This is a genomic window from Polaromonas sp., from assembly GCF_029945685.1.
Classification (GTDB): Bacteria; Pseudomonadota; Gammaproteobacteria; order Burkholderiales; family Burkholderiaceae_C; genus Polaromonas.
The window spans coordinates 113,308-167,241 of record NZ_JAQSDA010000007.1; the positions used below are offsets into that span (position 1 = coordinate 113,308).

General features: G+C 64.4%; 62 protein-coding genes (2 of these 62 cut by a window edge). 33 read left to right on the forward strand and 29 right to left on the reverse strand.

From position 1 onward, the window contains the following. From PSV26_RS04505 to rpmH, 6 genes are all read right to left on the reverse strand, one after another. On the reverse strand, positions 1-340 hold the 5' portion of the coding sequence (locus PSV26_RS04505; RefSeq protein ID WP_300568263.1) for a Crp/Fnr family transcriptional regulator. 152 nt of this gene lie to the left of the window's left edge; 340 of the gene's 492 nt are visible here — the first part of the coding sequence; its start codon is at positions 338-340; its stop codon lies off the left edge, out of view. 137 nt (positions 341-477) lie between these two features. Continuing rightward, a complete protein-coding gene (mnmE, locus tag PSV26_RS04510; protein WP_300568265.1) occupies positions 478-1,926 on the reverse strand; it encodes a tRNA uridine-5-carboxymethylaminomethyl(34) synthesis GTPase MnmE in 1,449 nt (482 codons plus the stop codon). A gap of 45 nt (positions 1,927-1,971) precedes the next feature. Continuing rightward, positions 1,972-3,699, reverse strand: a complete 1,728-nt coding sequence (gene yidC, locus PSV26_RS04515; RefSeq protein ID WP_300568268.1) for a membrane protein insertase YidC — start codon at positions 3,697-3,699, stop codon at positions 1,972-1,974. Beyond that, positions 3,696-3,986 carry a membrane protein insertion efficiency factor YidD gene (gene yidD / locus PSV26_RS04520; protein WP_300515600.1) on the reverse strand — a complete coding sequence of 97 codons (291 nt, stop codon included), beginning with the start codon at positions 3,984-3,986 and terminating at the stop codon, positions 3,696-3,698. The genes yidC and yidD overlap by 4 nt, the downstream gene beginning before the upstream one ends. Before the next feature lie 44 nt (positions 3,987-4,030). Beyond that, a complete protein-coding gene (locus PSV26_RS04525; RefSeq protein ID WP_300568270.1) occupies positions 4,031-4,441 on the reverse strand; it encodes a ribonuclease P protein component in 411 nt (136 codons plus the stop codon). A 45-nt stretch (positions 4,442-4,486) separates the two neighbouring features. Then, entirely contained in the window at positions 4,487-4,621 is a 135-nt protein-coding gene (rpmH, locus tag PSV26_RS04530) for a 50S ribosomal protein L34 (RefSeq protein WP_007862708.1), read from the reverse strand. A gap of 427 nt (positions 4,622-5,048) precedes the next feature. Between rpmH and dnaA the strand changes: the two genes are divergently transcribed. The 10 genes from dnaA to PSV26_RS04580 all read left to right on the forward strand — a co-directional run bounded on the left by dnaA (position 5,049) and on the right by PSV26_RS04580 (position 15,585). Further along, a complete protein-coding gene (dnaA, locus tag PSV26_RS04535) occupies positions 5,049-6,443 on the forward strand; it encodes a chromosomal replication initiator protein DnaA (RefSeq protein ID WP_300515594.1) in 1,395 nt (464 codons plus the stop codon). A 269-nt stretch (positions 6,444-6,712) separates the two neighbouring features. Beyond that, complete coding sequence (gene dnaN / locus PSV26_RS04540) at positions 6,713-7,819, forward strand: DNA polymerase III subunit beta (RefSeq protein WP_300568273.1); 1,107 nt, start codon at positions 6,713-6,715, stop codon at positions 7,817-7,819. A 115-nt stretch (positions 7,820-7,934) separates the two neighbouring features. Then, positions 7,935-10,562 (forward strand): DNA topoisomerase (ATP-hydrolyzing) subunit B, encoded by a 2,628-nt coding sequence (gene gyrB / locus PSV26_RS04545; protein ID WP_300568277.1) that lies wholly within the window; start codon positions 7,935-7,937, stop codon positions 10,560-10,562. 24 nt (positions 10,563-10,586) lie between these two features. Next, entirely contained in the window at positions 10,587-10,886 is a 300-nt protein-coding gene (locus PSV26_RS04550; protein ID WP_096670881.1) for a nucleotidyltransferase domain-containing protein, read from the forward strand. A gap of 156 nt (positions 10,887-11,042) precedes the next feature. Then, entirely contained in the window at positions 11,043-11,195 is a 153-nt protein-coding gene (locus PSV26_RS04555) for a hypothetical protein (protein WP_300568280.1), read from the forward strand. Then, complete coding sequence (locus PSV26_RS04560) at positions 11,192-11,803, forward strand: 3'-5' exonuclease (protein WP_300568283.1); 612 nt, start codon at positions 11,192-11,194, stop codon at positions 11,801-11,803. The genes PSV26_RS04555 and PSV26_RS04560 overlap by 4 nt, the downstream gene beginning before the upstream one ends. Before the next feature lie 84 nt (positions 11,804-11,887). Beyond that, a complete protein-coding gene (locus tag PSV26_RS04565) occupies positions 11,888-12,991 on the forward strand; it encodes a 3-deoxy-7-phosphoheptulonate synthase (RefSeq protein ID WP_300568286.1) in 1,104 nt (367 codons plus the stop codon). Between the two features lie 115 nt (positions 12,992-13,106). Then, on the forward strand, positions 13,107-14,120 hold the full coding sequence (locus PSV26_RS04570) for an HNH endonuclease signature motif containing protein (RefSeq protein WP_300568288.1): 1,014 nt from the start codon (positions 13,107-13,109) through the stop codon (positions 14,118-14,120). Beyond that, complete coding sequence (locus PSV26_RS04575) at positions 14,117-15,049, forward strand: NERD domain-containing protein (protein ID WP_300568290.1); 933 nt, start codon at positions 14,117-14,119, stop codon at positions 15,047-15,049. The genes PSV26_RS04570 and PSV26_RS04575 overlap by 4 nt, the downstream gene beginning before the upstream one ends. A gap of 122 nt (positions 15,050-15,171) precedes the next feature. Further along, positions 15,172-15,585 carry a VOC family protein gene (locus tag PSV26_RS04580; RefSeq protein WP_300568293.1) on the forward strand — a complete coding sequence of 138 codons (414 nt, stop codon included), beginning with the start codon at positions 15,172-15,174 and terminating at the stop codon, positions 15,583-15,585. A 189-nt stretch (positions 15,586-15,774) separates the two neighbouring features. Here the strand turns inward: PSV26_RS04580 and PSV26_RS04585 are convergent, their stop codons facing one another. After that, a complete protein-coding gene (locus tag PSV26_RS04585; RefSeq protein WP_300568296.1) occupies positions 15,775-16,170 on the reverse strand; it encodes a response regulator in 396 nt (131 codons plus the stop codon). A 269-nt stretch (positions 16,171-16,439) separates the two neighbouring features. On the opposite strand from PSV26_RS04585, the gene PSV26_RS04590 reads away from it, so the two are divergent. From PSV26_RS04590 to PSV26_RS04605, 4 genes are all read left to right on the forward strand, one after another. Beyond that, a complete protein-coding gene (locus PSV26_RS04590; protein ID WP_300515291.1) occupies positions 16,440-16,646 on the forward strand; it encodes a hypothetical protein in 207 nt (68 codons plus the stop codon). A 239-nt stretch (positions 16,647-16,885) separates the two neighbouring features. After that, a complete protein-coding gene (locus PSV26_RS04595) occupies positions 16,886-17,194 on the forward strand; it encodes a nucleotidyltransferase domain-containing protein (protein ID WP_096699076.1) in 309 nt (102 codons plus the stop codon). A 203-nt stretch (positions 17,195-17,397) separates the two neighbouring features. Continuing rightward, positions 17,398-17,694 carry a HepT-like ribonuclease domain-containing protein gene (locus PSV26_RS04600; RefSeq protein ID WP_300568622.1) on the forward strand — a complete coding sequence of 99 codons (297 nt, stop codon included), beginning with the start codon at positions 17,398-17,400 and terminating at the stop codon, positions 17,692-17,694. A 204-nt stretch (positions 17,695-17,898) separates the two neighbouring features. Continuing rightward, a complete protein-coding gene (locus PSV26_RS04605; RefSeq protein WP_300568299.1) occupies positions 17,899-18,477 on the forward strand; it encodes an NnrU family protein in 579 nt (192 codons plus the stop codon). Between the two features lie 111 nt (positions 18,478-18,588). Here the strand turns inward: PSV26_RS04605 and PSV26_RS04610 are convergent, their stop codons facing one another. Next, complete coding sequence (locus PSV26_RS04610) at positions 18,589-19,392, reverse strand: alpha/beta fold hydrolase (RefSeq protein ID WP_300568302.1); 804 nt, start codon at positions 19,390-19,392, stop codon at positions 18,589-18,591. 133 nt (positions 19,393-19,525) lie between these two features. Continuing rightward, positions 19,526-21,226 (reverse strand): AarF/UbiB family protein, encoded by a 1,701-nt coding sequence (locus PSV26_RS04615; RefSeq protein WP_300568304.1) that lies wholly within the window; start codon positions 21,224-21,226, stop codon positions 19,526-19,528. Positions 21,227-21,494: 268 nt separating this feature from the next. On the opposite strand from PSV26_RS04615, the gene PSV26_RS04620 reads away from it, so the two are divergent. Then, entirely contained in the window at positions 21,495-21,953 is a 459-nt protein-coding gene (locus PSV26_RS04620) for an SH3 domain-containing protein (RefSeq protein WP_300568307.1), read from the forward strand. Between the two features lie 86 nt (positions 21,954-22,039). Here PSV26_RS04620 and PSV26_RS04625 read toward each other — a convergent pair whose 3' ends face one another. Further along, the gene (locus tag PSV26_RS04625; protein WP_300515277.1) at positions 22,040-22,402 is read right to left on the reverse strand and encodes a DUF4148 domain-containing protein; all 363 of its coding nucleotides are present in this window, start codon (positions 22,400-22,402) and stop codon (positions 22,040-22,042) included. A 311-nt stretch (positions 22,403-22,713) separates the two neighbouring features. Between PSV26_RS04625 and PSV26_RS04630 the strand changes: the two genes are divergently transcribed. Genes PSV26_RS04630 through PSV26_RS04640 form a run of 3 tightly spaced genes read left to right on the forward strand, consistent with a single transcriptional unit; the run spans position 22,714 to position 24,380 of the window. Next, the gene (locus tag PSV26_RS04630) at positions 22,714-23,670 is read left to right on the forward strand and encodes an alpha/beta hydrolase (protein ID WP_300568310.1); all 957 of its coding nucleotides are present in this window, start codon (positions 22,714-22,716) and stop codon (positions 23,668-23,670) included. 51 nt (positions 23,671-23,721) lie between these two features. Then, positions 23,722-23,967: an AbrB/MazE/SpoVT family DNA-binding domain-containing protein gene (locus PSV26_RS04635; protein ID WP_300568313.1), complete on the forward strand. Its 246-nt coding sequence runs from the start codon at positions 23,722-23,724 to the stop codon at positions 23,965-23,967. 5 nt (positions 23,968-23,972) lie between these two features. Next, complete coding sequence (locus PSV26_RS04640) at positions 23,973-24,380, forward strand: PIN domain-containing protein (RefSeq protein ID WP_300568315.1); 408 nt, start codon at positions 23,973-23,975, stop codon at positions 24,378-24,380. 12 nt (positions 24,381-24,392) lie between these two features. Here the strand turns inward: PSV26_RS04640 and minE are convergent, their stop codons facing one another. From minE to PSV26_RS04665, 5 genes are all read right to left on the reverse strand, one after another. Next, a complete protein-coding gene (gene minE / locus PSV26_RS04645; RefSeq protein WP_300515268.1) occupies positions 24,393-24,665 on the reverse strand; it encodes a cell division topological specificity factor MinE in 273 nt (90 codons plus the stop codon). Positions 24,666-24,671: 6 nt separating this feature from the next. Then, on the reverse strand, positions 24,672-25,487 hold the full coding sequence (gene minD, locus PSV26_RS04650) for a septum site-determining protein MinD (protein WP_300515265.1): 816 nt from the start codon (positions 25,485-25,487) through the stop codon (positions 24,672-24,674). A gap of 132 nt (positions 25,488-25,619) precedes the next feature. Then, on the reverse strand, positions 25,620-26,399 hold the full coding sequence (gene minC / locus PSV26_RS04655; RefSeq protein WP_300568318.1) for a septum site-determining protein MinC: 780 nt from the start codon (positions 26,397-26,399) through the stop codon (positions 25,620-25,622). Between the two features lie 269 nt (positions 26,400-26,668). After that, complete coding sequence (locus PSV26_RS04660; RefSeq protein ID WP_300515260.1) at positions 26,669-27,100, reverse strand: PaaI family thioesterase; 432 nt, start codon at positions 27,098-27,100, stop codon at positions 26,669-26,671. Next, entirely contained in the window at positions 27,097-27,537 is a 441-nt protein-coding gene (locus PSV26_RS04665) for a MerR family transcriptional regulator (protein ID WP_300568321.1), read from the reverse strand. The genes PSV26_RS04660 and PSV26_RS04665 overlap by 4 nt, the downstream gene beginning before the upstream one ends. Before the next feature lie 183 nt (positions 27,538-27,720). Between PSV26_RS04665 and PSV26_RS04670 the strand changes: the two genes are divergently transcribed. Together PSV26_RS04670 and PSV26_RS04675 are read left to right on the forward strand one after the other, a co-directional pair. Beyond that, complete coding sequence (locus tag PSV26_RS04670) at positions 27,721-28,062, forward strand: hypothetical protein (RefSeq protein WP_300515254.1); 342 nt, start codon at positions 27,721-27,723, stop codon at positions 28,060-28,062. 9 nt (positions 28,063-28,071) lie between these two features. After that, the gene (locus tag PSV26_RS04675) at positions 28,072-28,386 is read left to right on the forward strand and encodes a hypothetical protein (protein ID WP_300568323.1); all 315 of its coding nucleotides are present in this window, start codon (positions 28,072-28,074) and stop codon (positions 28,384-28,386) included. Here the strand turns inward: PSV26_RS04675 and PSV26_RS04680 are convergent. From PSV26_RS04680 to PSV26_RS04700, 5 genes are all read right to left on the reverse strand, one after another. After that, positions 28,383-30,002 carry a UdgX family uracil-DNA binding protein gene (locus PSV26_RS04680; RefSeq protein ID WP_300568326.1) on the reverse strand — a complete coding sequence of 540 codons (1,620 nt, stop codon included), beginning with the start codon at positions 30,000-30,002 and terminating at the stop codon, positions 28,383-28,385. The two genes, PSV26_RS04675 and PSV26_RS04680, sit on opposite strands and share 4 nt — an antisense overlap. Beyond that, a complete protein-coding gene (locus PSV26_RS04685) occupies positions 29,993-31,426 on the reverse strand; it encodes a putative DNA modification/repair radical SAM protein (RefSeq protein ID WP_300568329.1) in 1,434 nt (477 codons plus the stop codon). Before PSV26_RS04685 ends, PSV26_RS04680 begins: the two co-directional genes overlap by 10 nt. A 161-nt stretch (positions 31,427-31,587) precedes the next feature. Then, complete coding sequence (locus PSV26_RS04690; RefSeq protein WP_300568332.1) at positions 31,588-32,595, reverse strand: lysylphosphatidylglycerol synthase domain-containing protein; 1,008 nt, start codon at positions 32,593-32,595, stop codon at positions 31,588-31,590. Further along, positions 32,592-33,869 (reverse strand): cardiolipin synthase ClsB, encoded by a 1,278-nt coding sequence (gene clsB / locus PSV26_RS04695; protein ID WP_300568335.1) that lies wholly within the window; start codon positions 33,867-33,869, stop codon positions 32,592-32,594. The genes PSV26_RS04690 and clsB overlap by 4 nt, the downstream gene beginning before the upstream one ends. A 35-nt stretch (positions 33,870-33,904) precedes the next feature. Further along, positions 33,905-34,780 (reverse strand): endonuclease/exonuclease/phosphatase family protein, encoded by an 876-nt coding sequence (locus tag PSV26_RS04700; protein WP_300568338.1) that lies wholly within the window; start codon positions 34,778-34,780, stop codon positions 33,905-33,907. Positions 34,781-35,084: 304 nt separating this feature from the next. Here PSV26_RS04700 and PSV26_RS04705 point away from each other — a divergent pair, with 304 nt between their 5' ends. Both PSV26_RS04705 and PSV26_RS04710 read left to right on the forward strand, forming a co-directional pair. Continuing rightward, positions 35,085-35,561 (forward strand): hypothetical protein, encoded by a 477-nt coding sequence (locus tag PSV26_RS04705; RefSeq protein WP_300568342.1) that lies wholly within the window; start codon positions 35,085-35,087, stop codon positions 35,559-35,561. A 180-nt stretch (positions 35,562-35,741) separates the two neighbouring features. Beyond that, entirely contained in the window at positions 35,742-36,110 is a 369-nt protein-coding gene (locus PSV26_RS04710) for a glutaredoxin domain-containing protein (protein ID WP_300568345.1), read from the forward strand. Between the two features lie 158 nt (positions 36,111-36,268). Here the strand turns inward: PSV26_RS04710 and PSV26_RS04715 are convergent, their stop codons facing one another. The 4 genes from PSV26_RS04715 to PSV26_RS04730 form a co-directional block, all read right to left on the reverse strand. Next, complete coding sequence (locus PSV26_RS04715; RefSeq protein ID WP_300568348.1) at positions 36,269-37,339, reverse strand: NAD(P)H-dependent oxidoreductase; 1,071 nt, start codon at positions 37,337-37,339, stop codon at positions 36,269-36,271. Positions 37,340-37,605: 266 nt separating this feature from the next. Next, complete coding sequence (locus PSV26_RS04720) at positions 37,606-38,172, reverse strand: Spy/CpxP family protein refolding chaperone (protein ID WP_300515225.1); 567 nt, start codon at positions 38,170-38,172, stop codon at positions 37,606-37,608. Positions 38,173-38,270: 98 nt separating this feature from the next. Beyond that, entirely contained in the window at positions 38,271-38,699 is a 429-nt protein-coding gene (cueR, locus tag PSV26_RS04725) for a Cu(I)-responsive transcriptional regulator (RefSeq protein ID WP_300515222.1), read from the reverse strand. A 13-nt stretch (positions 38,700-38,712) separates the two neighbouring features. Next, positions 38,713-38,916, reverse strand: coding sequence for a cation transporter (locus tag PSV26_RS04730; RefSeq protein ID WP_300568351.1), 204 nt, complete (start codon positions 38,914-38,916; stop codon positions 38,713-38,715). 155 nt (positions 38,917-39,071) lie between these two features. On the opposite strand from PSV26_RS04730, the gene PSV26_RS04735 reads away from it, so the two are divergent. Both PSV26_RS04735 and PSV26_RS04740 read left to right on the forward strand, forming a co-directional pair. Next, positions 39,072-41,312 carry a cation-translocating P-type ATPase gene (locus PSV26_RS04735; protein ID WP_300515217.1) on the forward strand — a complete coding sequence of 747 codons (2,241 nt, stop codon included), beginning with the start codon at positions 39,072-39,074 and terminating at the stop codon, positions 41,310-41,312. A 44-nt stretch (positions 41,313-41,356) separates the two neighbouring features. Beyond that, entirely contained in the window at positions 41,357-41,938 is a 582-nt protein-coding gene (locus PSV26_RS04740; RefSeq protein ID WP_300568354.1) for a hemerythrin domain-containing protein, read from the forward strand. 92 nt (positions 41,939-42,030) lie between these two features. Here PSV26_RS04740 and PSV26_RS04745 read toward each other — a convergent pair whose 3' ends face one another. The 3 genes from PSV26_RS04745 to gstA form a co-directional block, all read right to left on the reverse strand. Further along, on the reverse strand, positions 42,031-42,420 hold the full coding sequence (locus tag PSV26_RS04745; RefSeq protein WP_300568357.1) for a hypothetical protein: 390 nt from the start codon (positions 42,418-42,420) through the stop codon (positions 42,031-42,033). Positions 42,421-42,722: 302 nt separating this feature from the next. Beyond that, positions 42,723-43,826, reverse strand: a complete 1,104-nt coding sequence (locus PSV26_RS04750; RefSeq protein WP_300568360.1) for an alkene reductase — start codon at positions 43,824-43,826, stop codon at positions 42,723-42,725. Between the two features lie 620 nt (positions 43,827-44,446). Then, positions 44,447-45,055, reverse strand: a complete 609-nt coding sequence (gene gstA, locus PSV26_RS04755) for a glutathione transferase GstA (RefSeq protein WP_300568363.1) — start codon at positions 45,053-45,055, stop codon at positions 44,447-44,449. A 343-nt stretch (positions 45,056-45,398) separates the two neighbouring features. On the opposite strand from gstA, the gene PSV26_RS04760 reads away from it, so the two are divergent. The 3 genes from PSV26_RS04760 to PSV26_RS04770 are packed head-to-tail and all read left to right on the forward strand — an operon-like array spanning position 45,399 to position 46,776. Next, entirely contained in the window at positions 45,399-45,584 is a 186-nt protein-coding gene (locus tag PSV26_RS04760) for a DUF1328 domain-containing protein (protein ID WP_300515204.1), read from the forward strand. Positions 45,585-45,626: 42 nt separating this feature from the next. Further along, complete coding sequence (locus tag PSV26_RS04765; protein WP_300568366.1) at positions 45,627-45,953, forward strand: hypothetical protein; 327 nt, start codon at positions 45,627-45,629, stop codon at positions 45,951-45,953. Next, positions 45,934-46,776, forward strand: a complete 843-nt coding sequence (locus PSV26_RS04770; protein WP_300568368.1) for a transglutaminase family protein — start codon at positions 45,934-45,936, stop codon at positions 46,774-46,776. Before PSV26_RS04765 ends, PSV26_RS04770 begins: the two co-directional genes overlap by 20 nt. Positions 46,777-46,796: 20 nt before the next feature. Here PSV26_RS04770 and PSV26_RS04775 read toward each other — a convergent pair whose 3' ends face one another. After that, entirely contained in the window at positions 46,797-47,567 is a 771-nt protein-coding gene (locus PSV26_RS04775) for a class II aldolase/adducin family protein (protein ID WP_300568370.1), read from the reverse strand. A 179-nt stretch (positions 47,568-47,746) separates the two neighbouring features. Then, positions 47,747-48,727, reverse strand: coding sequence for a helix-turn-helix domain-containing protein (locus tag PSV26_RS04780; RefSeq protein ID WP_300515195.1), 981 nt, complete (start codon positions 48,725-48,727; stop codon positions 47,747-47,749). 207 nt (positions 48,728-48,934) lie between these two features. Between PSV26_RS04780 and PSV26_RS04785 the strand changes: the two genes are divergently transcribed. The 6 genes from PSV26_RS04785 to PSV26_RS04810 all read left to right on the forward strand — a co-directional run. Beyond that, positions 48,935-50,134, forward strand: a complete 1,200-nt coding sequence (locus tag PSV26_RS04785; protein WP_300515193.1) for an amino acid ABC transporter substrate-binding protein — start codon at positions 48,935-48,937, stop codon at positions 50,132-50,134. A 99-nt stretch (positions 50,135-50,233) separates the two neighbouring features. After that, positions 50,234-51,109: a branched-chain amino acid ABC transporter permease gene (locus PSV26_RS04790; protein ID WP_300515190.1), complete on the forward strand. Its 876-nt coding sequence runs from the start codon at positions 50,234-50,236 to the stop codon at positions 51,107-51,109. Positions 51,110-51,116: 7 nt separating this feature from the next. Then, positions 51,117-52,094, forward strand: coding sequence for a branched-chain amino acid ABC transporter permease (locus PSV26_RS04795; RefSeq protein WP_300515187.1), 978 nt, complete (start codon positions 51,117-51,119; stop codon positions 52,092-52,094). Then, positions 52,087-52,827: an ABC transporter ATP-binding protein gene (locus PSV26_RS04800; protein WP_300568372.1), complete on the forward strand. Its 741-nt coding sequence runs from the start codon at positions 52,087-52,089 to the stop codon at positions 52,825-52,827. The genes PSV26_RS04795 and PSV26_RS04800 overlap by 8 nt, the downstream gene beginning before the upstream one ends. A gap of 106 nt (positions 52,828-52,933) precedes the next feature. Continuing rightward, positions 52,934-53,803 carry an ABC transporter ATP-binding protein gene (locus PSV26_RS04805; RefSeq protein ID WP_300515181.1) on the forward strand — a complete coding sequence of 290 codons (870 nt, stop codon included), beginning with the start codon at positions 52,934-52,936 and terminating at the stop codon, positions 53,801-53,803. A gap of 17 nt (positions 53,804-53,820) precedes the next feature. Further along, a protein-coding gene (locus PSV26_RS04810; RefSeq protein WP_300568375.1) for an aldehyde dehydrogenase crosses the window boundary here: on the forward strand, positions 53,821-53,934 show its start. Its footprint extends 1,341 nt past the window's final position; the window shows 114 of its 1,455 coding nt (coding positions 1-114); the start codon lies at positions 53,821-53,823; its stop codon lies beyond the right edge, outside the window.

Here is a 53,934-nt window from a genome sequence, read left to right on the forward strand (position 1 = left end):
ACGCCTGCACGGTGGCGTTGCGCGGCAGGCGCGAGAAAAAAGCACCTTCACCCACCAGCGAGCCCGCTGCCACCATCGCCAGTCGTACCCGGCCCTTCTCGTCCTGGTAGTGAACGCTCAATGTTCCGCTCTCGACAAAATACAGGGTCTGGTCCGCAGAACCCTGCTCGATCAGCGACTGCCCTGCTTGCAGCGCGAAAGGCTGCATGTAGCCGGCCAGAACCTCCCACTGCTGAGCGGTGAGCTGGCAGCGCAAGGCGTCGCTGGCATGGCTGTGCGCCATGGCATTGACCAACCCCTGGATGTCAAAGCGGGCTGAAGTCGGGAGTGGGGCGTTCATGATGGACGGAAGATACCCTTCGCCGGTGCCTTGCCGCAAGGGACGTTAACGCCCCTTTACACCTGATACACCGGCAAGCCAGATCCAGTTTTCGCGGCGCCACGGTCAGCGAAGGCAAGACACCGGCCGTCAGTGCACTACTTGCCGATGCAGAATTTCGAGAAGATCTCGCCGAGCAGGTCATCGGTCGTGAACTGTCCGGTGATGTCGCCCAGGGCGTTCTGGGCCTGGCGCAGGTCTTCCGCCAGCAGATCCAGCGCAGGCGCCGGTGCCTGCAGCTGGGCAGCAGCCCGCACAAGTTGTGTCTCGACCCGGCGCAGCGCCCGCACATGGCGCTCGCGGGCCATGAACACGCCTTCGGGCGCGGCCTGCCAGCCCACCACTTGCAGCAACTGCTGGCGCAGCTGCTGCAAGCCGGCGCCGGTCTTGGCGGAAATAAGCACGCCGGTAGAAACTGCGGCCAGCACGTCGGCACCGGCCATGTCGGACTTGTTCCAGACATCGATCACCGGTGTGTTGGCAGGCAGCCGGTCGGTTATGGCGGCCTCGATTTCTGCGTCCGCCGCGAGGTAGTTCATGGCAATGCGCAGGTCTGCAGGCGTGTGCTGGCGCGTCAGGTCGTGCAGGAACAGCACGGCATCCGCACTCTGGATTTCCGTCCAGGCGCGCTCAATGCCGATTTTTTCGACCTCGTCGACTTCGGGCAGCAAACTGTCGCGCAAGCCGGCGGTATCCACCACATGCAGGGGCACCCCGTCGATCTGGATCAGTTCGCTGACCTTGTCGCGCGTGGTGCCGGCGACCGGCGTCACGATGGCCAGCTCGGCACCCGCCAGCGCATTGAGCAGTGAGCTCTTGCCGGCGTTGGGCTGGCCGGCAATGACGACCTTGATGCCCTCACGCAGGATGGCGCCCTGCTGCGTCCGCTGCAGCACGGTGGCCAGCGTCTGCTGCAGGCGGGTCAGCTGCCCCTGGGCATCGGCCTTCTGCAGGAAATCAATGTCTTCCTCGGGGAAATCGAGGGTGGCCTCCACCAGCATGCGCAGATGCACCAGCTGGTCGAGCAGCACATGCACCTCTCTGGAAAACTCCCCGGACAGCGAACGGGCCGCCGATCGCGCGGCGGTCTCGGTACTGGCGTCAATCAGATCGGCAATGGCCTCGGCCTGCGCCAGGTCGATCTTGTCGTTCAGGAAGGCGCGTTCGGTGAACTCGCCGGGTTCGGCCGGGCGCAGGCCGGCGAGCCGAGGCTGGCCCGTGACGGCATCGTGTTCTGCCGCCGCCTCCAGGCAGCGGGCCAGCAGCAGCTGCAGCACCACCGGCCCGCCATGAGCCTGCAGTTCAAGCACGTCTTCACCGGTGTAGGAGTGCGGTGCCGGGAAGAAAATCGCCAGGCCCTGGTCGATCACCTGCCCACGGATATCCAGGAACGGCAGGTAAGTCGCGTGGCGTGGCTGCAAAGTGCGGCCGCACAGGGCCGCCAGGACAGGCGCAAGGCTCTTGCCCGAGAGCCGCACAATGCCCACCGCCCCGCGGCCGGGGGCGGTTGCAATGGCAACAATGGGATCGTGGTGACGGGCCAGCATGAGGGCACCATGTTAAAGGGCCGCGAAGCGGCCCTTTTTTTCAGCTTATCTGAATTTCGGCAGATTGAACTGCGGCGGCACACCCATGCGGGTGTTGATCACCCACTGCTGCGCGATCGACAGCACGTTGTTGGTGATCCAGTAGAGCACCAGCCCGGCCGGGAAGAAGAAGAACATCACGCTGAAAATCAGCGGCATGAACCACATCAGCTTGGCCTGCATCGGATCGGGCGGCGTCGGGTTCAGGGCCGTCTGCAGCATGGTGGTGAGGGTCATCACGATCGGCAGGATGAAGTAGGGATCCGGCGAGGACAAGTCCTTGATCCAGAGGATCCAGGGCGCGTTGCGCATCTCGACCGAGCTGAGCAACACCCAGTACAGCGCAATGAACACCGGAATCTGGATCATGATCGGGAAGCAGCCACCCATGGGGTTGACCTTTTCTTCCTTGTAGATCTTCATCATGGCGACCTGCATTTCCTGCGGCTTGTCCTTCAGGCGTTCACGCATCTCCATGATCTTGGGATTGACCGATTTCATCTTGGCCATGCTGGCGTAGGCCTTGGCATTGAGCCAGTAAAACGCGATCTTCAGCAACAGCACCAGTGCCACGATGGACCAGCCCCAGTTCTGCAGGAAGCTGTGCAACTTGTCGAGCAGCCAGTACAGCGGTTTGGCCAGAATCGTCAGCCAGCCATAGTCCTTGACCAGTTCCAGGCCTGGCGTGATGGCTTCGAGCTGCTTTTCAATCTGGGGGCCCACAAAAAACCGGGCCTCCACCGTTTTGGTGGTGCCGGGCGCCACAGCGCCCAGCGGCGTGATCATGCCGACCGCATACAGGTTGGTGTCGACCTTGCGCAGGAAAATGTCGCGCTGGACGCCGTCAGCCAGCATCCACGCCGACGCGAAATAATGCTGCACCATGGCCACGTAACCATTGCTGGCGTGTTTTTCGACGTCGACCTTGTTTTTCTCGATGTCGCCGAACTCGACCTTCTGGTACTTCTTGGCCTCGGTATACAGCGCCGGACCGGTGAAGGTGGAATAGAACGAGGACTCTCCGGGCGGCTTGTTACCGTCGCGCACCAGTTGCAGGTACAGCTGCGGCGAGGCCGCGCTGCTGCCCGTGTTGATCACGTCGTGACGAACGGTCATGTCATAAACACCGCGCTTGAGCGTGTAGGTCTTGACCAGCTTGACACCGCCCACCTCGGCCGACTCGAACTTGATTTCCAGCGCGTCCTGGCCGTCCTTGAGCGTGCGCTCGCCGGGAACGGCGGTCATCAGCGTCTTGTGGGTCGGGAAACTGCCGCCCTCGGCTCCGGCGATCAGGCCGGACTGCGCCACGTACACGCGCGCCGCACTTTCATCAAGCAGCACAAAGCCGGAGGACTTGTCCACCATGTCCTTGTGCTTGAGGAAGGAGGAGTGGACCAGCGTGCCGCCTTCGGTGTCGAAGGTCAGACTCAAGACATCGGTGTTGACGACCAGGCGCTCTTTGGTGGCCGACGGTGTAGTGGCAGGCAGCGCGCCAGGTGTCGCGGCCGCAGTGGCACCGGCCACCGGGGCCGGGACGGCGCTGCCGCCGACCGGACCGACAGGCACGCTGGCGGCGCTGGCCGGCTTGTTCGCCGGTGCTGTGGCACTCACGGCGGGGGCGGGCGAGGGGAAAAAGGTGGCCTTGTGGCCATTGAAAAGCTGCCACTGGTCCCACAGCAGGACCATGGAAAAACCAAAGATCACCCACAGAATGGTACGGCGAATGTCGTTCATGACGGCTTCTTTTTAGAGGGGATCGAAGTCACGGGCGTGACCAGACGGGTGAAAAGGGAAGGACGGCCGGCAGGCGGCGGCACCGGATCGTAACCGCCGCTGCACCAGGGGTGGCAACGCGCCAGGCGGTAAAGGGTCAAATAACTGCCGCGCGCGGCGCCGTGCTGTTGCAAGGCCTGCAGCGAATACGCTGAACAGGTGGGCTCAAACCGGCACGATGATCCCAGCCAGGGGCTGAGCAGGAGGCGATAACCCTTGACCAGCGCCACCAGTGTTTTCTGCGGCAGGCGGCTGACCGTTACCGCCGCGCGGCGAAGCGTGTACAGCGCGCTCATGCGGCTTGCGCCCCGGCCTGCATCAAGGCCTGCACTTCACTGCGCACGGCCTGCTTGAGCGCCTCCGAGCTGGCGCTGACAAATTCCTTGCGGGAAAAGTCGCGCCGCAAACGGATCACCCACCCGGAACGGGACAGGCGAGGCGAAACATCAGCACTCACGGTGTAGATCTGTCTTTTGATGGCGTTGCGCGTGACGGCCCGTTTGGCCCAGCGTTTAGGCACCATCGCCCCGACCCAGACATCCTGAACAGGAAACAGGTCCGGCGTGTCATGGGTCTTGCTGGGCATGGTTTGCGCGTTCATGGCATCGAGCGCATTGCGGTGCAATGCGAAATGCGTTGTTCTTGCAACAATGGCGCCAGCAAGGACTGCCTGGAACTGGGGTCGGGTTTTAAGCCGCTGCACTAGCGCCAAGCGTCCGCGAAGCAATAGGCCTGCTGGACCCGGCGCTTATACAGCCAGGCGCTTGCGGCCTTTGGCGCGACGGGCCGCAATCACTGCGCGGCCGCCACGGGTTTTCATGCGGGTCAGGAAGCCGTGCGTACGGGCGCGCTTGACTTTGGAAGGTTGGTATGTGCGTTTCATGATGGGTCCTACAAGCTACAAAAAGCTCCCTTGTGCAGAATCTGAAAATTCTGCGATTCGATCCTGGCGGCTGTACAACACAACCAACTCTGCAAGTCAGCAGGGCCCGCAAAGCGTAAAGAGCGCTTGAAAACAAGCCTCACCACGGCGCGCCGACCCGCTATGAATCAGGGAAACCCACGATTATCGCAGATTTCCCAACGCTGGCAACAAGTTAGAGGCCGCATTGCCGGTAAATGCTGAGATGCCCCTGACAGCACTCGCACCAGCGCCACAGCGCACCCGGCCGGCGCAGACTAGGTTAAAACCCGAAGTCCTTTTTTTGTGGATAACTGGGCCGCCCGACTACAATAACGGGTGCCAAAAATTAATAATATCCACAAGCAAGAGCATGCTGGCCAATGCGACTCCCCAGCCCCCGGACGCCATGCGTGAGGGAGCCGTTCACAGTTCGAGCCAGGACTTGTGGCAAAGTTGCGTGGACCATCTGGCCCAGGAACTGCCCGAGCAGCAGTTCAACACCTGGATCCGCCCGCTGGTCGCCGAAGTCGCCGGCGACCTGTCCAAAGTCACGATTCAAGTCGCCAACCGCTTCAAGCTGGACTGGATACGGGCGCAATACGCGGGCCGTATTTCTGCGCTGCTGGAAAAGGTTTCCGGCCACAGCATACATCTGGAGTTAGCGCTCGCTCATCGTGAACCTGGCGTCCGGTCTGCACCTCTGACGCGCAGCTTTGAGGGCAATGGAGTCCCCGAACCCGTGGGGCTGGGCGTTGCCGAAGACGTCGCCGGCGCGCCGTTCAAAAGCCGGCTCAACACCGCGCTGACCTTCGACACCCTGATCGAAGGAACCGCCAACCGCATGGGCCGGGCCGCCGCCATGCATGTGGCCAGCAGTCTGGGCCAGCTTTACAACCCGCTGTTCATTTATGGCGGGGTCGGTCTGGGCAAGACCCACCTGATGCACGCCATCGGCAACAAGCTGATGGTCGACAACCCCGCGGCCAAAGTTCTCTACATCCATGCCGAGCAGTTTGTCTCGGATGTGGTTAAAGCCTACCAGCGCAAGACGTTTGACGAGTTCAAGGAGCGTTACCACTCGCTTGATCTGCTGCTGATCGACGACGTGCAGTTCCTCGCCAACAAGGACCGCACCCAGGAAGAGTTCTTCAACGCCTTTGAGGCGCTGCTGACCAAAAAGTCGCACATCGTGATGACCAGCGACACCTATCCCAAGGGCCTGACCGACATCCATGAGCGCCTGATCTCGCGTTTTGACTCCGGGCTGACGGTCGCCATCGAGCCGCCCGAACTCGAGATGCGCGTGGCCATCCTTATCCGCAAGGCCGAGGCCGAAGGCACGGTCATGCCCGAGGAAGTTGCTTTTTTTGTGGCCAAGAACGTGCGCTCCAACGTGCGCGAGCTTGAAGGCGCGCTGCGCAAGATCCTCGCCTACTCGCGCTTCAACCTCAAGGAAATCTCCATCCAGCTGGCGCGGGAGGCGCTGCGCGACCTGTTGTCGATCCAGAACCGCCAGATATCGGTCGAGAACATCCAGAAGACTGTGGCCGACTATTACAAGATCAAGGTCGCCGACATGTATTCCAAGAAGCGGCCGGCCAGCATTGCCCGTCCGCGCCAGATTGCCATGTACCTGGCCAAGGAACTGACGCAGAAGAGCCTGCCCGAGATCGGCGAGCTGTTTGGCGGCCGCGACCACACCACCGTGCTGCACGCCGTGCGCAAGATGGCTGCCGAGCGCCAGCAAATGACCGAGCTCAACCAGCAGTTGCACGTGCTGGAACAAACCCTGAAAGGCTGAATTGAATACTTTTTCAGCCATTTCCCACCGGCTTCAGGCTTGCCTGGCAACCATGGGGACAACTTTTGAACAACTGATGACTTATCCACAGGAGAAGTGGATTTCCGGAAGTTGTTCATACCAGGCAGCAGGGCAGGGAGTGGTCTGACCACAAGGTTAAACAAGCGCCAAGTAGTTGATCAAAAAGAAGAAAATAGGGCTGTCCACAGAAACCGGCTTCCCTTATCTACTACTACTAATTTGAATTAAAGAAATAAGAGGTTAAGACAGTGATCGTTCTCAAAGCCACCCAGGATAAAGTTTTGTCGGTTCTGCAATCGGTCGCGGGCATTGTCGAGCGTCGGCATACGCTGCCGATTCTGGCCAACGTGCTGATCCGCAAGACAGGTTCTCAGCTGCAGCTGACGACGAGCGACCTGGAAATCCAGATTCGCACGACAGCCGAGCTGGACGGCGATGCAGGCAACTTCACAACCACGGTGGGTGCACGCAAGCTCATCGACATCCTGCGTTCCATGCCGAGCGACCAGACGGTGTCGCTGGAGTCGGCGCAGAACAAGCTGATCCTCAAGGGTGGCAAGAGCCGCTTCACGTTGCAGACCCTGCCGGCCGAAGACTTTCCGCTGGTGCAGGAAGCTGCCAATTTCGGCCCGAGCTTCTCTGTGCCGCAAAAGGTGCTCAAGGAACTGCTGAACCAGGTTTCGTTTGCCATGGCGGTCCATGACATCCGTTATTACCTCAACGGCATCCTGTTCGTCGCCGAAGGCAAGCAGCTCAGCCTGGTGGCCACTGACGGCCACCGTCTGGCGTTTTCGTCGGCCACGCTCGACGTCGAAGTGCCGCGCCAGGAAGTGATCCTGCCGCGCAAGACGGTGCTCGAGATGCAGCGCCTGCTCAGCGACAAGGAAGGCGCGATCGAGATGCAGTTTGCCGGCAACCAGGCCAAGTTCTCGTTCGAAGGCATGGAGTTCGTCACCAAGCTGGTCGAAGGCAAGTTTCCCGACTACAACCGTGTGATTCCGAAGAACCACAAGAACATCATCACCCTGGGCCGCGTGCCGCTGCTGGCCTCGCTGCAGCGCACCGCCATTTTGACCAGCGAGAAGTTCAAGGGCGTGCGCCTGAACATCGAGCCGGGCACCCTGCGTGTGGCGTCCAATAATGCCGAGCAGGAAGAAGCGGTCGACGAGCTCGACATCGACTACGGCGGCGACGCCATCGAGATCGGCTTCAACGTGACCTACCTGATCGACGCGCTGGCCAACATGGAGCAGGACATGGTGAAGATCGAGCTGGCTGATTCGAACAGCTCGGCGCTGCTGACCATTCCGGACAACGCGGCCTTCAAGTACGTCGTGATGCCGATGCGGATTTAAGCCTCATCCGCTCTTAAAAAAGCAAACCGCTTCCCCGCCGAACCCGCTAGCCAAAGCGGGTTTGGTCATTCAAGAGATTGTGAAAACGTCGTTTCACCGAAGGTAAAAGTTAGTTATGACCGAAGAAAACAAAGCCAACGAAGCCGCTCCAGACACCAACGGCCGTGAAGGTGAAGGCGTTCATTCCGGTGAAGGCGGTGAGGGAAGCTCCAATTTCCAGCCCAAGATCGACAGCAACCAGGCCGGCGCGTCCGAAGGTTATGGCGAAGGCTCCATCCAGATCCTGGAGGGCCTGGAGGCGGTGCGCAAGCGCCCCGGCATGTACATCGGCGACACGTCCGACGGCACCGGCCTGCACCACCTGGTGTTCGAGGTGGTCGACAACTCCATCGACGAATCGCTGGCCGGCCATTGCGACGACATCATGGTCACCATCCACCTGGACAACTCCATCAGCGTGGTGGACAACGGCCGTGGTATCCCGACCGGCATCAAGATGGACGACAAGCACGAGCCCAAGCGCTCGGCGGCCGAGATCGCGCTGACCGAGCTGCATGCCGGCGGCAAGTTCAACCAGAACAGCTATAAGGTCTCGGGTGGCCTGCACGGCGTGGGCGTGAGCTGCGTGAACGCGCTGTCCAAGATGCTGCGCCTGACAATTCGCCGCGAAGGCAAGGTCCATGTGATGGAGTTCTCCAAGGGCTTTGTGCAGAACCGCATCATCGAGCAGGTTGGCGGCGTTGACGTCTCGCCCATGCAGGTGCTGGGCGACACCGACAAGCGCGGTACCGAGGTGCACTTTCTGCCCGACACCGACATCTTCCAGCAGAACAACGACTTCCATTACGAAATTCTGAGCAAGCGCCTGCGCGAGCTGAGCTTTCTGAACAACGGCGTGAAGATACGCCTGAAGGACGAGCGCAGCGGCAAGGAAGACGACTTTGCCGGTGCCGGTGGCGTGACGGGTTTTGTGAACTTCATCAACAAGGGCAAGACCGTCCTGCACCCCAACGTCTTCCACGCGATGGGTGACCGCCAGAGCGACCAGAACACCAACATCGGTGTCGAGGTCGCGATGCAGTGGAACAGCGGCTACAACGAGCAGGTGCTGTGTTTCACCAACAACATCCCGCAGCGTGACGGCGGTACCCACCTGACCGGCCTGCGCGCCGCGATGACACGGGTGATCAACAAATACATCGACGACAGCGAAATCGCCAAGAAAGCCAAGGTCGAGGTCACCGGCGACGACATGCGTGAAGGCCTGACCTGCGTGCTGAGCGTCAAGGTGCCCGAGCCCAAGTTCTCCAGCCAGACCAAGGACAAGCTGGTCAGCTCCGAGGTGCGCGGCCCGGTCGAGGACATCGTCAGCAAGCTGCTGCACGACTACCTGCAGGAGCGGCCCAACGACGCCAAGATCATCGTCGGCAAGATCATTGAAGCCGCACGTGCGCGTGAAGCCGCCCGCAAGGCGCGCGACATGACACGCCGCAAGGGTGTGCTGGACGGCATGGGTCTGCCCGGCAAGCTGGCCGATTGCCAGGAGAAAGACCCGGCGCTGTGCGAAATCTACATCGTCGAGGGCGACTCCGCCGGTGGCTCTGCCAAGCAGGGCCGCGACCGCAAGTTTCAGGCAATCTTGCCGCTGCGCGGCAAGATCCTGAACGTGGAAAAAGCGCGTTATGAAAAGTTATTGACCAGCAACGAGATTCTGACGCTGATCACCGCGCTGGGCACCGGCATCGGCAAGGCCGGCGGTACCACCGGCAACGACGACTTCAACGTTGCCAAGCTGCGTTACCACCGCATCATCATCATGACCGACGCCGACGTGGACGGCGCGCACATCCGCACCCTGCTGCTGACCTTCTTTTACCGCCAGATGCCCGAACTGGTCGAGCGCGGCCACATCTACATTGCGCAGCCGCCGCTGTACAAGGTCAAGTCGGGCAAGGAAGAGCAGTACCTCAAAGACGGCCCGGCCCTCGACAGCTTCCTGCTGAAGATCGCGCTGAAAGACGCGGCGGTGTTGACCGGCGCCGACCCCGCCAACGGCCAGGGAACGCTGCTGAGCGGCGACACGCTGGCCGAACTGGCGCGCAAGCACCAGCTGGCCGAGTCCGTCATTGCCCGCCTGCGCGGCTACATGGATGCCGAAGCCCTGAAAGCCATTGCCGACGGCGTGGCGCTGAACCTGGACACCGTGGAAGACGCCGAGCGCTCAGCCGCCGCGTTGCAGGCCCAGTTGCCCACGGCCGAAGTGGCCGGCGAGTTTGACAGCCGCAACGACAAACCGATTTTGCGCATCAGCCGCCGCCACCACGGCAACGTCAAGAGCAGTGTGCTGACGCAGGACTTCGTGCACGGCGCCGACTACGCCGCGCTGGTCGAAGCCGCCGTGACCTTCAAGGGCCTGATGAGCCAGGGCGCCAAGGTGACACGCGGAGAGGGCGAGCGCCAGAAGGAAGAAAAAGTCGAGACCTTCCGCGACGCCATGGCCTGGCTGATCACGCAGGCCGAAGCCGCCACCGCACGCCAGCGCTACAAGGGCCTGGGCGAGATGAACCCGGCCCAGCTGTGGGAAACCACCATGGACCCGACCGTACGCCGCCTGCTGCGCGTGCAGATCGACGACGCGATCGAAGCCGATCACGTGTTCACCATGCTGATGGGTGACGACGTTGAGCCGCGCCGCGAGTTCATCGAGACGAATGCGCTCCGGGCCGCGAACATTGACGTCTGAGGTGTTCAGCGCATAATTTGCAGCATGAACATTGCACCGGCCCAGCGCTCACAGATCGCCGAGATCTGCAGGCGCTATCACGTGCGCAAGATGAGCATGTTTGGGTCAGCAGCCATGGGGCAGGAGCGTCCTGAAAGCGATGTGGATTTGCTGGTGGAGTTCATTCCCGGTGAGGCCCCCAGCGGCTTTGCGCTGGTTGACATGCAGGACGAACTGTCGGCTGCGTTTGACGGACGGAAAATTGACCTGGCTTTTCCTTCCATTCTCCGCAATGCCTATCGGCGCATGGCCATTGAGCCGCAGTTGCGACCCGTTTTTGAATGACGATTGATCGCACGCCGGCACATCTGGCCGATAGGCCGCACCACGCAACGAGAGACCCGCTCGGGTGAGTTTCTCCGGTTCTATCGGTGAAAACACCATGAAAATCCAACATGAAATGTTCGAATTTCATGGTCTTTTGTTCCGATGAATACACGATTGAACGCAGTGACCCCCAGCATGCGTTTTGCCATGAACGACCTGAAGCTCGATAGTTTGTATGTGGTGTACCCGGGGCTGCATCGCTACAGGCTGGCCGACGGCATCGAGGCCGTGCCGCTTTGGGCCATGCTGCCCGGCGACCTTGCATGACCCGCATCGCCGTCATCGACTTTGAAACCACCGGCCTGTCACCCGCCATGGGCGACCGCGCCACCGAGGTGGCCATCGTGTTGCTTGAAAACGGAAACGTGGTGGACCGCTTCCAGAGCCTGATGAATGCGGGGGTGCATATTCCCGCCTTCATCACCCGCCTGACCGGCATCAGCAACGCCATGGTGGCCGCTGCGCCCGAAGCCGCCAGCGTCATGCGCGAGGCCAGCCGCTTTGTGGGCGACGCGCCCCTGGTGGCGCACAACGCGGCGTTTGACCGCAAGTTCTGGCAGGCCGAGCTGGCGCGTGCCGGTGCGGCGGCGGCGCAGCCCTTTGCCTGCACCCTGCTGGTGGCGCGCCGGCTCTACCCGCAGGCCCCCAGCCACAAGCTCGGCGTGCTGGTGGACTACCACCACCTGCCGCGCGCCGGACGTGCCCACCGGGCGCTGGCCGACGCGGAAATGGCCGCCTCGCTGCTGGGGCAGATCCAGTACGACCTGCGCACCCGCCACCGCGTGGGTCAGCCCGACCACGCCCTGCTGATGACCCTGCAGCGCTGCGCGAAACCCGCCGTTGCTGCCCTGATGGCGAAGTACGCCAGTGTCTGAGCGACGCTGAATCGCTATTAAAAGCGTAGCTGTTTGCGCCCGTCCATCAAGGGCCAGAGCCTTAAAACGCTCATAATCTGCGGCATGAGCACCCATACCCACTCCGCCACGCCGCTGTCCACCCACGACACCACCCGCATCGACGACACCCGCATAGGCGCGGTGCGCCCGCTGATCACGCCCGCCTTGCTGCAGGAGTGGCTGCCGGTGCCCGAAGCCAGCCTGAGCCTGGTGGAGCACAGCCGCGCGGCGATTTCGCGTGTGCTGCAGGGCGCCGATGACCGGCTGATCGTGGTGGTCGGGCCCTGCTCCATCCACGACCATGACCAGGCCATGGACTATGCCCGCCAGCTGAAAGTGCAGGCCGATGCGCTGGCCGGCGAGCTGCTGGTGGTGATGCGTGTGTACTTCGAGAAGCCGCGCACCACCGTGGGCTGGAAGGGCTACATCAACGACCCGCATATGGACGGCAGCTTTGCCATCAACGAAGGGCTGGAAATGGCGCGGCGCCTGCTGCTCGACGTGCTGGCTCTGGGCCTGCCGGTGGGCACCGAGTTTCTGGACCTGCTGAGCCCGCAGTTCCTCAGCGACCTGGTGAGCTGGGGCGCCATTGGCGCGCGTACCACCGAGAGCCCCAGCCACCGCCAGCTGGCCTCGGGCCTGAGCTGCCCGGTCGGCTTCAAGAACGGCACCGACGGCGGCATCAAGGTTGCCACCGACGCCATCCAGGCGGCGCAGGCGCAACACGCCTTCATGGGCATGACCAAGATGGGCCAGGCCGCAATTTTTGAAACCCGCGGCAATAACGACTGCCACGTGATTTTGCGCGGCGGCAAACAACCCAACTATGCAAAAGCCGACGTGGACGCTGCCTGCGCACTGCTGAAGGGCGCCGGCCTGCGCGAGCAGGTGATGATCGACGTGTCGCACGCCAACAGCAGCAAGCAGCACCAGCGCCAGATCACCGTGGCGGCCGAGGTGGCCCAGCAGATGGCGGCGGGTGACAAGCGCATCACCGGCCTCATGATCGAAAGCCACCTGCATGAAGGGCGGCAGGACATCGTGCCCGGCACGCCGTTGCGGCCTGGTGTGTCGGTGACAGATGCCTGTATCAGCATGGCGCAGACGGTGCCGGTGCTGGAGGAGTTGGCGCGGGCGGTGAGGGAGCGGCGTAAGGCCAAAACTTAACCGGTCCGACCGCGCTAATAGGGAGCGGAATCTGGTTTATAGAGGATGGGCATGGATGCCGCTTTTTCTTTCTAAGCGGTGATCTCGCTGGTATGCTGATCTCGATCAGTGTTAAATGACAAGTGCAGGAGTGCCGTTGCGTTTTTGGTGGGTTAATCAGAATCAGACTTACAAGCAAGAAGTGCTTGGGGGATATCTGTGGTCTCCCAAAACCAAAGCAAACGGCGCGCGCAATCCGTTCTACGAATTCATGCGTGAGGTTTCGCCGGGGGATATCATTTTTTCGTTCTGCGATGCAGAGATCAAGGCAATAGGAATTGCACAATCCAACGCGTACGAGGCTCCTAAACCTTTGGAGTTTGGCAACATTGGAGCTTATTGGGACTTGGTGGGTTGGCGAGTGGAGGTCAACTTTTCCAAACTAACTACGCCGATAAAGCCAGCTACTCACATCACGCTAATAAGGCCATATTTAGCGGAGAAATATGCACCTCTACGGAGTAATGGTTATGGCCAGCAGAGCACCTATCTCACTCGGTTGTCTGATCCCCTCGGTCGTTTGTTAATTGACCTTGTAGGAACCGAGGCGCGCATGATTGTTCAAGGCGCGCGGGTAGAGGACTTCTCTTTATCAACCCCCAATATTGGACAGGTTATCTGGGAGGAACACCAACTTAACGCACTTCGCCGTGACGAACATCTTATGGAGACGGAAAAGCAGTCCATTGTTCTTGCGCGTCGAGGCCAAGGATTGTTTCGACAACGAGTTTCCTCCGTAGAGCGCGCTTGCAGGGTAACCAAAGTGTCCCAACCGGAATATTTGCGTGCCAGTCATAGCAAACCCTGGCGCGACTCTGACAACGAAGAGAGATTGAATGGCGAAAATGGTTTGCTGCTGACCCCCGATGTCGACTTACTGTTTGATCGAGGGTTTCTGAGTTTCAAAGATAACGGTGATGTACTTGTATCTCCTGTCGCGGACCGGGTTTCAATGGAGAAGATGGGGCTGAGTACGGATCTCCTTCGTAATGTTGGTTCGTTTTCTGAGGGCCAAAAAGGATTTCTTCAGTTTCATAGGAAGAAGATTTTTTTGGAGGCAAGAGTGAGTAGAGACACGGAAAAAAGATGATTCTGAAAGAACTAGATCCATTCTCGGGCTATGGCGTGCGAGAGGTAGCAGGACGTAAAGCCGAAGAGCAAATGGCGTTCTATCTAAAACGATTTTTCGGCTCGAGTTCTGATGTTGATATTCTTAACTACCTGCGGATCGACCTGGCCGGCGAGGTAGCACAGATGGATCATCTGGTTCTACATCCTTATGGCTTGTTGGTAGTGGAAAGCAAAAGCGTCTCCGATGGCGTTCAAATTTCTGACGATGGTCAATGGCTACGGTGGTTCAACAGAAAACCATCCGGGATGCCTTCTCCTATTACGCAAGCGAGGATGCAAGCGGCGTTGCTGAAGGAGTTGCTAGAGAAGACAGTGAAGCAAAAAGGCTTTTTTGATGACGTAAGACTGGACGTGTTGGTGGCTATTTCCGATGGAGGGACCATTCGATGGCCGGCGTCTGGCGCATTGCCCGAAGTTTGCAAAGCGGATCAAGTGCCAGATCGCATCAATCAACGCATTGATCAGTTCCGTCGCATTCGCCAAATACCGGATGTATTGACCGCCACGTACCGACGTACCATCGCGGATTTTCTATTAAAAGTTCACAAACCACTTGAGCGCTATTCCCAAGCCGTTCAGCCGGCGTTGAAGGTGGCTGAATCCGTAGCCGTTTATAACGAGGGTGCAAGTACAACCATGGCAGTTAAGGCGGCCTCATCCCTCCCCGAGAAGGTTTGCAAGCACTGCGGGTCGTCGACGCTTGAGATTCGGTCAGGACAGTACGGATACTACTTTTTCTGTGTCTGTGGAAAGAACACGGCAATAAAGTTTCCCTGTAGCGCATGCAAGGGAGAAGGGCGGATCAGGAAGCATGGAAATGAGTTCTTCGCCGAATGCAAGGACTGTAATGCTTCAACGCTGTATCACCTCAACAAGAAAACCGGATGAGTTGAGCGGGTGACTGAAGATCCTAGCAACGTAACTTTGTTTACTAGCTTTGAGTGGCAATATTGCGTTTGCATTTCCGCATCGGTAAACTTTTCGCCCCATTTAACTTTCGAGGATCCATCATGTCCGATCCCTCCGACCTCCCCTCCAGCGTCATCTCCCACCTCTCCATAGGCACCAACGACTACCCACGTGCCCGGGCGTTTTACGACGCGGTGCTGGGCACGCTGCAGATCAAGCAGGTGATGACGCATGGCGAGTCGGTGGCTTACGGACGGGCCTTTCCGGAGTTCTGGGTCGGGCGGCCGCTCGATGGCGGGCGGGCTGCGCCGGGCAATGGCACACATATCAGCTTTCTGGCCAACTCGCCGGCGGAGGTGGATGCCTTTCATGTGCAGGCGCTGGCGCTGGGTGCAACCTGTGACGGGCCGCCCGGTTTGCGGCCGCATTACACGCCGACGTATTACGCGGCGTTTGTGCGCGACCTGGACGGCCACAAGATCGAGGCCATGTGTTTCACCGGGGCGGCGGGCTGAAGCGCTGGCAGGGGTGTGGCGGGGCCTGCTGGCTGGTTTTATGAATGAAATGGGCTGTTTGCGCTTATGGAGCTTGCGCAAGCAGCTATTAAATAAGTAGCAAAAGCGCGGCGGCTGCGAGGCGGGCCGCGGCCGCTTCGGCGCCTGCGGGCGAATGTGCAGGCGGCGCTGCCGGCCTGCCGGCGGGTGCTACCAGCGTGTTTCGCCCGCCACCCGTTCCACCTCGTCGATGGCGTAACGCGTGAACTCGTCGATCTCGGTGGCTTTGTCGAAGACGGCGTCGGCGCCTGCAGCCAGGCAGCGCTGGCGCATGGCCGGGGTGGCGTAGCCGGTCAGCACGACGATTTTTTGCCGCACCTCGCGGTTGCCGCAGCTCTTGATCACGTTCAGGCCGTTGCCCTGCAGCAGAAACAGGTCGACCACGGCCAGGTCCCAGTCGCTGGGGTGGTCGGCGAGCCATTGGCAGGCCTCGTCTTCGGTGCTGGCGCCGCCCACCACGCGGGCGCCCACCAGCTCTTGCAGGGACTCGGCGAGGTTGTCACGGATGACGGGGCTGTCTTCGACCAGAAAAATTCGCAGGCGCATCAGGGGACCGGTAGAAAAAGTAGCCGCCTGGGCAGCAGGCGGGCGGGGGGCAGAAAACTCTTTGAAGGAGTCTACACAAGGACGGGGCCTGCCCTGAAACCCTTGGTGGAGGCCGGGCTGGCTGCGGCTTTTTCAAGCGGGCTCTGTATGACATAAAGCAAAGCCACGCGCCATAAAAGGCGTAACTTGCTGCCATGGCCCAACCCGGCAGTATGGCCGGCGCGGGGACCCTTTTCCCTTTCATCCCCCTTCATTCCAAGGAGTGCACCATGTCCAGCAGCAAGAACCAGAACCCGCGCGACAAGCAGCCCCCCCACACCGGCAAGGTGGAAAACGACGCCAACAAGATGGGCGAGCAGGACGCCACCCAGCTGAACCAGGGCAAACGCACGCCCGACAGCCGCAGCGACCGCGAGGCGCATGTGGGTGGCAGCAACCAGTCGCAGGCGCGGCGCGGGAAAACCACCGGGCACTGAGGCGGCCGGTTCAGGGGCTGGCGCTTCTCCGTTCGGGCTGAGCCTGTCGAAGCCCTTCGACAAGTTCAGGGCGAACGGTGGTGGGTTGCTGGTCATGGTTGATGCCGCACCGATTTTTACAAGCGAAATCGGCCCCAGGCCCCTGATGGGTATGCGCCAGCAGCTATGTTTGTCATAGCGGGCTGATGGTGATTGCCTTGCTGGATCAATCGCACCCTCGCTGGTACCATTGCGCCACGATGCATCCCCTCATCACGCAAAAGCGCGCGGACATTGCGCGCATCTGTCAGCGCCTGCACATCCAGCGGCTGGAAGTGTTTGGATCAGCCGCGCGCGGCACCGACTTCGATCCACTGCGCAGCGATGCCGATTTTCTGGTGGAATTTGCCCCCGGCGCCAAGCGCGGGCTTGATGGCTACTTTGCGCTCAAGTCGGAGTTGGAGCAGTTGCTCGGGCGCGGTGTTGACCTGGTGGAGCCGCGCAGCGTGCGCAACCCGTACGTGCTGGCAGGCATCAACAGCGCGCGTGAAGTGGTTTATGCAGCGTGACCCGCGGGCCTGGCTTTGGGACGTGCCTTAGTGCAGTGCTGCACGCTATCTGGAACATAAAAGCGCGTCTTTTGGGCCATGGCTGTGTTGCAAATCCGCGCGATACCCAGGGTATCGCTGTGGTTTGCGCCTAGCCCTGACCCAAAATCCATCGCTTTTATTCGTTCCATCAAGCATGCAACACTGCACTGGCTGCCGCTGCCATCAAGCAGTTCACAGCCGGGCTGAACGCCGATAGCTACGCTCATACGCCGCTGGTTTATTCAGCGGTGGAGCGGAAGTTTGAAATCATCGGCGAGGCGCTGAACCAATTGGACAAGTCGCAAGCTGAACTGGCCGCCCGTATTCCCCACCTGCCGCAAATCGTGGCGTTCAGAAACCAGCTCATCCATGGTTATGCGCGGGTAGATCACGACACGGTTTGGGACGTCATTGAACACTCACTACCGGCGCTGCAAGCCGTGGTCAATGAGTTGCTGCAGGAGCTCGGTCAGGACTGATGTGGCCAGGGCCGGGGTGACGGGCGCTGTGATCCAGAGTGGTATTTGCATGAAAATCGGCTTCTAGCCCTTTTTCCACCTGCGCTGACAGCTATGAATTCAATAGCGACGCGGCGCCAGCCTGCGCAACCAATTCGGCCCGAATGGCATGGCGGTGCGCGCCGCGGGCGCTCATAATCGCTTCCATACTTTGAGGAGATGGCGGTGGCAATTCTGATTCTGGGTCTGGTGCTTTTTCTGGGTGTGCATTCCACACGTATCGTGGCCGACGGCTGGCGGACGGCAACGATAGGCCGCGTGGGCGAGCTGCCGTGGAAGGCCGTTTACGCGCTGCTGTCGATCGTCGGTTTTGTGCTGATCGTCTGGGGCTTTGGGCTGGCGCGGCAGCAGCCGGTGCAGCTGTGGCTGCCGCCGCGCGGCATGCGGCACCTGGCTTCGTTGCTGACACTGATTTCCTTTGTGCTGCTGGCGGCCACCTATGTGCCGCGCAACGCGATCAAGGCGCGGCTGCATCACCCCATGGTGCTGGGCGTGAAGGTGTGGGCGCTGGCGCACCTGCTGGCCAACGGCAACCTGGCGCATGTGGTGCTTTTTGGTTCTTTCCTGGTGTGGGGCGTGCTGAGCTTTCGCGCAGCGCGCGGGCGTGACCGGGCTGCCGGCACGGTGTACCCGGCCGGTACGGCCGCGGGCACGGGCATCACGGTGGTGGTGGGCGCGGCGGCCTGGGCGGTGTTTGCCTTCTGGGCGCACGGCTACCTGATCGGCATCCGGCCCATTGGTTGAGTTTTACTAGTCAAATCGGGCTGCAGCCCTTGTGTGACGGGCGCGGACAGCTCTTGAATTAATAGCACCGGCGCGCCCCCCGCAGAGGGCTTGCGCGCTGAGGCGCAGCGCTCAGGGCGCAACGGCGGTCTTGATCCAGGCGATGATTTCGTCGCTCGCCACGCGCGGGGTGTCCAGGTGGCCGCCGGAGACTTCCAGGTATTTGTTTTTCGGGTTGGCGGGCAGTTTGTCGACGTAGTACCCGCGAATCCACTTGAACAGCGGGTCTTTTTCGCCGATGACCGTCATCACGGCAACTTTGGCCGGTATGCGCGGCGCGGTGACCGACATTTCTGCGTCGGATGTCGGGTCGAAGTACGACAAATAGTCCTTCGCGGTGGTGACCACGGTCTGCTGCTTGCCCTGGTTGATGTCGCTGAAGCGCTCACGCGTATCGCCCTTGCCGGCGGCCACCAGCGCCCGCGCTTCGTTGATGCTGTCATGCACCACCTTGCCCCAGGGCTGGGTGTAGTAACTCACCGGCGCGTGGCCCGGCGCGAGCCCGACCAGGGCATCCACATCGCCGCCCCGCGCGGCATACGCCATGCCGGTGGGCACCCCCATGCTGTGGCCGATGATCACGATTTTTGTGGCGCCCTGGTCGCGCAGGCTCTTGATGTGGCCGCCTATCTCGGCCATGGCCTTGTCCAGCCCGCCGTCGAGGTAGCGGCCCCGTGACCAGGGCATGTCGGGCACGGTGGCGAGCCAGCCCTGGCGCTCGAAAGTGCCTTTGAGCGGGCTGAAGTTCGGGTCCATGTTGCTGCCCGGATTTTTGCCATGCAGCATCAGCACGCCGATGCGCTCCTGCGCGGCGACGGGCGCGGCGGCCAGGGCAAGGGTGGCAAGGGCACAGGCGCAGAACAGGCGACGCAGCATGGGTGGACTTTCCTGGTGGTTGAACGGCCGGGGCAGCGGCCGCGGCGGGTCGGATGGCGCCAGTGTAGGCAGGCCCCGGGCCGCCGGGGAGGGGGAAAGCCCGTCCCCTGTTTATGGGGGGTGGGGCCCGTGCCTAGGAGTTGTCGCTGTCGTCGCGGCTGCTGCGCCAGATGGCGCGCACCAGCCACAGGCCGCCCAGCACGGCACCAAGAAAGCCGAGAAAACCGAACACCGGCAGGCCCATCAGCGTGGGGCCGCCCTGCACCGTCATGACGATGGACGAGCCGATGATGAGCGCGGCAATCACCAGCGCCATGGCCAGCCGGTTGGCGGCGCGGTTGAGCTGGTCGCCCACGCGTTTGAGGTGGGCCAGCTCGATGCCGACGCTCAGGTGGCCGCGGCGCGCGTTGCGCAGCAGGCGCGAGACGTCGTGCGGCAGCTGCTCGGCCACGGTCAGGGCGCGGCGCAGGGTTTTCCAGGCGCGGCCGGCCAGCACCTCGGGCTGGTAACGGGCGCGCAGCACCTGGCGCAGCATGGGTGTGGCCTCGGTGGCCATGTGAAAGCCCGGGTCCAGCCCGCGGCCCATGCCCTCGAGCGAGATGAAGGCCTTGATCAGCAGCGCCATGTCGGGCGGCAGGCCCAGGTGGTGCTCGCGCAGCAGGGTGGTGACGTCGCCCAGCATCTGGCCCAGGCTGAGCTCGGCCAGCGGCGTGCCGTGGTACTGGTCGACAAAGGCCTCGATCTCGGTTTCGAGCTGCCCGAGGTGGGTGCCCTGGCTGTCACCGGTCCATTCAAGCAGCACGTCGGCCACGGCATGCGCCTGCCGCTCGACCAGGCCCAGCAGCAGCTGCAGCAGCTCTTCGCGCCGGCGCTCGGACAGGCGCCCGACCATGCCGAAGTCGATGAAGGCGATGCCGTTGCCGGGCAGGTAAAACACGTTGCCGGGGTGCGGGTCGGCGTGGAAAAAGCCGTCTTCCACAATCATCTTGAGCACCGCGCGCGCGCCGCGCTGGGCCAGCAGGGTGCGGTCGAAGCCGGCCTCGGGGGTGAGCTGGTCGAGTCGGTCGCCGGGGATGCCGCCCACGAAGTCCTGCACGTTCACGCGCTCGCCGGTGTGCGCCCAGTGCACGCGCGGAATCACGATCCACGGCAGCGGCGCCATGTTGGCGGCGATGCGTTCGGCATGGCGGCACTCGGCGGCCAGGTCCAGCTCGCGGCGCAGGGACTTGACCAGTTCGCGCACCAGCTGCTGCGGGCGGTAGGGCTTGAGCGCGGGCATTTCGGCCTCCACCAGCGCGGCCAGGCGGCCGAGCAGGTGCAGGTCGGCCTCAATCACCTCGGTGATGCCGGGGCGGCGTATCTTGACGATGACTTCGGTGCCGTCTTTCAGTTGCGCGCGGTGCACCTGGGCAATCGACGCGGCGGCCAGCGGCTCGGTGTCGAAGCGGGCAAACACGTCTTCGGGCTCGCCGCCCAGGTCCTCGCGCAGCTGCGGGCGCAGTTGCTCGAAGGGCACGGCGGGCACGTGGTTGTGGAGTTTTTCGAACTCGGCGATCCACTCGGGGCCGAACAGGTCGGCACGGCCGGCCAGGATCTGCCCGAGCTTGACGAAGGCCGGGCCCAGCTCTTCCAGGGCCAGCCGCACCTGCACCGGCGGCGCGATGCGGGCCAGGTCGGCGGCATGCTCCCAGTGCAGGGCGTGGCCGGCGCGCTCGAGCCGGTCGGCCAGGCCGAGGCGGCGCACGCTGTCGCCGAAGCCGTGGCGGATCAGCACGCCGGCGATGTCGTTGAGGCGGCCCATGTCGCGCGCGGCGCCCAGAGTCTCTGTCAGCATGGGGCGATGATAGCCCCGCGCCGGGGTTTCATGCCCAATGTGCCTGCAGCCCTTGTTGCGCTTGCGCAAGCAGCTATGAAAATGGGAGTGTCTGCAAGGGGCGCGGGCCCCTCGGGCTAACATGAAACCGCGGCCGCCGCGGCGCGCCGGCCGCTAAACCCATGCACCCGGGTGCGACAAACCGCAGGTTTTGACACGCAGGCTCAGGGTGAAAGAATGGGGCCTGGGCCCGCCGGGCCGCTGTGTTTATTTCTTGAACTGGAGTTGCATGTCACGCTTGACCCGTTTGGCCGGATGGCTGGTTTCCCTGAGTCTGGGCACCTTGGTGCTCACCCACGCTGTTGAGGCGCGCGAGATGGTCAGCGTGAACCGGCCGGAGATCAACATGCGCGCCGGCGCGGGCACCGGGTACGCCGCGCGCTGGGCACTGAACAGGGGCTACCCGCTGGAAGTGACCGGCCGCAAGGGGCCGTGGCTGAAGGTGCGTGATTTTGAGAACGATGCCGGCTGGGTCTTTCGCCCGCTGGTCGGCAAGACACCGCACCACGTGGTGAAGGCGCCGGTGGCCAACATCCGCAGCGCGCCCGGCACGGGCAGCGCCATTGTGGGCAAGGCCGGGCGCGGCGAGGTGCTGCGCACGCTGGATCGTCAGGGCAGCTGGGTCAAGGTCCAGCCCGAGAGTGGCCGCAAGGGCTGGGTGGCACGCCGTCTGCTCTGGGGCTGGTGAGGCGGCAGAAACGCGCAAGCCCGCAACGGGTTGGCGCTGCGGGCTTGACGACAAAGGGGCGGGGCCGTGGCCGGCCCCGTAGCCTCTTATTGGGCGGCGTTGAAAGGCTGGCCGGCCACCCGGACACCGTTGTTCACCACCTGGCGCTGCGCGAGGTAACGCGAGCCGCTGTCTTCACCACCGAAGGCGGCGACTTCATTGCGGGAGGCGATGTACTCGGCGACCACCTGGGCGCGCGAGGCTGTGCTCTGGAACTTGGCCAGCGGGTTGTACTGGGTGGACCAGGGGCTGGTGCCCGACTTTTTGAACTGGTCGAGTTCGGCGCGCACTTCAGCGCGGCTCTTGCTGCTGTTGAAAGGCGTGGTGTCGATGGTGATGTCGTCGGCAAAGGCGTTGCCGGCTACAGCTGCGGCGGCGATGACGAGGGCGGAGGCGATTTTGCGGTTCATGATCAGGGTTCCTTGAAAAGTGGATGACAAATCCGGGCATGGCGGGCCCTGGTGGCCCGTCTGTTTCCAGCCTCGGTGAGTCCTTGCTTGAAAGTGGTGGCTCATCGATGAAAAGCAGATGGGTGGCAACCCGCCAGCAACAAGTTGCCGCTTCGTCGATGCTCTATTCCTGTTCTGGCAACAATGCTGGCGGTGCCGGACGAGGCCCTGCCGGCCCGGCCTTGCCGCCGGGCCGGCAGGGCGCGTGATAGGCTGCCGGGGGCCTTGAACAAATTTTCAGTGCACCAGCATTCAGCAGCGGGAGCGTCTCCATGAAACTGTTTTTACGAAGCTTTCTTTTTTTGACAGCCGGCTTGCTGGTTCTCGTCGCGGTGGCACTGGTGGCCACCTGGGCGCCGGACCAGCCGGTGGAGGCGCTCAAGCCGCGCTGGGCGCAGCCGCCCTCGCAGTTCATCCCCATCGACGGCATGCAGGTGCACCTGCGCGACGAGGGGCCGAAGGACGACCCGCTGCCGATCGTGCTGATCCACGGCACCTCGGCCAGCCTGCACACCTGGGAGGGCTGGGCCACGGCCTTGCGCGGGCAGCGGCGCGTGATCCGTTTTGACCTGCCGGGTTTTGCGCTGACCGGGCCGAACCGGCAGAACGACTATTCCGTCGATGCCTATGTGCGTTTTGTCACGGCCGTGGTGGACCAGCTGGGGGTTCAGCGTTTTGTGCTGGCCGGCAATTCGCTGGGCGGGCAGGTGGCCTGGGCGACGGCGGTGGCGTTGCCGCAGCGGGTGGCGCGGCTGGTGCTGGTCGATGCCAGCGGTTACCCGCCGGAGTCGGCCAGCGTACCGCCTACGCTGCCGCTGGGGTTTCGCATTGCGCGCACGCCCGGGCTGCGGGTGCTGACGCAGTACACGCTGCCGCGCAGCATTGTGGAGAAAAGCGTGCGCAACGTGTATGGCGACCCGTCGAAAGTGACGCCTGAACTGGTGGACCTGTACCGGGACATGACCCTGCGCGCGGGCAACCGCCAGGCGCTGGGCCGGCGCCTGGACCAGGGCTACAGCGGCAATGTGGCCGGGTTGAAGGCGCTGGCCGTGCCCACGCTGATCCTGTGGGGCGGGCGTGACCGCCTGATTCCGCTGGAGTTCGGCCAGCGTTTTGCGCGCGACATCGCCGGCAGCCGGCTGGTGGTGTTTGACGAGCTGGGCCACGTGCCGCACGAGGAAGACCCGGCGCGCACGGTGGCGGTGGTGAAGGCGTTTCTGGGTTTGTAAGCGGCTTCCCGGGTGCTTATAATTCCTTACCCAATGTAAGGAGTTTTCACCATGCCCGCTGCCACGCTGACTTCCAAGGGACAAATCACTTTGCCTGCCGCCGTGCGGTCGGCGCTGGGGCTGCACGCGGGCAGCAAGGTGGACTTTGTTCCGGTGAAAGATGGCTTCAAGGTGGTGGCGTTGCACGCGGATGTTGTGTCGCTCAAGGGCCGGTTTGCCGGGCGGGTAAAAAAGCCGGTGAGCATTGAAGCCATGGACCAGGCTATTGCCGCTCAGGCTATTGCGCGCCACCGGTAAAACGCGTGATTGGACTCGACACCAATGTGCTGGTGCGTTATCTCGCGCAGGATGACGCAAAACAGGCGGCACTTGCTACCCGGCTGGTTGAAAAGCAGCTGAGCATTGGCGCCCCGGGATTTATCAGTCTCGTTGTGCTGGTCGAGCTTTGCTGGGTGCTGCAAAGGCTCTACAGCGCCACATCGGTTGAGCTGGTCACGACGGTAGAGGATCTTCTGGGTACACCGCAATTTCGCATTGAGCGACGCGATGTCGTTCAAGCGGTGCTGCGGCAAATCAACAGTGCCAAAGCGGGCAAGGCCGGCTTTGCCGATGTATTGATCGCGAAGCTGGCCGAGAGTGAAGGTTGTACGCGGACCCTGACTTTTGACAAACTTGGCGCGCGCTTTTCCGGAATGACGCTGCTCGACTAGGCGGCGGAACGCTTATTTCTTGTCCGCCGCCTCCGGCAACTCGATCTTGACTTCGAGCACGTCCAGGTTGTCCTGACGCTCGAGGTTGACCTTGATGTCGTTCGGGTCGATCTTGATGTACTTGGAGATCACCGCGATCAAATCACGCTGCAGGGCCGGCAGGTAGTCGGGCTCGTGGCCCTGGCGGCCCGAGCGTTCGTGCGCCAGGATGATCTGCAGCCGTTCTTTGGCGACGCTGGCGGTTTTTTTCTTTTCGCCGAGCAGGAAGGAGAGGAAGGAGGCCATGGCGGTTTACTTTCCTCCGAACACGCGTTTGAAGAAACCGACCTTGGGCGCGTCGATGAAGCGCAGCGGCTTGTCCTCGCCCAGGAAGCGCGCGATCACGTCCTTGTAGGCCTCGGACACATCGCTGCCTTCCATGTGGACCGCGGGCACACCCTGGTTGGAGGCCTGCAGCACCGACTCGGACTCGGGGATCACGCCGATCAGCTTGATGCGCAGGATGTCCTTGATGTCTTCCAGTGAAAGCATCTGGCCCTGGTCCACCCGGCTCGGGTTGTAGCGGGTGATCAGCAGGTGCTCCTTGATCGGATCGCCCCCTTCCATGCCGCGTTTGGTCTTGGACGACAACATGCCGAGGATGCGGTCGGAGTCGCGCACCGAAGACACCTCGGGGTTGGTGACCACCAGCGCCTCGTCGGCAAAATGCATGGCCATCAACGCACCGGTCTCGATGCCGGCCGGCGAGTCGCAGACGATGTATTCGAAGTCCATGTCGGCCAGGTCCTTGAGCACCTTCTCGACGCCTTCCTTGCTCAGCGCTTCCTTGTCGCGCGTTTGCGAGGCGGCCAGCACGAACAGGTTGTCGCACTGCTTGTCCTTGATCAGCGCCTGGTTCAGGTTGGCCTCGCCCTGGATCACGTTGATCAGGTCGTACACCACGCGGCGCTCGCAGCCCATGATCAGGTCGAGGTTGCGCAGGCCGACGTCGAAGTCGATGACGGCGGTCTTGTGGCCGCGCAAGGCCAGGCCGGTGGCGAAGCTGGCGCTGGTGGTGGTCTTGCCCACACCGCCCTTGCCGGAGGTGACAACGATGATTTTTGCCATGGGGGAGAAGTCCTTAAAGAATGGGAAGGGAAGGTTGTTCTGCTATCCGTTCGTCCTGAGTCTGTCGAAGGATGGCTGCGAACCCTTCGACAAGCTCAGGGGGAACGGAAAGACTGCAAAAACGTGCGGGCGTCATGCCTTGCCTGAGACCTTGATCGGTTCCATCACCAGCTTGTCGCCGTCAGGTCCGGGCACCAGGCGCACCTGCGTGGGCTGTCCCCACACGCCTTCGGGCAACGGGTTTTCGCTGGTGCGGTAGATGCCGGCAATCGACAGCAGCTCGGGCTCCAGACTGAGCGCAAAAATGCGCGCATCGGCATTGCCGCGGGCACCCGCCATGGCCTTTCCGCGCAGCGGCGCATAGACATGGATGTGGCCGTCGGCAATCACTTCGGCGCCTGCGTTGACCATGGCCAGCACGACCAGGTCGCGCCCGCGGGCGTACACCTGCTGGCCCGAGCGCAGCGGCTTGTCGATGACCAGCGCGCCCGGCGGTGGCGCGGCCAGGGCCGGTGCTTCGACGGGCGGCGCTGCCTGCAAGCGGGTGATCGGGGGCTCCTGCGTGCGGGCGGCGGTGATGCGGGCATCGGGCGCGGCGAGCAGGCCGGCCGCCTGCGCTGCGTCCATCTGCGCCAGGTTGCCGCCGCGCACGGCGACCGGGGCGACGCGGTAGCTGCGCAGCAAGGTCATCAAGGTTGCGAAATCGATGGCGCGCTCGTCGGCAGCCAGTGCCGACAGCTCGACCACCAGCGGGTCGTTGTCGAAGAAGTCGGGAATGTCTCCGAAGCGCAGCGCCAGGTCGCGCGCGAGTGCGTCCAGGTCGGGTGACTTGAGCAGCAGCGCGACCAGGGGCAGGTTGGCGCTTTTGATTTCGAAGGTGGCGGGGGAGCTGGCCGGGAGGGCAACGGTCATGGATGCGTGGACGCCGCGTTTGCGCGGGATAAATGAACAATCGGTCGCGTTGGGGAGGCCCAGGAAGCGTAGCCCGAAAAGGCACGAATCTTAACAGTGCCGAATGTCTCAGTTGTGAGGGAATGAAACGTACGCGGCGTTCAGGGGCTGGTTTTCATATGGCGCATCGCGCAGCGACCGGGCCGGACCACGAGTTTGAGGCCCAATCGGCCGCCAGCCGAGGTCAGGCAAGCGCTGGCAGCTATGAATGCAGGAGCAAAAGCAGCCCGTCAGGCGCTGGGCTGGATGTTGCGCGCGCTTCCCAGCAGGGTAGCGCACAAGGCCTCGTCGCCTGCGGCGTTGACCGCGTAAACGTCGGAGGCGCAGACCGTCAGCAGCTTGCCTGCGCTGACGACGCGGCCGCGTGCGCGCAGCAGCACGCCCTGCGCAGGCGCGACCAGTTTCAGCGTGGCGTCCACCGTGGCGTTGATCCAGCCCGGCGCCAGCAGCGTGCCGGCGGCGGCCACGGCGGCGAAGTCGGCCGCGGCGAACACGGCGGTGGCCTGCAGCTGGCCAGGGCGAAAGCAGAAGCTGTCGAGCACCGGCATCTCGAGCTCGACCTCGCCCGGGGAAATGCGTTTGAAGACCAGGCCCAGGGTTTGCGCCATGGGCATGGCGAGCACGGCGCGCGCTAGCCGGGTGAAGTCGGGGGAAGTGTTCATGCGGCTGTCCTTTTGCGTGAGGGGGTGATGACCGGCCAGGGCGGCTTGGCCGACTTGGTGTTTGCCTGTGCATTTTTGGCCAGATGGTCGCGCTGGCGTTTTTTCATCCACGTGATGTGTTCGACCACTGCGCGGCGCTGGTCCTTGAGCTTGACCATCTGTGCATCGATGTCGGCCACGCGCTCCTGCATGGCTTGCAGCATGTCGTCAAAGGTCAGCCGGCCGCTGCGGTAGGCCGGCAGTTGTGCGGCGATCGCCTTGAGCGAAAAGCCGATGCGACGCGACATCGCGATGAAGACGACCTCGCGCCGCATGGCCTCGGTGTAGTCGCGGTAGCCGCTGGGCCGGCGCGCGGGCAGCAGCAGGCCCAGCCTTTCGTAGTGGCGCAGGGCATGGACGGAAACGCCGGTCTGGGCGGCCAATTCGGAGATCTGCATGAAAGGCAGCTTAGCAAGCCTCGTCCTGCGCGAAGCTTGGGCCGGCGGCTCCGGCTGTCGCCTCGGCGTCTACCCTCACAGACGGGTCCTACATCCATGCGGCTTGACAACCCTCAAGTGCCGGCCCGCAGTGCGGCCTATATTGAAAGGGTGGGTTGGTGTATCTGACCCCAAGGAGTACTTATGACGATCAAGCCATCTTCAGTCGCCGCGTTGTTGTGCACGGCATTCTTGCTCGGTGCTGGCCTGGTGCGGGCGCAACCCAGCACCATGCCCGACAACGCCACCAAGGTACCCCCAGAAATGGGAGTGAAGCCGCCCCTGCGCGGCGCCAGTGCGGCCAAACCCGCCGATCTCAAGCCGCGCATGCGGCCGGAACTGAAACCGCGCATGAAATCCGACGAACTCATTCCTGAAATGCGCTCCGAGCAGCGGCCGGAGATGAGCCCGGGCATGCAGCCGAACAGCCAGAAACCACTGCGGACGGACGCCAACACCAAACGCGGCGGAACTCCGGCCAATTGAGGGGGCGACATGATCAAGAACTCTTCGTTGCTGCTGGCCCTGCTGCTGGGCAGTGGCCTGGCGGCCGCGCAAAACCAGCCCCCCACGCCGGGCATCAACCGCAACCCGGCCTACCGGGAGCAATTGCCGCCCAATCCGGTGCCCCCGCCCGACGCGCGTGACACGGTGGTGCCCAATCCAGGCCCCGGTGACCCGCGCGACTCGGACACGCGCCCTGTGTCGCCGTCGGCTGTGACCGACGGCCGGGAAACAGCCATTCCGGGGTCCGCCAGCACCGGGCCCACCAACCCGGTCACACCCGCGCCAGGGAGTACCCGGCCTTAAACGATTTCGCCGTTGAGCACGGAAAGGTCGGCCAGCCAGGCGGCATAGGCCGCTTCGCGTTCTTCAGCAGGCATGCGCAGCAGGGCCGAGGGGTGCAGGGTAACCAGCACCTTGCGGCCGTCATCGCGCTCGAGAATCTGGCCGCGGTGGGCCATCACGGGCACAGCGCGGCCCAGCAGGGACCGCGCTGCGGTTGCGCCCAGCGCCACCAGCAGACCGGGCTGCACCATGGCGATTTCGTCGTCCAGCCAGTGCTGGCAGGCAGCGGCTTCGCGCTGGCTTGGCGTCTTGTGGATGCGGCGCTTGCCGCGCAACTCGTACTTGAAATGTTTCACTGCGTTGGAGACAAAGACCTGCTCGCGCTGAATGCCGAGCTCGTCGAAGGCGCGGTCCAGCAACTGGCCGGCCGGGCCGACAAACGGCCGGCCCAGCAGGTCCTCCTGGTCGCCGGGTTGCTCGCCGACAAACATCAGCTTCGCCAGCAGCGACCCTTCGCCGCCGACGGACTGGGTGGCGCAGGCGCCGATGGGGCATTCGCGGCAATGGTTGGTGGCTTCACGCAGCTGCGCCAGCGAACGCTCGGGGGCGTCTTCATCGGACGCCATGGTCACGGGCAAGACCTTGATGGTCGGCAGGCGCCGCTTTGGGCCGGCGGCCACGTCATCGACCATGCGGGCGCTGCGCGCGTGTGCGCCGGCGGCCAGTGGCGCGATCAGCGCGGCCTCGGGCAGGTTGTGCCAGTACTTGCGCGGCATTTCCTTTTGCATCATCTTCATCTTCAGGCGCGCAGGGTTGAAGATGTTTTCGTAATAGGTGAGCCAGAGTTTCTCGCCGGCGTCGGGCGGCGGTGCGTCGCTTTTGCTGGCGCCGGGCCCGAAGCGCAGTTGGGCCAGCCCGCCGCCGGGCCGCCCCAAGGCGGGCGACGCCCCCTCGGGGGGCAGCGAGGACACAAAGTGCCGAGCGTGGGGGCGTATGTAATCCCATTGGATGCTGCGTTCGGGCGTGAGTACGGCCCAGCGCATCTGCGTGAAGCGGCGCGCAAAAAACGGCGCGATCGCCTCGACGATGTGGTGCTCTGGCTCGAACCACGCCACATGCAGCGGGCCGCCCTCGGGATGGTTGCGAAAGGTCTCGTCCTGTACCGTGCGAAAGCGCACAAAGGCCTTCATCTTGTGCATGTCCCGGCGCACGGCCTGCGCCATGTGCCCGGCCTTGATCATGTCGGCGTCCAGCGGGTCGTGCCGCAGGCCGGGCTCGTGCACCAGCCGCCACAGGATGCGATAGAGCAGGCCGAAACGGCTGGCGTCGCTGTGCAGGATGGCGGTTTCGCAGAGGGTGACGTATTCGGGCGGCACGCTGACCGGCGGGGCGTTGGCAAAGGCGGCGTTGTGGATGGCGGTGGTGGCCGCGACGGCGCCGGCCAGGGGTGAGGCAAACAGGTCCTGCACGGGGGTGTCGCTGCTGTGCCAGCTGACCTGCTCGGGCAGCATCTGCTGCGCCAGCAGGGCGCGCGCCGCACGCCGGAACCCTTCGAGGTCGGCCGGGCCCTGCAGGGTCACCGGCAACAGGGCCTGCGGGAAAAGATCGTTTGTCAGCAGGTCATTCATCACGCCCATGCCAGAGTCCTTTCTTTGCGGAGCGCCTCGGCGCCTGAGTCCGATGGTGCGCCCGATGGCGCGAGCGGGCGTGTAGGCAAAGGTGCCGACAGCGTGGGCGCCGCCGCCGCGCCGATGGGGTCGTCAAACAGGTCGGACTGCACTGCGCGCGGCGCGAGCCGGGCCGCCAGGCCTGCGGCGTCAAGGCTGGCGCCGGGCTGGTGGTCGGCCAGCAGCACAAAGGGCAGCACTTTCCTGAGCGGCACATGCAGGCGCAGAAGGTCGTCGGCACGCAGCCGCCGCACGCGGCGCGTCTGCAGGATGCGTGCGACCGCCTTGACACCGAGGCCGGGCACGCGCAGCAGCAGCTCACGCGGCGCGCGGTTGAGGTCTACCGGGAACTGGCCGCGGTGCGACAGGGCCCAGGCGAGTTTGGGGTCCATGTCCAGCGACAACATGCCGCTGCCCGCAGCACCGGTACCGGGACCGGCCGGCACGATCTCGTCATGCGCAAAGCCGTAAAAACGCATCAACCAGTCGGCCTGGTAGAGCCGGTGTTCGCGGATCAGCGGCGGCTGGCGCAGGGGCAGGCGCTGCGAGGCGTCGGGGATCGGGCTGAAGGCCGAGTAATACACACGCCGCAGCCGGTAGGCGCCGTACAGCGTGGCGCTGGCCTGCAGGATGGTGCTGTCGCTGGTGGCGTCGGCGCCGACGATCATCTGCGTGCTCTGGCCGGCCGGCGCAAAACGCGGCGCGGCGCTGCGGCCCGCCTTCAGTGAACGCGGCAGCGAGATCACGCTGGTGCGTGCGTCATCGTGGGCGGCGCCGCGCGCTTCGTCGATGTGCACGCGCATGCGGGCCATGGAGCGCTTGATGGCGGCGCTGTCTTTTTCGGGCGCGAGCGCCTGCAGGCCTTCGACCGTGGGCAGCTCGACGTTGATGCTCAGGCGGTCGGCGTACAGCCCGGCACGGGCGAGAAGCTCGGGCGAGGCATCGGGAATGGTCTTGAGGTGGATGTAGCCGCGAAAGTCATGCTCTTCACGCAGCACGCGCGCGACCTCGACCACGCGCTCCATGGTGTAGTCGGGGCTCTGGATGATGCCCGAGGACAGGAACAGGCCCTCGATGCAGTTGCGGCGGTAGAAGTCGAGCGTGAGCTGCACCACCTCGTCCACCGAAAAGCGGGCGCGCGGCACATTGCTGCTGACGCGGTTGACGCAGTACACGCAGTCGTAGGTGCAGAAATTGGTGAAGAGGATTTTCAGCAGCGAGATGCAGCGGCCGTCGGGCGCATAGCTGTGGCAGATGCCGGAACCCCCGGTCGAACCGATGCCCTTGCCGCCCACCGAGTTGCGGCTCGTGCTGCCGCTGGACGCACAGGAGGCGTCGTATTTGGCCGCGTCCGCCAGGATCGCGAGCTTGCGCTGGGTGGTGGTGAAAGACACTGTATCAATATACAGCAATGCCAGAAAAAAGCTGTATTTATTTACAGTAAATCCCTGTCCCCGAAAAGGCCATGAATGCTGCGTTATTGATAGCTGCTTGCGCCCGTCTGGCAAGGGCTGGTGGCCAGAATGGCTACTGTCCGTAGGCGGGACGAGCCTGGTCAGGCTTGCGGTAGCGGCGCCCCGGCCGTGGCCGGCGACCGGGCGCGGGCTTCCACGACAAGAAAGGCTGCGGTGGCCACGGCCAGCGGCGCCAGGTAATACAGGCCGCGGTAGACCACCAGGGCGGCCAGCAGCTCGTGGCGCGGCGTCTGGTGCGACAGCAGGGCGACAAACACGGCTTCGAGCACGCCCAGACCGGCCGGGACGTGGGTGATGACGCCGGCCACCGCGCCGACCAGCAGCACGCTGACCACGGTGGGGTAGTCAATTTTCTGCTGCAGCAGCAAAAAGATCACGCCGCCCATGATCATCCAGTTGGCGGCGCCCATGCACAGCTGCAGCAGCGCCATGCGCGGCGAAGGCAGCACCAGCTCCTGATTGCGCAGGGTGAAGCTGCGCCGGCGCGAGAAGGCGCACACAAGCAGGTAGGCCAGGCTCACGGCCAGCAGCACAAAGCCCGCGATCTGCAGCCCGCCGGTGCCGACTTTCCAGCCCGGTGGAAGCGCTGGCGTGTGAAATGAGAACAGGACCCCGGCCAGCAGCAGGTAGCCCATCCAGTTGGTCAGCATGCTCAGCGACATGACGCGGGTGATGACTCCCACGGCCAGGCCCAGCCTTGAATACAGCCGGTAGCGCAGCGCGACCCCGCCGACCAGCGAGCCCAGGTTGAGGTTGAGTACATAACTGATGAAGGTGACCAGCATCACGGTGGGTATGGGCAAGGTGTGGCCGGTGTAATGGCGCCCCAGCAGGTCAAAGCAGCTGTACAGCGCCAGGCTGAGTGCCGCGAGGGCGGCAGCACCGAGCAGTGCGGGCAAGGGGTAGTCGGCCAGCGACGCAAGCACCTGATGCCACTCGATGGCCCGTGCCTGCTCGACCAGCAGCCAGGCGACCAGGGAAAAAAACACCAGCGTTGCCGTGCGTTTGAACCAGGGCCACCAGACCTTGCCGGTCATGCCGGTTTTCTGGGGCCCGCGCTGGCCCGGCAAGGCGGGCGGGATGTTCATGAGACCCGGCCTTCGTTGACATGGCTGACTTTCGTGTCCACCCCGGTCTGGCCCAGCAGCTTTTCGGCCAGGGTCAGGCGCGGCGTGTGGGCCGGCAGCCAGCCGAACCAGGCCGGGTAGCGACGCAGCAGATGAAAGACAAAAAAGCTGCGCAGGCTGACCCAGAGGCCGGTTTCGGCCACGTCGCTGGCCCGGATCAGCGTGCAGCTGTTTTGCATCAGCTGCTCAAGGTGTTCGCCCAGATGCTGGTTGAAGGCGCCGTCCTTGATGATGATGTTGGCCTCCAGGTTCAGCGACAGACTGAGCGGGTCGAGGTTGCTGGAGCCGATGGTGGACCATTCGTCGTCGGTCAGCGCAACCTTGCCGTGCAGCGGGCGCTCGTGGTATTCGTGGATCTTCACACCGGCCGCCAGCAGGTGGTGGTACAGCAGGCCGGCGGCGATCTTGACAATCGGCATGTCGGGCTCGCCCTGCAGGATGAGGTGCACATCCACGCCGCGCCGCGCTGCCTTGCGCAGCTGCCGGAGCAGGCGGTAGCCCGGGAAAAAGTAGGCGTTGGCAATGATGACGCGGCGGCGCGCGCCGCGGATGGCGATGCGGTAATGGCGCTCGATGTCGTTGCGGTGGTTCACGTTGTCACGTGTCACGAAGAGGGCATCGCAGGGGCCGGCGGCCGGCATCGGGGTGCTGGTGGGCGAGGTTGCGGTGGCCGGCCGGCGCTTGAGAAGCCGGGCCAGGCGGCTGCCAGGCGCTGGCGGCTGCTGGCCGAGCAGGAGCTGGGCCAACACGAACTGGTGCACCTCGGCGACCAGCGGCCCTTCCATTTCAACCGCATAGTCCTGCTTGGCCTCGGGCCCGAAGTCGGCCAGATGGTCGGCCGAATAATTGATGCCGCCGACAAAGGCGCGTTTGCCGTCGATCACCACGATCTTGCGGTGCATGCGGCGAAACAGGTTGGTGCGGTAGCCCCACAGGCGCGGGCTGGGGTCGAACACATGCACCCGCACGCCGGCCTGCGTGAGCCCCAGGATGAAGGCCGGTGAGAGGTCCGGGGAGCCGTAGCCGTCGATGGTGATGTCGACCTGCACGCCGCGCCGCGCCGCGCTGATCAAGGCCTGCTGCAGCGCCAGGCCGACCTTGTCTTCAAACAGGATGAAGGTCTCCAGCAGCACCTCGTGCCCGGCCGCTGCGATGCATTCGAACACCCGCGGGAAAAAAGCCTCGCCGTTTTCCAGCAGGGTGAAGCGGTTGCCGGCGACCCAGCGACCGTTCATGCGTTGATCTTTCGAGCCGGCCCCTGGCGCATGCTTCAGAACTCGATCTCGGCGGCCAGGGGAGCGTGATCCGACAGGTGCGACCAGGGCTTGGGCGGCAGCACGACGGGCGAATGGCCGATCGCGTTGCGCACATAGATGCGGTCCAGCGACAGCACCGGAAAACGCGCCGGGAAGGTGCGTGCCGCCTTGCCGTTGGCATTGACGAAGACTTCATGCATGGCGGCGCCCTTTTCGAGCACCGCGTGGGCGCGGCGCCGCCAGTCGTTGAAGTCGCCTGCCGCGATCACCGGCGCGCTGGCCGGGATGTCCTTGTGCACCATGTCGCAGAGCATGTGCAGCTGCTTGAGCCGGTGAGATTCAGCCAGGCCCAGGTGCACGCAGATGGCGTGGACATGGGTGTCGCGCCCGGGTACTTCCAGCACGCAGTGCAGCAGGCCGCGGCGCTCGGGGCCGCTGATGGACACGTCGCGGTTCTCGAAGTGGACAATGGGAAACTTCGACAGCACGGCATTGCCGTGGTGGCCGTTGGTGTACACGGCGTTGCGGCCGTAGGCAAACTGCGGCCAGATGGAGTCGGCCAGGAATTCGTAGTGCGGCGTGGCCGGGTAGTTGGCGACGCGGCTTTCGTTCCGGGCGTGGGTGCCGGTGACCTCCTGCAGGAATACCACGTCGGCGCCGACCGTGCGCACCGCTTCGCGCAGCTCATGCAGGATGAACTTGCGGTTGAAGAAGGTGAAGCCTTTGTGGATGTTGACCGTCAGGACCTTGATGGAAAAACTCAATGCGGCCGTGGCAAGGGCCTGCTGGGTCTGCGCCAGTGCATCGGCCTCGTCGGGCGGCGCATTCACCACGGAGACGGAGGGTGCGACGGGCTCGCTGGGCTTGAGAGGCGTTTCGGAAGAGGGCATGGCGCGGCAAGATGGGCAAAACGCTATTGTCGCGCGGCCGTGCCCAAAGGCTGTAGGACAGCAAGCCCATTTGCCGTGTGGCGGGGCTTTCTCCCGTATGTCAAGCCTCTGTAAAGGTTGGCGTCCTACGCCCTTCAGGGGGCCTTTCCGGCAGGCCCGAGCCGGCCTGGGCCGTAGATTCGAGTTACCCGGTTCCGACAAGGGCTGGCGTCTGCAGATGCCTTTCGGGTGCCTGCAGGCTGGCAGTTACTTCAGAAGGTCACGACCTGTCCGGACCTGCCTGTTTCATCACAAGGAGTTTGAAATGAACAAGTTTTCCATGCGTTCCCTCTCTGCCGCTGCGGCCCTGACCGCCACGCTGGCTTTTGCCGCCCATGCCCAGGTGGGTGTCGGCGCTGACGTCGGTGTACGCACCGGTGTCAACAACAACATCAGCAGTGACGTGCGTGCCAACGCAGGTGTTGGCGTGAACGCCACCGCTTCGTCGTACGGCACGGCCACACGCAGCGACAGTTCGATGGGCGCCAACACCGACACACGTGCCGGTGCGCGGGTCTCGGGCAGCGGCGTCAAGGGCGCGGTCAGTCGCACGGCCAACCGCACTGAAAACGCGGTGGAACGCGGCGCCAATGCGACGGCCCGGGTCGGTGCGCGTGCCGGCAACGCGGTGGGCAATACCGCCCGCCGTGCCGGCAACAGCATCCAGAACGCCCTGCCCGCCAGCGCGCGCGGCAATGGCCAGGTGAATGTGCAGGGCTCGGGCGCGCTCGAGGCGAAATAAGCCCGCGCTCACCACAAGGTCCAGCGGGGCCGGGTTGCCGGGGAATGTCCCCGGTGGCCCGGCCCTTTTTTTTGCCCGCGTGGCTGGCGTCTGCGCGCTGTGCCGTATGCTGCGTCTGGTTCCGGCGTGGCCCACCCAGGCCACCCCCGCCGTCGTTCACCCACTGAAAAGGAGTCCTCCATGCCCCGCGCCATCCTCGATGAGTCCCGCATCCATCCGGCCATCCAGGGCAAGATCGCCCGCCATGAGCAGGCCATCGTGCAGGAGGTTCAGTCCGCCGTGGCCGCCCATGCGGTGGTGGTGGTCGGCATGGCCATGAACCCGTTTCCGCGCAAGGCGCGCCGCGCGCTGGATGCGGCCGGGGTGGCGCACCACTACCTCGAATACGGCAACTACCTCAACACCTGGCGCGAGCGCAATGCACTGAAGATGTGGACCGGCTGGCCCACCTTTCCCATGGTTTTTGTGCGTGGCACGCTGATAGGCGGAGCGACCGACCTGGACAAGCTGATCGCCAGCGGCGAACTCAAGGCTTTGGTGGGCGGCTGAGGCCGACCTCAGGCGGGGCAACGTTAGCGACAAGCGTGGGCTTCTTCTCTACCAGCAGGGGCCGCGGAACCGGCTTTGCCGGGCCGCAGGCGCAGCGCCCCCTCGGGGGGCAGCGCAGTACGCGAAGCGACAAGCGTGGGGGCGCTTTTTGGGGGGCCCTATTTCTGACGTGGCCGTGAAAGGCCCCGGTCGGGCTGCGACAGGGTGCCGGCCCGCAGGGCCTTGACCGCGTTGGCCACGGCGCTGGCGACGTTGCGCACCTCGGCCTGCATGGGCTCGTCGGCGTCCAGGGCGGCGTGGCTGGTGGCATACGGCGCGTAGTAGCCGACAAACCGGTCCAGCCGTGCCTGGCTGCCGGCGTCGATCAGCCCCATCCAGTCGAGCCAGTCGGACAGGCCGCGCCGGACGCCTTCGATGCCCGCGACATCGCCATGCACGACCAGACCGTAGGCGCGGCCGGCGAGGTGTTGGGGGTAGTCCCAGCCTTCGAGTTCCAGCGCCTTGGCCTCAAGGGCTTTCTTGCCGTGGGTGCGGCTGGGGTCGGGGTTGCCGCCGTCGGCGCAGACCAGCCGGTCGATCATGAGCTTGAGCGGGCTGGGTGACTGGTACCAGTAGACCGGTGTCACGATGATGACCGCATGCGCCGCTGTCCAGCGCTCGTAGATCTCGTTCATCCAGTCGCTGGTTTGCCCCTGGGCGTGGTTGGGGTAGCAACTGCAGGGCCAGTGGCACAGCGGCATGGCGGTGGACACGCAGCCCTTGCAGGGGTGGATGTTGAGGTGGTAGCTGGAGGTCAGCAGGCTGAGGTCGAGCACATCGGTCTGGATCTGCGCCTGCGCCAGGGTTTCTTCGGCCCACTGCACCATGCGAAAGGTTTTCGAGATTTCCCCGGGGCAGGTGCCGTCGTTGCGTGCCGAGCCGCAGACCAGCAGCACGCGCGATGGCGTGGCCGGGTCGGCCCAGGCCGCCTGGGCCCGGTCGATGCGTTCTTTTGTCGCCAGCCACTCGACGGACAGGTCGTAGTCCGGGTCGGCGTAACCGGGGCCGGCCTTGCGGGTGCGGGGCGCCTTGCGGCCTTCCTGGTAGGCGTCCCAGGCAATCGCCTCCACGCGGGAGATCGCTTCTGCTTCGGCCTGGAAAGCCGGGTCCATGAAAGACTCCATGAAACGTTCATGGAACACGCTGCGCGTCAGAGGGGCCGGCGCCTGGCCTTTGCGGATGGGGGTCATGCCGCCAGTTTAGGCAGGCAGCCGGGTGTAGAAACGCAGCGTGGGTCTCGTCCTACGCGCGATGGCGTCGGCGTCTGGCGCTGCGGAAATGATGGGTAAAAAGTGTCTTCAGCCCAATACCAGCGTACGCAAGCAGCTCCTGAAAACATAGCAGTTCAAGAGCCGACCGCCATGAAAAAAGCCTGCGTCACGCCCGTGAGGGACGCGGCGCAGGCCGGGGTCGGGTGGCGGTCAGGGCGGCGCAGGCCGCCCTGAACCGGAAAGGCTCAACCCTTGTGGTGCTCGCCGTGGTGTCCACCATGGCCCATGCCGCCCTGGCCTTTGCCGCCGTGGCTCATGCGCTGGCTGTCAAAGACTTTCTGCTGCTCGGGGCTGAGCGCGGCATAGAAGGTTTTGGTGGCATCGCCGCGTTTGTCCATGGCGGCATTCATCTCGGTCATGCGCTGGGCGCGCAGGGCACGCATCTTGTCGATGCGTTCGGGCGTGCTCAGCTTGTCGAACTCGGCCTTCATGGCAGCGCGGTCGGGGCCGGTGCCGCGAACCGGCGGCTGCATCGAAGCGGCGAAGGTTGTCCACGCGCCTTCCTGGGCCGGTGTGAGCTTGAGTTTGGCCTTGAGCTCGGCCTGGTGCTTGGCGATGCGCGCCTGCATTTGGGCCGGGTCGTGGCGACCCATGCGGTCGCCGTGGTAACCGCCGGCTTTGGCCGGAGCGCCTGCCGTGGCAGGCGCCGCAGGGGTGACGGTTTGTGCCGTGGCGGCCAGGGCCGCGGTGGCCATGATGCCGGCAAGAACCAGGCTCTGGACAGATTTCAGGGGTTTGAACATGGAGGTCATGAAAGCTTCCTTTCGGTAGAAGACAAGCCTGTTGCCGGAATGGCGTCAGGTTGAAGGGAAGTTTGCGCCGCCTGTGTAAGGGCGCCATGAGGCGCAGGTCAGGATTTCGTAAAGTTTTTTGTCGGGGCCGGGGTCGCGCCTGCACCGGCGAGGTCGTCGAGAATGGGGCAGTCAGGCCGCTCGTTGCCCTGGCAGCAGTGGATCAGGTGACCCAGGGTGGTCTGCATGGCCTGCATGGCGGCAATGCGTTGCGCCAGTTCGTCGGCGTGTTTTTTTGCAATGCGCCGCACGCTTTCGCTGGCGCGGCGGCGGTTTTGCCACAGGCTGACCAGTTCGGCGATTTCAGGCATGGAAAACCCAAGCTCGCGCGAACGCTTGATGAAGCGCAGCGTGTGCACCTCGGCCTCGCTGTACTGGCGGTAGCCGCTGTCGCTGCGGTGCACATGCGGCAGCAGCCCCAGCGACTCGTAGTGCCGCACCATCTTGGCCGACACGCCGGACTGGCGTGCGGCTTCGCCGATGTTCATGACCCCTGTCATGTCACGCCGGTTCTGCGACGGTGTAGCCTTCCTCGGCGATGGCTGCGGCAATCGCCTCGCGGGACAGGGCGGACGCCACGTCCACGGTGCCGGCGGGGCGGTCGATGGTGACCTGGGCCTGCGGGTCGAGGGCCTTCACGGCCTGGGTCACGGCGCGTTCGCAGTGACCGCAGGTCATGCCTTGGACGTTGAAACTCTGGTTCATGGTGTTTCCTTCTGGATCGGGTTGTGGATGCCTGCAGTTTGAACCTTGCCACCATGGTAAGGTCAAGACAGGCTCGCCAAAACCCGTATGGCGCGTGGGGTTGATCTGGATCAAGGCTTGACCTTGCCATCATGGCAAGGTTGATCATCCATCCCATGACTACTTCCACCACCACCCTCTCCTCTGCTGCCGCTGCTTCTTCCGCCAGCTCCGCCACCCTGGACCTGGGCGTCGGCGGCATGACCTGCGCGTCGTGCGTGTCGCGTGTTGAAAAGGCGCTGAAAAAAGTCCCCGGCGTGCAGAACGCCACGGTGAACCTGGCCACCGAATCGGCGCGGGTAAGTTATGCGCCTTCGCCGCAGATGGACGCGCAGATCCGCCGCGCGGTGCGCAATGCCGGCTACGAGCCGCGAGCGGCCGAAGAGGCCATGCCCGAAGACCTGTCGCCCTGGGCCGGCTTTGCACCGGTGGCGATCGGCCTGTTGCTGTCGGCGCCGCTGGTGGTGCCCATGCTGGGCGACCTGCTGGGCAAACACTGGATGCTGCCTGCCTGGCAGCAGTTCCTGCTGGCGACGCCGGTGCAGTTCATTCTGGGCGCGCGGTTTTACAAGGCGGGCTGGCATGCGCTGAAGGCGCTGAGCGGCAACATGGACCTGCTGGTGGCCATTGGCACCAGCGCGGGCTGGGGCCTGTCGATGTGGCTGTGGCTCAGTGCCGAGGCGGACACCATGCCGCACCTCTACTTCGAGGCTTCGGCGGTGGTGGTGACGCTGGTGCTGCTGGGCAAGTGGCTGGAGGCGCGTGCCAAGCGCCAGACGACGGCGGCGATACGCGCGCTGCATGCCTTGCGGCCCGAGGTCGCGCACGTGCTGCAGGGCTCGGGCGAGGAAGCCGACCTGCCGGTGGCCGAGGTGCTGCTGGGCGACCGCCTGGTGGTGCGGCCGGGCGAGCGCATCCCGATGGACGGCCTGCTGCAGGAAGGGCAGACGCAGGTGGATGAATCCATGCTCACCGGCGAGCCGCTGCCGGTGACCAAGCAGCCTGGCGACAAGCTCACCGGCGGCAGCATCAACGGCGATGGCCGGGTGGTGCTGCAGGTGAGTGCCGTGGGCAGCGAAAGTGTGCTGGCGCAGATCATCCGCCTGGTGGAAGACGCGCAGGCCGCCAAGGCGCCGATCCAGCGGCTGGTGGACCAGGTGTCCGCGGTGTTTGTGCCGGTGGTGCTGGTCATCGGCCTGCTGACCTTGCTGGGCTGGCTCTGGGCCGGCGCCGGGATGGAAACGGCGCTGATTCACGCGGTGGCCGTGCTGGTGATTGCCTGCCCCTGTGCGCTGGGCCTGGCCACGCCGGCAGCCATCATGGCGGGCACCGGGGTGGCGGCAAAAAACGGCATTCTGATCAAGGACGCCCAGGCGCTGGAACTCGCACACAAGGTGGACACCGTGGCGTTTGACAAGACCGGCACGCTGACGGTCGGGCGGCCGCGGCTGGTCGCTTTTGTCGCCGCACCCGATGTTGACGAGGCGGCGCAACTGGCCATCGCGGCCAGCCTGCAGAGCGGCAGCGAACATCCGCTGGCGCGTGCCGTGGTGGCCGCTGCGCAGGAGCGCGGCATGACGGTGGCGCAGCCCGACGGTCTGCGCGCGGTGCCGGGCCGTGGCAGCGAGGGCGAGGTCGGCGTGCGCAGCTACCTGATCGGCAGCCTGCGCTGGATGGACGAGCTCGGTGTCGACCTCGGTGCGCTGGCGCCGCAGGCACAGCGGCTGCAGGGCGAAGGCGCGACGCTGGCGCTGCTGGTGGAGCGCACCACGCAAGGCCTCAGTCCGCGTGCGCTCATGGCCTTTGCCGACGAACCCAAGGCCGGGGCCAAAGAGGCGTTGGCAGCGCTGCGGGCGCGCGGCATCCGTATCGTGATGATCTCCGGTGACAACCAGGGCGCGGCGCTGGCCATGGGTGCGCGCCTGGGGCTGGGCGCCGATGAGGTCATGGCCGAGGTGTTGCCCGGTGACAAGGCCGCGAAAGTGGCGGCGCTGAAGGTGGGCGGACATACCGTGGTGATGGTCGGCGACGGCGTCAACGATGCGCCGGCGCTGGCGGCGGCCGATGTCGGCATGGCCATGGGCACGGGCACCGATGTGGCCATGCACGCGGCCGGCATCACGCTGATGCGCGGCGACGTGGCGCTGGTGGCCGGTGCGCTGGACATCTCGCACCGCACGGTGATGAAGATCCGGCAGAACCTGTTCTGGGCTTTTGCCTACAACGTGGCCGGCATCCCGCTGGCGGCGCTGGGTTTCCTGAGCCCGGTGGTGGCCGGCGCGGCGATGGCGCTGTCCAGCGTCAGTGTGATCTCGAACGCCCTGCTGCTCAAGCGCTGGCGGCTGCGCAGGGATTGACCTGGATCAAGGTTTGGCGCATGCGCCTGTGACAAGCTGCCGCCATGACCCATTCCTCACTGCAAATCATCCGCGACGAGCATGCGGCCGTGGCCGCCGTGCTGCGCTCCCTTGTCATGATGATGGAGCGGGGTCCGGGCGACGAACCGGAGCGCTTTTTTGACGTGGTGCGCGCGATGCTGTTTTACATTGACGAGTTTCCCGAGCGGCGCCATCACCCCAAGGAGTCGGACCTGCTGTTTCCCCGGCTGGCGCGGGTGGCGCCCGAGCTGATGCAGGTGATACGCCGGCTCGAATCCGACCACATGAACGGCGAAGGCAAGGTGCGCGAACTGCAGCACCTGCTGCTGGCCTGGGAGCTGATTGGCGAGACGCGGCGCGCCGCCTTCACTGAGGCGGCGCAGGCCTATGTGGGTTTTTACCTCGAGCACATGCGCACCGAGGAAACCCAGATCCTGCCGGCCGCCCAGAAGGCCCTGACGGCCGAGGACTGGGTGCAGCTGGACGCCGCCTTCCAGCAGGATCGCGACCCGCTCGCTGGCGGCCTGCGCGACCCCTGTTACGACCGGCTGTTCACGCGCATCGTGCTGACGGCGCCGGCGCCGATTGGTGTGGGTGCTGCCTGAAAATCAGGTAAAAGAGGCCTGTAGCCCGCATGGATTGGGCGCAAGCAGCTATCTGTTTTGTAGCAATGTAAGCAGGACGCGAGGACCAGGCCTTAAAACGACTGCTTGAGTCCGACGCTCAGAAGGGTCTCGCGCTTGCTGCGGCCCACGGTCGCATCGAACTGGAGCCGGGGTGTCAGGTGGGTGCGCGCCCCGACCTGGAAGGTGGGTTTGGCCAGCCGCTGGCCGAATGCCTCCACATGCACGGTGGATGCGCCGAATTCGCGTTCATGGGCCAGCCCCCAGGTTGCAACGCCGGGCCCGCCGGCAGGCCGTTGCCCTCCCAGGTTGACATGGGTCGCACCCCACGAGCTGTTGCAGCTCAGCAGGCCGTTGAGGTAAGGCGTGGTGCCACTTTGTCCGCGGGTTTGCGTCGCGCCCAGCACGGCCGCTGCATTGCAGCCGGCCTCTTGCGACGGGGTGATGCGCCACTTGGCCTGCAAGGTCTGGCTGGTGGTCGCGGGGGGGGGGGGGCGCGGGACCCCGCAGCGCCCAGCTCCAGGCCATCGACCGGGGCGTAGGCCGGTGCCACCGTCCAGGTGTGGGCATGGCCCGGCTGGCGCGCGTACCAGCCCTCGACGTGGCCGGTGCCTGCGTCGTCGGTGTTGGCGTCGTCCACCGTCAGCGGGCGCCCGGCATGGGCCGACAGACAGGCCAGCAGGCCGGCGATGACCAGCAGCGGGCGAAACAGAAAAAACGGCGGCATGAAGACCATGCCGCCGAGTTTAGGGGAGAGCCGCGGGAATCAGGCCAGCGCGGGGTAGTCGGTGTAGCCCTTGGCGCCGCCGCCGTAGAAGGTGGTTTTGTCGGGGGTGTTGAGCGGCGCGCCTTCGCGCAGGCGGCGCACCAGGTCGGGGTTGGCGATGTAGGGCCTGCCGAAGGCGACCAGGTCGTCACCGTCCTGCACCGCCTGCCCGGCCAAGGCCAGGTCGTAGCCGTTGTTGACCATCCACGCGCCCTTGCCGCCCGCTGTGCGGTAGGCCGCCTTGAGTGCGGCGTAGTCAAACGGGCGCTCGGGCAGGTCGCGCGGGCCGCCGGTCGCGCCTTCGATGATGTGGATGTAGGCCAGGTTCAGCGTGGCCAGTTGCCTGACCACGTACTCGAACAATGGCTGCGGGTCGGCGTCGAACGCGTCGTTGGCCGGGGTCACCGGCGACAGGCGAATGCCGGTGCGGCCGCCCCCGATGGCGCCGGTGATGGCGCGGGTGACCTCCAGCAACAGGCGGGCGCGGTTTTCGATGCTGCCGCCGTAGTCGTCGGTGCGCTGGTTGGAGCCGCTCTTGAGGAACTGGTCCAGCAGGTAGCCGTTGGCGCCGTGGATCTCCACGCCGTCGAAGCCGGCGGTTTCGACCGCGTTGCGCGCCGCTGCCTGGTAGGTGTGCACGATGCCGGGCAACTCGCCGGCGTCCAGGGCGCGCGGCTCGGAGGTTTCGACAAAGGTCGGCGTGCCGTCCTTGATGAGCACGGTTTTCGTCTTGGCCGTGATGGCCGAGGGCGCCACCGGCTTGCCGCCGTGAGGTTGCAGGTCGGTGTGCGAGACGCGGCCCACATGCCAGAGCTGGACCACGATCTTGCCGCCGGCCTGGTGCACGGCGGCGGTGACCTTTTTCCAGCCGTCGAGTTGCTCGGTGCCGTACAGGCCCGGAACGTCCGAGTAACCCTGGCCCTCGTGGCTGATGGCGGTGGCTTCGGTGACCAGCAGGCCGGCGCTGGCGCGCTGGGTGTAGTACTCGGCCATCAGGGGGGTGGGAATGGCGTCGGGCGCGCGGTTGCGCGTGAGTGGCGCCATGACGATGCGGTTGGCCAGGTGCAGGTCACCGGCTTGGTTGGGGTCGAAGAGGGTTGGCATGGGTTTTATTTGTTTTGGGTGGTTGGGAAAACTGCAGTGTGGACTCGGTTCGATTGGCTTGTGCAACACGGGTTGCTGGATTCGTGATATTTGCAGATGGGGTTGTTTTGCAAAATCCCCGAAAAATCTTTGCATACCGTTGCGGCTGCGGTGTTCGTTGAGCTTGTTGGCCGGGGGTTGCCCGGCGGCAACTCACTTTTCTTTGTCTCGCCAAAGAAAAGTAAGCAAAAGAAAGGCGACCCGATGGTCTGGGTCCCCTGCGCTGCGCTACGGGGCAACCTGCGGTGCTCGCCGAAAACGGGGTCGAGCTCGAACTCGCCTTCGGCTCAGACAATCGCTCGCCCTGATCCGTTTTCGGCTGCGCTCCTCGGCCCAGCCCGACGGGTGGTGGGAAAAGACAAAAAACCAATACGGGGAGACGTGCGCGCGCGCAGCGCGTCATGTCGGTCGTAAGCGGCGGTCATGTTTGCACGCGAGTGCAGCACACGCGGCCAAATGAAGTCCCCCTCCATCGCCCAGCGGGGCGAGGGAGGGGTTAGGGGTGGGAGTGGGGAGTTAGACCTACTGCCCAAGGCGAACCGGGATCGCAGCGTGACGCTCGATCCCCGGATCAAGTCCGTTTACTTCAGCAAACCTTCATGCCGCATAGCCGCCTGCACCGCAGGCCGAGCCGCCATGCGCTCGCGAAAAGCCGCGATGTTGGCAAAGCCGGTGATGTCCACGCCGACACGTGGTGCCCAGTTGGTCACGGTGAACAGGTAGGGGTCGGCCACGCTGAAGGTGTCGCCCATCAGGTACTGCTTGCCCTTGAGCTGGCCGTCCACCCAGGTCAGGCGCGACATCAGCCGGTCAATCACCTGGGGTTTGTAGTCGGCCGGTGTGGCCGGGTTGAACAGCGGGCTGAAACCCTTGTGCAGCTCGGTACTGATGAAATTGAGCCAGGACTGCAGCTGGGCGCGCGCCACCGTGCCGTTGGCCGGCGCCAGGTTTTTGGCCGGCACCTGGTCGGCGATGTACTGCACGATGGCCGGGCCTTCGGCCAGGCGTGTGCCGTCGTCGAGTTCGAGCAGGGGCACATAACCGAGCGGGTTGATGGTGTAGTAGTCGGTGCCGTCTTCAAGCTGATGGGTCTTGGTGGGCGCCAGCACATGGTCGAAGCTCAGGCCGGATTCGTGCAGCACGATGTGGGGTGCCAGCGAACAGGCGCCGGGGGAGTAATAGAGTTTCATGGGTTTCCTTCGGGGGTGGGGGAGGGGCGCAGCGAGCGCAGACAGGGGCTCACCGGAGGCTTCCATGCTAGCCGGTGCCGGGTTTTCGTGCAGGGACTCGCCGCGATGGGTTCGTGGCAGGCGTTTTCACAGACAGCGCGGTTGCCGGATTGAACCCGGCGGCCCTTTTGCGGCTTGCGCCGGCAGCTATGAAAACAGGAGTGCGCGGGCTGTCCGGTTTGTCCTACACCGGCGTGCGCCGGCTGCTGATTCGGCGCGCGCGGCCCGGCTCCTACCATTTCCACTACGGCTGCGACGCACGGGCACTTGCCGGGCGCCTTGTCAGCCTTCCTGGAGAGACACCATGTTGAAATTCGCCATCGTTTTTGCCCTTATTTCGCTGATTGCCGGTGCGCTGGGCTTTGGCGGCATCGCGGCCGGTTCGGCCGGCATTGCAAAAATCCTGTTCGGCCTGTTCCTGATCCTGGCTGTGGTGTTCATCGTGCTGGCGGCGCTTGGCGTGGGCGCGGCCAGGAAGGCGCTCAAGTAAATGCCCGCCCCGGTGTCATGGAACCCTTTTGCCCTGTCTCCCATGAACCGGCCCGACCCGGATGACAAAAGCCGCAACGCAGAAGTCAGACGTGTGGACGGCCAGGGGGCCAGCATTGCCCAGCTTCTGCTGGTCGCCCGCCTGCGCGCGCGCACCCGGCGCGACCTGGCGATGGACTCGCTGGAACGCGCCGCCCAGGTCATTTTCGTGACCTGCAGGAACTGGTTTTCACCCTCGCGTACTCGCGATGGGCGGGCATCACCGGCAGCGCCACGCGCGCCGGCGTCTGCCCCATCCGACAACAACAACAACAACAACAACAACAACAACAACAACAACAAGGACCCTGATGCACACCGCCACGATTGACTGCCTGCTGGATTACGACGTTGCCAGTCCCTCCCATTTCTGCTTCAGCATCGAGGCGGCTTTTCACGACGCGCACCGCGTGGTGGAGGAGCGGCTGACCGTGACGCCCAGCGTCAAGGTGCGCCATTTCTGTGACGAGCGCAGCGGCAACCGTTTTTTCCGGCTGGACGCCTCGCGCGGCCAGCTGTCGGTGAACTACCACGCACAGGTGGAGCTGCACCATGCGCCGGTGCCCCTGCATCTGGAAGAGGCGGCGGTGACGGCGGTTCCCGACGACGTGCTGCGTTACCTGATGCCCAGCCGCTACTGCGAGTCCGACATCATGAGCCGCGCGGCGCAGCAGCTGTTTGGCCACCTCTCCCCGGGCCTGTCGCGGGTGCGGGCGATTGAAAGCTGGATCCACGATTCCATTCACTACCTGCCGGGCTTCAGCACGTCCACCACCACGGCGCAGGAAGTGTTTGTGCAGCGCGCTGGCGTCTGCCGCGACTTTGCGCACCTGGGCATCACCCTGTGCCGGGCGCTGAACATTCCGGCGCGGCTGGTGGTTGGTTATGTCTATTTTGACGAGCCACCGCAGGACTTCCACGCGGTCTTCGAGGCCTGGCTCGATGGCCGCTGGGTGCTGTTCGATGCAACCCGCATGGCGCCGAACGATCGCCTGGTGCGCGTCGGCACCGGGCGCGATGCCAAGGACGTGGCCTTTGCCACGATTTTTGGCAATGTGCAGATGCTGCGCAAGGAGCTGGTGGTGGACCAGGGTGACAGGCCTGCGGACCCGGCGGGCGACGCCTTGCCGTCGGCCTTGTCCATGGCCGCCTGAACGGCGGACCGTTCAGTACTTCAGGACTTGTAACTCTCATCGATCCGGTCGAGCTTGCGGATCAATGAAGGCCAGGCAAAGGCGCCACCCAGGCCGCCGGTCTGCACCCGCATGGCTTCAGCCACGCCCTTGACGATCAGGGGATTGACCTCTATCAGCTCGCCCCCGGCCTGGGCGTCGAGCTGGATGCGGCAGGTGTTTTCAAACGTGTACATGCTGAGGAAGGCGTCGGCAATCGTCTTGCCGACCACCAGCAGGCCGTGGTTGCGCAGCATGAGGAAGTTGGCCGTGCCCAGGTCGGCCTGCAGGCGCGGCTTTTCGTCGTCACGAAAGGCGACGCCCTCATACGCATGGTAGGCCAGCGAACCCAGCACAAAGGTCGACTGCTGGCTGATCGGCAACACACCGCATTTCTGCGCGCTGACGGCCACGCCGGCGCGGGTATGGGTGTGCAGCACGCAGCCGGCGTCCGCCCGGGCTTCATGCACCGCGCTGTGGATCACGAAGCCGGCCGGGTTCACCGGGAAGGCGGAGTCGATGACCTTGTTGCACTGCTCGTCGACCTTGACCAGGCTGGACGCGGTGATCTCGTCGAACACCAGGCCGTAGGGGTTGATCAGGAAATGGTGCGCGCCGGCGCCGCTGACCGATTCGGGCAGCTTGGCGCTGATGTGCGTGAAGACCAGGTCGCTCCAGCCGTACAGCGCCACCAGCCGGTAACAGGCCGCCAGGTCGCAACGCAATTGCCATTCTTCGGCGCTGACAACTTCCTTGAGGGAGGGAATATGCATGAGGGGTCTCCTGAATGGGTGGGATGTTGCACGATACGCCAGTGCGGGGGCGGTGACGGTCACCCGTTTGACAAGCGCCGGGCTGGCGGTGGCCGGTCCCGGGGTGCTATAAAAAGAAGAGCTGTCGGCGCCCGTTCCATGGGGGCTGAGGGCAGATTTGACTCCGAATCGGGGCCGGCTCAGTGCCTCAGCAGCCCGGCGGCCGCACTGAGCAGCCAGGCCTGCCGGAACTCGCTGGGGCTCAGGCCGGTGTGCCCGCGGAACACGCGGCTGAAATGCGAGAGGTTGCTGAAACCCCAGGACAGCGCGATGTCGGTGATGGGGCGCGCCTGCGGCCCGCTCTGCTGCAGCTCGCGGATGCAGGCCTCCAGACGCAGGTGCAGGATGTAGCTGGCCAGGGTGTCGGTTTCGCCGGCGAAGGCGTTGTGCAGGTGGCGCTTGCTGCAGTTGAGGGCGTGGGCGATCTGCTCGATGGACAGGGCCGGGTCGCGCAGCCGGGTGCTCACGTAGGCGCGGATGCGGTCCTTCAGGGCTTCGCGCTGCGTCACGGCCGTGGCCTGCCCGGCCAGTTCGATCAGCGACAGGCGCACCAGCTGGGCGATCAGTTCGCCGGCGCCGCGGGCGGCGGCCGCGCTCATGTTGGGCAGTTCCTGGTAGGTGCTGCGCATGGTGGTGAGCGCCACCCGTGCGATGCCGCTGGCGCCGCCCACGTGGCGTGCCATCAGGTTTTCCATCGGCAGGCCGCGTTCCATGATCTGCGCCTTGGGCAGCATCACGATCAAGTGTTCCACGCGTTCGGGGTTGTCCACCGCGTAGGAGCCGGTGGTGTCGTAAATGGTCCAGGCACCGGGGCTGACCCAGGCGCGCCGGCCCATCTGCTGGACACCGGCGCGGCCCTGCAGCGGCGCGACGATCTTGAGGTAACCCCCATCGCTGGCACGCACCATGTCCGGGGTGCGCACGACGCGGTGACGGTTGGCTTCGAGCCGCGTCAGCACCACGTCGCCTGCCTGGGCCGACACCATTTCACCGTCGAAGTCGGTGTCGCCGTAAAGGTCGGACTCCAGGCCGCCGAAGTGTTTCCAGACCCACTCGCGCCACACCGGCGCTCTGTCACGCGGTGCGAAATTGTCGGTGGATACCAGGGTGGCCGCAGTCATGCTTGTCTCCGGTTGGGGCGGTGGGCCCATGACAAAGATTATGGGTGTTGTGTCTTGTCCTGTTGTGGTTTCGGGTCGAGGGTTAACCCGGATCGCCGTGCGCTGGCCGACAACTGCTTTGTGCGCGCTCAGCAAAGCGGGGCAAGCCGGCCCTGCCTACCATCGGCTCTCCACTGCCCGTCGGGCGCCCACAACGAGGAGACATCCATGGTCCAGCCATCCAGACGCACATTGATCCAGGGCGCCGCCGCCGCCGTCGGCGCAGCCGCCTTTGCCCCGCAACTGTTTGCCCAGGCGGGCCCGGTGCGCATCGGTTACGCCATCGCCCGCACCGGCCCGTGGACCGGCGGCGCGCAGGTCAGCCAGGAGCCCAATTACCTGCTGTGGGCCGAGCAGCAGAACGCGGCCGGCGGCCTCGACGTCAAGGGCACCAAACGCCCGATCGAGCTGATCAGCTCGGACGACCGCAGCGACATCGAGACCTGCGTGCGCTCGTATGAAAAACTGATGGGCAGCGACAAGGTCGACCTGATTCTGCCGCCCTGGGGCAGCAATGCCAACTTCGCGATCGCGCCGCTGGCCAACCGCATGGGTTACCCGGTGCTGGCGCCGACCGCGCTGTCGCGCAAGCTGGTCGAGCTCAAGCTGCCGAACTTCTTCCTGCTGCTGCAGCAGCCCGACCGCATGGTCGGCGCGCTGGTGGACATGCTGGTGGCCAATGGCGTGAAGACAGTGGCCGTGATCTATGTGGACGACCTGTTCGGCCTGGAGAATTTCTCGGCGCTCAAGGTCGCGCTGCGCAGCACCGGCATCCAGGTGGTGGAAGAAAAAAGCTACCCCGGCGACATCAAGGACCTGTCGCCGGTGCTGCGCTCCATCAAGGACAAGAACCCGGAGGCCTTCATCGGCCTGAGCTACCCGCCCGACACCATCCTGGCCAGCAAGCAGTCCAAGGAGATCGGATTCAACCCGCGCTTTTACTATGCCTCGGTCGGCACCGCCTTCCAGCTTTACCGCAACGTGATGACACCGGCCGGTGCCGAAGGCGTGCTCGGCATGGGTTCGTGGAACAGCAAGACCAGCCCGGGCGCCAAGGCCTACTTCGATGCACACACCAAGAAGTTCGGCGGCAAGGAGCCGGACCGCTGGGCCAGCGGCGCCTGCTGGGCCGGTCTGGAGATCCTCACGGCGGCCGTCAAGCAGGCCGGCCTGGACCGCAAGGCCATCCGCGACTATGTGGCGGGCGGCACGCACAAGACCATCATCGGCGATATCAAGTTCACCGGCAGCGAAAACACCGCCACGCCGGGGACCGTGGGCCAGTGGCAGAACGGCGAGTTCGAGGTGGTGTGGCCTGCCAAGGTCGCGACGGCCAAGCTCAGCCTCGTCAAGCCCGCCTGGAAATAAATAGACTCCCCCCGAAGCGCCTTCGGCGCCTCCCCCTCAAGGGGGCGACACCTGCGGCCCGGCAAAGCCGGTTCCGCGGTGTCCCTGAAATAGAGATCCATGTCACTTTTTTCCTGGCTTGAACTGATTGCCTCCGGGCTGATCACCGGCGGCATCTACGCGCTGGTGGCGCTCGGGCTGAACCTGCAGTACGGGCTGATGCGCATCCTGAACATCGCGCACGGCGAGTTCCTGATGCTGGGCGCCTACCTGACCTGGATGGCGCACACCACGCTGGGCATTTCGCCGTTGCTGATGGTGCCGGTGTCCTTTCTGGCGCTGATGGGACTGGGGCTGGTGATCCACAAGCTGTGTTTCCGGCGGCTCACGGTGACGTCGCCGAATCTCGATATCTTCGAGGCGCGCGGCCTGATGGTGGCTTTTGGCCTGATGTTCCTGGTGCAGAACTTCGCCTCCTTCATGTGGGGCGGCGACCTGCGCGGCTACGACTACCTGGCCGAGCCGGTGAAGTTCGGCGAGGCGCAGTTCGCCGGCAACAAGCTGCTGGTGTTCGGCCTGGCGCTGCTGTTCAGTGGCGCGTTGATTGCGCTGCTGCGCTTCACCTTGCTGGGCAAGGGCGTGCGTGCGCTGATGCAGTCGCCCACCGGCGCGCAACTCGTCGGCATCGACACGCAGCGCCTGCACCCGCTGATGTTCGGCATCGGCCTGGGCCTGTCGGGCGTGGCTGGCTGCCTGCTGTCCATGGCCTACACCATCACGCCGTCCATGGGTGAGCCCTACACCGTGACCGCGCTGATTGTCATCACCCTGGGCGGTTTCGGCAGCATGAGCGGCGCGCTGGCCGGCGGGCTGCTGCTGGGCGTGGTGGAAGCGCTGGGCATGCATTTCACCAATCCTTCCCTGAAGGCGCTGCTCTCGTACAGCGTGTTCATCGCGGTGTTGTTGTTGCGGCCACGCGGCCTGTTTGCGAAGTAGAAGAAGAATGAAAGACAAACAGATTCTCGTGCGCGACCTGCTGCTGCTGCTGGCCTTTGCCGGCTGGGCGCTGGCGCTGCCGCATTACGGCAGCGAGTTTGTCGTCTCGATGGCGCTGACCTGCCTGATGTATGTGGCGCTGTCTTCGAGCTGGGGCCTGTTCTGCGGCAGCACGCGTTACCTGTCGCTGGCAACCTCGGCCTTCTTCGGCATAGGCGCCTACACCAGCGCGATTGCGCTGGAAAAAATGGCCTGGCTCGAGTCGATTGCGCTGGGCGCCGGCATTGCGACGGTGGTGGCCGTGGTCATGGGTGCGGCGGTGCTGCATTTGCGCGGCACCTACTTTGCCGTGCTGACCTTCGGCATGACCGAGCTGATCCGCCATGCGGTGACTTACTTTGAAAAGAAGGTCACCGGCACGGTGGGCCGGGTGCTGACCGTGGTGCCCGACCGCGACACGATTTACCTGACGGTGCTGGCACTGGCCGTATTGGCGGTGCTGGTGTCCATCATCGTGCGGCGCAGCCGCTTTGGCCTGGCGCTGATGGGCATAGGCGCGGACGAGCAGCGTGCTCAGACCCTGGGCGTGAACACGCGGCTGATCAAGGTGGCCGGCTTTGCGATGACGGCCGCGTTTGCCGGCGCCGTGGGCGCAGCCATGGCGGTGCGCTGGACCTATATCGACCCGCACACGGTGTTCAATCCCTTCATCGGTTTCCAGACCGTGCTGATTGCACTGATCGGCGGCGCGGTCACCTTGTGGGGCCCGTTGATCGCCGCGATTGTGTTCAGCGTGCTGGCCGAGACCCTGCGCCTGCAGGCGCCGCAGGTCTACATGATGTCGCTGGGGCTGCTGCTGATTTTGAGCGTGCTGTATCTGCCGGGCGGCCTGGCTTCCCTGCGCGGGAACACCTTCAGCGGCTGGTGGCGGGACAGCCGCGGCTGGCTGCGGGGCTTGAGCAAGAAGGAGCGCAACCGTGGCTGAGCTGTTGCTGCAGGCGCGTGACATCACGGTGCGTTTTGGCGGACTGACGGCGGTGGATGCCGTCAGCGCTGACTTTCATGCCGGTGAGCTGGTCGGCATCATCGGCCCCAACGGTGCCGGCAAGACCACTTTTTTCAATGCGATTTCGGGCGTGATTGCACCCACCTCCGGGCAGTTGCTGGCCGATGGCCGCAACCTCAGCGGGAAAGGCCCGCACCGTTATGCGGCCGCCGGCATTGCGCGCACCTTCCAGACGCCGCGCGTGTTTCCCGACATGCCGGTGATTGACAACATCGGTTTCGGGCTGAAGTTTGCCGGGCGAACGCGCAAGGGCTCCTGGCACCTGCGCGACGAAACCAGCATTCTTGAACTGATCGGCCTGCACGCCCAGGCGGCCTTGCCGGCGGGCGCCATCACCCCGTCGCAGCAGCGCCTGCTCGAGGTCGGCATGGCGCTGGCCACGCGGCCGCGTTTGCTGCTGCTCGACGAGGTGGCGGCCGGCCTGACCGAAGCCGAGATTGAAGCCATGGCGCAGCTGATACGCCGCATGCGTGACGAGCTGGACTTGACGGTGGTGTGGATTGAGCACGCCGTGACAACCTTGCTACGTCACGTGGAACGCGTGATCGTGCTGCACCAGGGCCGCAAGATTGCCGACGGCACGCCGGCCGAGGTGGTGCGCAATGAAGAGGTGATCGAAGCCTATCTGGGTGATGAGATGGGGGCTGTATGAAGCGAAGGGCGAGGGCCCCGCGTAGCGGGATCGACCAGCGTAATGCGGCCCGTTGCCGACATTGCCGCAGAGCGTTGACCACGACACTTGGAGAGGCAACTCGACCATGATGTGGTATGCCCCAACGCCCTTTGTGCTTGGTACGTCCAGCCATGCACACCTGAAAGTCCAGGGCCTGAGCGCAGGTTACGGCGCCTTCCTGGTGCTGCGCGATCTGACGCTGGAGATCAAACCCGGCCTGACCGTCATCCTCGGGCCCAACGGCGCCGGCAAGACGACCTTGCTCAAGGCGCTGTCCGGCCTGATTCCGCGTGGCGGCGAGGTACTGCTCAACGGCGAAGCGCTGCCCGAAAAAACCAGTGACATCGTCAAAGGTGGCATGGCGCTGGTACCGGAAGGCCGGCAGTTGTTTCCCCAGATGACGGTCACGGAAAACCTGGAGCTCGGTGGCTGGCTGGTGGCCAAGGCCGAACGCACGCGGCGTCTCGAGCAGGCCTTCAACGACTTTCCGAAACTGCGCGAACGCGCCCAGCAACTGGCCGGCACCATGAGCGGCGGCGAGCAGCAGATGGTGGCGGTGGCGCGCGCCATGATGAGTGCGCCGCGCCTGCTGATGCTGGACGAACCCTCGCTGGGCCTGGCGCCGCGTATGGTCGATGAGCTGCTGGCGATCACGCGGCGCATCGCCGACGCCGGCACCACGGTGCTGATGGTCGAGCAGAACGTGAAGAAGGCGCTGGCCGTGGCCGACCGCGGTTATGTGCTGGAGCGCGGCACGCTGGTGGCCAGCGGGCCGGCGGCGCTGCTGGCGCGTTCGACCGTCATCCGCGAAGCTTATCTGGGGGCCGGCGCCGCCGTTTCCACCACGGGCACCCATGCCGCAAAAACCACCGTTCGGGCTGAGCCTGTCGAAGCCCTTCATTCCGATCATCCTGAGCTCGTCGAAGGGCAGGCTCAGGGCGAACGGACTTCGTAGTTTCCAAGGAGAACACCATGTCTGACATGTCCATGCTGATCAACGGCCTGAAGGTCACCGCTGAAAAAGGCGCCACCTTCGAGCGCCGCAACCCGCTTGACGGCAGCGTCGCTACCCGCGCACCGGCGGCA

What these genes read in the sequence shown, in the direction of transcription:
- mnmE (WP_300568265.1), bottom strand. Translation starts at nt 1,926, where the DNA reads ATGCTGGCCCGTCACCACGATCCCATTGTTGCCATTGCAACCGCCCCC.
- yidC (WP_300568268.1), bottom strand. Translation starts at nt 3,699, where the DNA reads ATGAACGACATTCGCCGTACCATTCTGTGGGTGATCTTTGGTTTTTCC.
- rpmH (WP_007862708.1), bottom strand. Translation starts at nt 4,621, where the DNA reads ATGAAACGCACATACCAACCTTCCAAAGTCAAGCGCGCCCGTACGCAC.
- dnaA (WP_300515594.1), top strand. Translation starts at nt 5,049, where the DNA reads ATGCGTGAGGGAGCCGTTCACAGTTCGAGCCAGGACTTGTGGCAAAGT.
- gyrB (WP_300568277.1), top strand. Translation starts at nt 7,935, where the DNA reads ATGACCGAAGAAAACAAAGCCAACGAAGCCGCTCCAGACACCAACGGC.
- PSV26_RS04550 (WP_096670881.1), top strand. Translation starts at nt 10,587, where the DNA reads ATGAACATTGCACCGGCCCAGCGCTCACAGATCGCCGAGATCTGCAGG.
- PSV26_RS04560 (WP_300568283.1), top strand. Translation starts at nt 11,192, where the DNA reads ATGACCCGCATCGCCGTCATCGACTTTGAAACCACCGGCCTGTCACCC.
- PSV26_RS04565 (WP_300568286.1), top strand. Translation starts at nt 11,888, where the DNA reads ATGAGCACCCATACCCACTCCGCCACGCCGCTGTCCACCCACGACACC.
- PSV26_RS04570 (WP_300568288.1), top strand. Translation starts at nt 13,107, where the DNA reads ATGACAAGTGCAGGAGTGCCGTTGCGTTTTTGGTGGGTTAATCAGAAT.
- PSV26_RS04575 (WP_300568290.1), top strand. Translation starts at nt 14,117, where the DNA reads ATGATTCTGAAAGAACTAGATCCATTCTCGGGCTATGGCGTGCGAGAG.
- PSV26_RS04580 (WP_300568293.1), top strand. Translation starts at nt 15,172, where the DNA reads ATGTCCGATCCCTCCGACCTCCCCTCCAGCGTCATCTCCCACCTCTCC.
- PSV26_RS04585 (WP_300568296.1), bottom strand. Translation starts at nt 16,170, where the DNA reads ATGCGCCTGCGAATTTTTCTGGTCGAAGACAGCCCCGTCATCCGTGAC.
- PSV26_RS04590 (WP_300515291.1), top strand. Translation starts at nt 16,440, where the DNA reads ATGTCCAGCAGCAAGAACCAGAACCCGCGCGACAAGCAGCCCCCCCAC.
- PSV26_RS04595 (WP_096699076.1), top strand. Translation starts at nt 16,886, where the DNA reads ATGCATCCCCTCATCACGCAAAAGCGCGCGGACATTGCGCGCATCTGT.
- PSV26_RS04610 (WP_300568302.1), bottom strand. Translation starts at nt 19,392, where the DNA reads ATGCTGCGTCGCCTGTTCTGCGCCTGTGCCCTTGCCACCCTTGCCCTG.
- PSV26_RS04615 (WP_300568304.1), bottom strand. Translation starts at nt 21,226, where the DNA reads ATGCTGACAGAGACTCTGGGCGCCGCGCGCGACATGGGCCGCCTCAAC.
- PSV26_RS04620 (WP_300568307.1), top strand. Translation starts at nt 21,495, where the DNA reads ATGTCACGCTTGACCCGTTTGGCCGGATGGCTGGTTTCCCTGAGTCTG.
- PSV26_RS04625 (WP_300515277.1), bottom strand. Translation starts at nt 22,402, where the DNA reads ATGAACCGCAAAATCGCCTCCGCCCTCGTCATCGCCGCCGCAGCTGTA.
- PSV26_RS04630 (WP_300568310.1), top strand. Translation starts at nt 22,714, where the DNA reads ATGAAACTGTTTTTACGAAGCTTTCTTTTTTTGACAGCCGGCTTGCTG.
- PSV26_RS04635 (WP_300568313.1), top strand. Translation starts at nt 23,722, where the DNA reads ATGCCCGCTGCCACGCTGACTTCCAAGGGACAAATCACTTTGCCTGCC.
- minE (WP_300515268.1), bottom strand. Translation starts at nt 24,665, where the DNA reads ATGGCCTCCTTCCTCTCCTTCCTGCTCGGCGAAAAGAAAAAAACCGCC.
- minD (WP_300515265.1), bottom strand. Translation starts at nt 25,487, where the DNA reads ATGGCAAAAATCATCGTTGTCACCTCCGGCAAGGGCGGTGTGGGCAAG.
- minC (WP_300568318.1), bottom strand. Translation starts at nt 26,399, where the DNA reads ATGACCGTTGCCCTCCCGGCCAGCTCCCCCGCCACCTTCGAAATCAAA.
- PSV26_RS04660 (WP_300515260.1), bottom strand. Translation starts at nt 27,100, where the DNA reads ATGAACACTTCCCCCGACTTCACCCGGCTAGCGCGCGCCGTGCTCGCC.
- PSV26_RS04665 (WP_300568321.1), bottom strand. Translation starts at nt 27,537, where the DNA reads ATGCAGATCTCCGAATTGGCCGCCCAGACCGGCGTTTCCGTCCATGCC.
- PSV26_RS04670 (WP_300515254.1), top strand. Translation starts at nt 27,721, where the DNA reads ATGACGATCAAGCCATCTTCAGTCGCCGCGTTGTTGTGCACGGCATTC.
- PSV26_RS04675 (WP_300568323.1), top strand. Translation starts at nt 28,072, where the DNA reads ATGATCAAGAACTCTTCGTTGCTGCTGGCCCTGCTGCTGGGCAGTGGC.
- PSV26_RS04680 (WP_300568326.1), bottom strand. Translation starts at nt 30,002, where the DNA reads ATGGGCGTGATGAATGACCTGCTGACAAACGATCTTTTCCCGCAGGCC.
- PSV26_RS04690 (WP_300568332.1), bottom strand. Translation starts at nt 32,595, where the DNA reads ATGAACATCCCGCCCGCCTTGCCGGGCCAGCGCGGGCCCCAGAAAACC.
- clsB (WP_300568335.1), bottom strand. Translation starts at nt 33,869, where the DNA reads ATGAACGGTCGCTGGGTCGCCGGCAACCGCTTCACCCTGCTGGAAAAC.
- PSV26_RS04700 (WP_300568338.1), bottom strand. Translation starts at nt 34,780, where the DNA reads ATGCCCTCTTCCGAAACGCCTCTCAAGCCCAGCGAGCCCGTCGCACCC.
- PSV26_RS04705 (WP_300568342.1), top strand. Translation starts at nt 35,085, where the DNA reads ATGAACAAGTTTTCCATGCGTTCCCTCTCTGCCGCTGCGGCCCTGACC.
- PSV26_RS04710 (WP_300568345.1), top strand. Translation starts at nt 35,742, where the DNA reads ATGCCCCGCGCCATCCTCGATGAGTCCCGCATCCATCCGGCCATCCAG.
- PSV26_RS04715 (WP_300568348.1), bottom strand. Translation starts at nt 37,339, where the DNA reads ATGACCCCCATCCGCAAAGGCCAGGCGCCGGCCCCTCTGACGCGCAGC.
- PSV26_RS04720 (WP_300515225.1), bottom strand. Translation starts at nt 38,172, where the DNA reads ATGACCTCCATGTTCAAACCCCTGAAATCTGTCCAGAGCCTGGTTCTT.
- cueR (WP_300515222.1), bottom strand. Translation starts at nt 38,699, where the DNA reads ATGAACATCGGCGAAGCCGCACGCCAGTCCGGCGTGTCGGCCAAGATG.
- PSV26_RS04730 (WP_300568351.1), bottom strand. Translation starts at nt 38,916, where the DNA reads ATGAACCAGAGTTTCAACGTCCAAGGCATGACCTGCGGTCACTGCGAA.
- PSV26_RS04735 (WP_300515217.1), top strand. Translation starts at nt 39,072, where the DNA reads ATGACTACTTCCACCACCACCCTCTCCTCTGCTGCCGCTGCTTCTTCC.
- PSV26_RS04740 (WP_300568354.1), top strand. Translation starts at nt 41,357, where the DNA reads ATGACCCATTCCTCACTGCAAATCATCCGCGACGAGCATGCGGCCGTG.
- PSV26_RS04750 (WP_300568360.1), bottom strand. Translation starts at nt 43,826, where the DNA reads ATGCCAACCCTCTTCGACCCCAACCAAGCCGGTGACCTGCACCTGGCC.
- gstA (WP_300568363.1), bottom strand. Translation starts at nt 45,055, where the DNA reads ATGAAACTCTATTACTCCCCCGGCGCCTGTTCGCTGGCACCCCACATC.
- PSV26_RS04760 (WP_300515204.1), top strand. Translation starts at nt 45,399, where the DNA reads ATGTTGAAATTCGCCATCGTTTTTGCCCTTATTTCGCTGATTGCCGGT.
- PSV26_RS04765 (WP_300568366.1), top strand. Translation starts at nt 45,627, where the DNA reads ATGAACCGGCCCGACCCGGATGACAAAAGCCGCAACGCAGAAGTCAGA.
- PSV26_RS04770 (WP_300568368.1), top strand. Translation starts at nt 45,934, where the DNA reads ATGCACACCGCCACGATTGACTGCCTGCTGGATTACGACGTTGCCAGT.
- PSV26_RS04775 (WP_300568370.1), bottom strand. Translation starts at nt 47,567, where the DNA reads ATGCATATTCCCTCCCTCAAGGAAGTTGTCAGCGCCGAAGAATGGCAA.
- PSV26_RS04780 (WP_300515195.1), bottom strand. Translation starts at nt 48,727, where the DNA reads ATGACTGCGGCCACCCTGGTATCCACCGACAATTTCGCACCGCGTGAC.
- PSV26_RS04785 (WP_300515193.1), top strand. Translation starts at nt 48,935, where the DNA reads ATGGTCCAGCCATCCAGACGCACATTGATCCAGGGCGCCGCCGCCGCC.
- PSV26_RS04790 (WP_300515190.1), top strand. Translation starts at nt 50,234, where the DNA reads ATGTCACTTTTTTCCTGGCTTGAACTGATTGCCTCCGGGCTGATCACC.
- PSV26_RS04795 (WP_300515187.1), top strand. Translation starts at nt 51,117, where the DNA reads ATGAAAGACAAACAGATTCTCGTGCGCGACCTGCTGCTGCTGCTGGCC.
- PSV26_RS04805 (WP_300515181.1), top strand. Translation starts at nt 52,934, where the DNA reads ATGATGTGGTATGCCCCAACGCCCTTTGTGCTTGGTACGTCCAGCCAT.